We start from the raw sequence: 57,671 nt of genomic DNA on the forward strand, positions 1-57,671 counted from the left end.
ACGCCTCCTTGGTTTTCTGCAGATGGCTAATCGTCTTGTCGATCTCATCGATTGCCGTTTGGAACTTGCGGCTCGCGATCTCGTAGTTGCGGCCGAAATCGTTCTTGAACTTCTCCATCTTGGCTTCGAAGTTCGTGACATCGATATTCTGCTGCTTGTACTCCGCCAGCTCCTGCTTATAGCGAAGCGAACCCATGGCGGCATTGCGTAGCAGCGTAATGATGGGAATGAAGAACTGCGGGCGGATCACATACATCTTCTCGTAGCGATAGCTCACGTCCACGATTCCCGCGTTGTAAAGCTCGCTCTCGGGCTCGAGCAGCGTGCAGAGCACCGCGTACTCACAGCCTTTCTGGCGACGATCGTGATCGAGTTTCTTAAAGAAGTCCTCGTTTTTATGCTTGGTCGCGGTCTCGTCGTTCTCGTTTTTCATCTCGAACATAATCGAAATGACCTCGTTGCCGCTCGCGTCGCGCTCACGGAAAATGAAGTCTCCCTTGGTGCCCTCGGATGCATCGTTATCTTTCTCGAAGTACGCATTGGGAAACGCCGTCATGCGCAGACGGTTAAACTCGGTCTCGCAGTGCTGCTCGAGCGACTCGCCCACCATCTTGGTGGACAGGCGAACCTTCATGTCCTTAAGGCGCTCAATCTCTTCATCCTTGTAGCGAATCAGGTCATCGCTCGCGCGCTTGGCCTGCGCAAGCTCGAGCTCGTGTGCCGCCTTGGCTTGCTCCTCGCGAGAATCGCGCACCGCCAGCTCGCTCGTCAGTTTGGCACGTGCCTCATCGCGCTCTCGCTCCGCCGCGGCGACCGCCTCTGACAGGTTCATTTTTGCCATCAGTTCCTGCTCGCGCAGCTGGGCACGCAGGCCCTCGGCCTCTTGCTCGGACTGAGCCTTTGCGGCGGAAAACTTCTCTTGCACCTTCGCGCGATAGTCAGTAAGCGCGCGCTCGGCCTCGCTGCGAGCGGCATCGAGCTCACGCTGCGACTCTGCCGCGGCAGCGGCAAGCGCCATCTCCTGGGCCTTGTCCGCCGCGGCGATCCTGGCCTGCAGCTCGGCAATCTGAGCGTCGCGCGCGGACAGGTCGTTTTGAGCAGCATTGCGTGCCGCCGCCTCGGCAAGCCTGGCTTCATCATCTTTGCGCTCCAACTGCGCACGTAAATTGTCGATCTCGCGCTGAAGCTCGGCATTCTCCTTTTGAGCATCGGAACGAGCCTCAACCGCCGCGCGCTGACTTGCACTCTCGCGCTCTGCGGCAGCGCCTTCGAGCTTGGCGCGCAGCTCGGCAAGCTCAGCGTCGCGCTTGGCAACCTCTTGTGCCAGCTGCTGAGCTGCAGCGTTCTTCTGCTCGACAAGCTGAGCGTCGCGCTGAGACTCTGCCTTTTGCAAAGCAGCCGTCGAGCGCGAGCGCTCAAGCTCCAGTGCCTGCTCGCCCTCGCGCTGGACCGCCTTCACGCGCTCATCCAGGTCGCGCGAGAACTCGGCATCGCGCACCTGCTTGACGATATCCGCATAGCCGGACGCATCGACCTTAAAAACTTCGCCACAATGCGGGCACTTGATCTCGTTCATAGCAGCTCCTCGATGGACGCAAATTTCAACCGCCTACACTCTACCGCGCCGCACGGACAAAAAAGGCGCCGCTGCCATAATGGCAACGGCGCCAGAACCACCACAAAGGCGACTGTCCCCTTTGTGGTGACTTGGGTCCTTACAGGTCGCGGTAGTCGATCAGGCGAAGATCGGATTGAGACTCGAGCCAAGCGCGAAGCTCGGGGTCGATCAGTGCATCGACTTCCTTGGTACGATCGGTCGTGAGCGAGCTGTTCTCCAGGATAAAACGATCGAGATAACCCGGATGGCACACAAAGACGACCGTCTCGCCGTCCACCATCCCGCGAACCGTCTGCATGATTGCCTCTTTGGGCTCGTAGCCCGGCTCCATCGAGCGCATCACCATGCGCAGATCAGTATCTCCGCAATGCACCACAGCCGCGGGGTCGAAGCTCGCCTTTTGCTCCTTAAGGCCCAGCTCCTGAGCAACCGCCGAGATCGCTCGGTTAAGGTTTTTGCTCATGACGGCATGGGCCTCAAAGTAATCGGGCTCGCGGCCCACGATCTCGACAAAGCGGTCATGCTGCGCGCGGATCTCGATGCAGGCCTCGTCGAAGTCTATCAACTCCTCGCCGCGCTTAAAATGATCGCGGAAGGTACGGCTGCTATGGAACTCATCATTCTCGTTGAGCATGCTCGGAATGAGCGCCGGGTCGGCACACGGCTTGCCCAGGCACACGTTGGTATGCTGACCCACCGCAATGCCGGCATCCGCCACGAGCGACCAGCCACGCTCGGCCTCGGGCATATTGGGCATAAGTCCCGCCGAGCGCACCAGGCCCTCATTGATACTGCGGGCAATCCCCAGGTTAACGGCATACGAATAACCGATATCATCGGCACGAATGAGCAATTGCTTCATATTGACCCCCATCTACGGAAAGGGACACTTGAAGCGCAGCCAAGTGCCCCAGATAATTGTCCTACCGAACGGATGCTTTAGGCTTTGGCGGCAGCAGCGTCTTCGTCGAGCTGCTCCTTGGTAAAGCCAAAGAAGTAGGCGATGGCAGCGGCGGCAACAAATGCAGTGCCCGATGCAACGCAGCCCCATACGAGATTAGCAGTTCCGCCTGCAACATAACCTGTAATACCAAGGATATTAGTTGCGCCCAAAACATACGTGGTCACATTAGTGAGAGCCGCGATCAGGCCGCCGATAGCGCCGCCCGCGACCATGGCACCCAGGCAGCGAGTATACTTAAAGCCGCAGCCATACAGCGCGGGCTCCGTCACGCCACCGACAATGCCGGAGAGCGAGAAACCAAGCATAGCGCCCTTTTCGTCGACCTCCTTAAGGCGCAGGAAGGCACCGAAGGCCATGCCCCACGTGGCGAACTGAGCGATAGCACCCGCGACCATAACGCAGGAGTCAGACCCTGAGGTGAGCACCTGCACAATGCCGAGGGCAATCAGAACCTGGTGCATACCGGTCATAACCAGGAACTCCCAAAGCGCGGCAATGGCGACGAGGGAGAGGATTGTGACGATGCCGCCAGCGTTTCCGAGGCCGAACATAAAGTTGCCGACCAGGTCGCCCAGAATGGAACCAATCGGAGCTAGGGCGCACAGGGAAACGGGGGTCATCACAGCCATGGTGCACACGGGCACAAACACCGTGGAGAGCATGTCGGGGATGATCTTCTTCATGAACTTCTCGACGACCATCAGCACCGGCATAGACAGCAGCATGGGGAGCACGGTCGCAGAATAGTTGTTCAGCTGAGCCGGGAGCACGCCGTAAACCATCGTGGTCGTAGCACCAGAATCCGCAGCGGCGTTGACCAACGTCATGAACTCGGGGGCAATGAGCACGCCGCCGAGCATCATGCCGAGCGGCTTGCTGCAGCCGAGCTGCTTTGCGGCAGCCCAACCCAGATAGACAGGGAGGAAATAATAGCCGGCGTTGTAAATCCAGTTGTAGAAGAAGTTGTAGATGTCAGAATCGGCAGACCAGATACCGAGCATGCCGTCGCCGCAAAGTACGGCAAGTGTGCGGAACATGGCGGCGCCCATGATAATGGGGATCGTCATGCACATTGTCTTGGACAGGTAGTTAAGGGCCTTCTTGCCCGCAGTCTTGACCGTCAGTGGCTCCTTGGTGCCGTCATCGAGGTTCTCGTCAATGGAGCCTTCGCCCTTGACGCCCAGCGCAATGGCGGCGTCATAGACCTTCGGCACGTTCTGGCCAATGATGACCTGATACTGGCCGCCAGACCACTGTGCGCCCAGCACACCCTTGATCTTCTTAACTTCATTATCATTGGGAATGGACTGATCTTTGAGGTTCAGACGCAAGCGGGTCATGCAGTGCGTCGCGTTCGTCACATTGGAGGCGCCGCCGACGGCAGCGAGCACGTCCTCGGCAATCTTCTTGTTATCGACAGCCATGTCGAATCCCTTCTCTTCCAACTAAAGGCCGTGGGACTTCACGGCACCAAGACGCACGATTCCGCTCGCGCCTGCGCAGCGCGCGATACCAGTTGGCAAGAGATTGATTTGCATGTGATTCCCGGGTGGATCGACATGAAAAAAGCCCCGCGCACAACCGACAGAGACCCAATTATGGTCTTGGCAGAATCGGTAGTGCCTCTCGGAGCTGCGCCGTGAGTAACACCAAACACACGGCGAGTATATGCGGCAGATGCGTTCGTTGCGGCTCAGATTACCGACGAACGGTAGCAAACGACCCGCGAACGGTCGCCATGACGGAAAGGAAATACCAGAGAGCCTATTTATCCGAGTGGACAGAAGCCACGCGATTCACATGCATGATCAGATAGACGAGCTCCTCTTGGGCCAATGGCTCGCCAAAGGTCTCTTGAATCAGATCGTCGACACGGTGAGCGCAACGCGATGCCGCCGGATACTGCTCCACGAGCACGTCGTAAAGACCGGAGTTCTCGGTATCGATCGGCTCTTTCTTTGCCACGCGGTCGAGCAGATAGCGCACATGAGTGGCAAAGCGGGCAAAGGCGAACGACGAGCGATCGACCGTCACACCCAACTCTTCTTGAATAATCGCGACCGTCATATCGAGCAGTCGCTCCTCGTGCTGCTCGGCAAGCACGCGCCGCTCGCTCGGCTTAACCGATGCGTTGACAATCGACATGGCAATGCCCGCGGCCTCGCTTCGGGGCATACGCACACGGAAGCTTTTCTGGATGCCGCGAACAGCCAGCTCGCCCAAGCGGTATTCGATGGGATGCAGCTGCTCCAGATCGCGCTCGAGCGGCAACGACACCACCATGTGTTCGCGGGCGCGCTTAATGGCAAACTGGATATGGTCCGCCAGTGTAATGGGGAGGTTAGGGCTCAATTCGTACGAAAGCTGTCCGGTTGCGATATCAGCCAGCTGAGCAGAAAACTCCAGCACCTCGGGGTCGACCTCATCAATAAACGCCAGGTACTTTGAATCAATGCCGTAAAAGGTACGCGTGATGACATCCAGGTCGACCTCATGCGGCATATCGCCAAAGCCGATACCGCGACCCAGCGCGATAAGCTGACGCCCCGCGCCGTCTTCGCAGATGGCAGCGTTATGGTTAATGCGCTGGATAGCCCTCATGGATTCATCGCTCCTACTGAAACGCGCCGCACAGACCATCCGCGCGGCGCGTTCATTCTACCTGCACTTACAGCTACAGTCCAAAGAAGCCTAGGATTTGGTCACGGCTTACGGGCTTGTAGTTGTTGGCATCGAGGCCAACGTCGTAGCGCAGAACCGGGCGCTCGCGATCGCGGTTGCGCGCGTTGGTGCGGTCTCCCCTGCTGTGGATATGCCCGTGCAACATGATGGCGCCACGCGCCTTGCCGTTCCAGCTGAGCATGGGGTAATGGCTCATTACCAGGCGATGGCCCTTCGCGTAACCGGGGGCGACCTCCAGATAATCGCGCACCTCATCCCAAATGTGCGGCGCGTCTGGATCTTCCCAGTCGCCGTCATGGTTACCGCGGATGAGCGTTACGTTCTGACATTCGATGCGCTCGCGCAGGCGCACCGCCTCCGCCAGGGGCAAACGATAGGTAAAGTCTCCCAAGATATAGAGGCGGTCGTCCACAGCCACGCACTCATTGATGGCATCGATGACCTTGCGGTTCATCTCCTCGACCGAATCAAACGGTCGATCCATGTCGTGCAAGATATTCGTATCGCCCAGGTGCAGGTCGGCGGTAAACCACATCATCGTCTCTGTCCTCATTTCGCAACGCGTATAAGACCTGTTTAGTATACAGACGCGGCGATGAGACAGTCACCCAAAGAGCCCGCCGAACAGACCTCGGCGACGCTTGTCCTGCTTTTTCGAAGCGTCATCCCGCGTCTTCTTGCCCTGCCGCTTCTTACGGTCCTGCTCCAACTCATCGTCATCGAGTAGCATATCCCACTCAAACGGATCGTCTGTCAGATCGAACAGGTCATCGTCATCAAACACGTGCGCCTCCATTACCGATTAGCGAGCATCCACAACGTAGTTGAGAAGTCTACGGGCCCGTGCGGACACAAATTCATCCTGTCTGCGTCTTTCAATCGTTTGCCGCAACGCTTGCGCAACGGAACGCTTGCAGATAAGATGGGAACACGGATGGCACCCGTGGCAGCGGGTCTTGCCAACTCCGATACACGTTTTCATCGTGAGAAATGGCCGTCTTCGCTTACGCGGGGGCGGCCACTTTGTTTATCCCTATGTCATCTGATTCTAATGCACAAACATGCGCACGAACTTGTGCTTCCAGCTTGCATAAGGGGCATAGCGGAATGGCACGTCCAGCCATGTTGCTTTGTTCACGATGCTCTTCTTGTGGCTAAACGTATCGAAGCTCTCACGGCCATGGTACTGGCCCATACCGCTCGCACCCATGCCGCCAAAGCCCATATGGCTCGTAGCCAAGTGCATGATCGTGTCGTTGACGCAGCCACCACCAAAGGGCACGCAGCGCACAAAGCGCTGCTGAACCTCACGGTCCTGGCTAAAGATATACAGGGCCAGCGGCGTCGGACGATCCGTAATAAACGTCTCGGCCTCGTCTAGGCTCTCAAACGTCAGCACCGGCAAGATAGGACCGAAGATCTCCTCCTGCATCACGGCGTCATTGAGGGTCACGCCGTCCAAAATCGTCGGCTCAATCTTGAGCGAAGCCTCGCGTGCGGCACCCCCAAGCACGACCTTATCGGGATCAATCAACCCGCGCACGCGCGCAAAATGCTTGGTGTTGACGATATGCCCGTAGTCCTCGTTATCGAGCGGATGTTCACCAAACATACGGCGGGCCTCTTCCTTGATAAGGCCCAGCAGCTCGTCGTGCACGCGCGCATCGACCAGCAGGTAGTCGGGCGCCACGCAGGTCTGCCCCACGTTAAGCCATTTACCAAAGGCGATACGCCGCGCCGCGACCTTCAAGTTTGCCGTCGCATCCACGATGCAGGGACTCTTTCCGCCCAGCTCAAGCGTCACGGGCGTAAGATTTTTACTTGCGCGCTCCATGACGAGCTTGCCGACCGGAACGCTACCGGTAAAGAAGATCTTGTCCCAGCACTCGTCGAGCAGCGCTTCGTTTTCGGCGCGGCCGCCCTCGACAACCGTCACCAGACGCGGATCAAACGCCTCTTCACAGATCCGCTTGAGCACCGCGCTTGATGCCGGAGCATAGGCGCTCGGCTTGATGACCACGGTATTGCCCGCGGCAAGGGCGCCGGCAAGCGGCTCGAGCGTTAGCAAAAACGGGTAGTTCCAGGGCGCCATAATGAGCGTGACGCCATAGGGCATGGCTTGCGTTTTGCACACACTCACGGCGTTGGCGAGGTCACACGGACGCAGGCGCGGACGACTCCATCGAGCCACATGCGCAATCTGATGACGAATCTCGGAAAGCGAGGTGCCGATCTCACACATATAGGCCTCGTCATGCGACTTTCCCAAATCGGTCTTGAGCGCATGGGCAATATCGGCCTCGTGCGCCCGCACTGCGTCGCGCAAGCTCACGAGCGCGCGACGGCGAGCGTCGACATCAAACGTAGCGTGCGTCTTAAAGTAGGCACGCTGATCGCCGACGATACGCGCAATTTCCTCGGTGTTCATGGGCCCTCCTAGTTCTCGTCTTCAAACATACCACCCGCAACGACCTCGTACATATGCTCGAGCTCCAAACGGTCCATTAAAAGCGGAACGGGGTACAGGGGATTGGCCTCGGCATCGGCATGCGCCGCCATCTCAGGAATGTCGGAGCGGCGAATGCCCGTCACATATTTGGGTATGCCCAAGGCGGCGTTCATGCGGTCGACCCAATCGATAAAGGCCTCAGCAGCCACGTTGTCCAGCGCATTAGCCGGCGCAATGCCGGCCATGCGGGCGAGATCGGCGAGCTTGGGAGCAGCAGCTTCGCCATAGGCGCGAAGCATGTGCGGCAGGATGATGGCGTTGGCCAAGCCGTGGGGAATCCCGTAACGCCCGCCCAGGCTGTGCGCGATGGCATGGACGTATCCAACATAAGAGCGCGTAAAGGCAACGCCCGCTTTATACGCCGCCGAAAGCATATTGCGGCGCGCACGCATGTTGCCACCGCACTCATAGGCCTCGAGCAAATTGTCGTGGATGAGCTGCACCGCCTGGCGCGCCATCCTGCGCGTATAGGGCGTGGTGCTGCGCCCGATAAAGGCCTCGACGGCATGTGTCAGGGCGTCCATGCCCGTTTGCCCCGTAATGGAGGCGGGCAGGCCGCGCGTAAACTCGGGGTCGTGCACCGCAAAGCGCGGGATCAGCACAAAGTCGTTGATGGGATACTTGTAGTGCGTCTCGTCGTCGGTAATTACCGCTGCAAGCGTGACCTCGCTTCCCGTGCCCGCCGTGGTGGGAACGGCGATGAGCAGCGGCAGGTGACGATGGATACGCAACAGGCCGCGCATCTTGTTGATGGGCTTCTTTGGCTGCGCGATGCGCGCGCCCACGCCCTTGGCGCAGTCCATGGCCGAACCGCCGCCAAAGCCGATAATGGCCTGGCAGGCGCTCTCGCGATACAGGGACGCCGCTTCCTCCACGTTTGAGACCGTGGGGTTCGCACGTGTTTCGGCATAGACCGCAGCGCTAATTCCCTTGGACGCGAGCGCTGTCTCGAGCGGTGCCGTGAGCCCCAGACGGGCAATGCCGGGATCTGTCACGATAAGAACATGGTGTATTGAACGCTTTTGAAGCACTGCGGGCACTTCCTCAGCGTGCTCTAAAATGCGTGGCTCGGTATAGGGCAGCACCGGCAATGCGATGCGAAAAACCGTTTGATACGTTCGGCACCAGGCGCGGCGGGCTAGATGCATAAAGGAAGCTCCTTCATTTGTTGATTGGTCAACATTTGCTCGACCGATTGTACTCATCGGAGGTCGCACGAGGTCTAGCAATCGTTAATCAATCAACATCTACACATGCTTAAATTGTTTTATTAAAAATCATTCCTAATAGGCTTCACATTCGGTCTCATTTATGGATAATAGAACCCGTCAAGACGCACGTCCGGAGAGGGCCCTTACGGGACCGGACGAGCGCACCATCGCCATCGATCGAAAGGATCGAATCATGAAGTTTGTTTGCCCCGTTTGCGGTTATGTGGAAGAGTTCGACGGCGACCAGCTGCCCGAGGATTTCAAGTGCCCCCAGTGCGGCGTTCCCGGCTCTCGCTTCCTGAAGCAGGAGGAGGGCCAGCTCGAGTGGGCTGCCGAGCACGTCGTGGGCGTCGCCAAGATGGAGGGCGTCTCTGAGGACATCGTTGCCGATCTGCGCGCCAACTTTGAGGGCGAGTGCTCTGAGGTCGGTATGTACCTGGCCATGGCTCGCGTCGCTCATCGCGAGGGCTATCCCGAGATCGGCCTGTACTGGGAGAAGGCTGCCCACGAGGAGGCCGAGCATGCCGCCAAGTTCGCCGAGCTCCTGGGCGAGGTCGTGACCGATTCCACCAAGAAGAACCTCGAGATGCGCGTTGAGGCCGAGAATGGCGCCACCGCCGGCAAGACCGATCTTGCCAAGCGCGCCAAGGCCGCCGGTCTCGATGCTATCCACGACACCGTGCACGAGATGGCCCGCGACGAGGCTCGCCACGGCAAGGCTTTCGCCGGCCTGCTCAAGCGTTACTTTGGCTAAGCCAGCAGCCTGAGAGATAATCTCTAGCTCGAAGAAGGCCCGGACCGTATTGGTTCGGGCCTTTTTGTGTCTCGAGGACTCGTTAACGCCCTGAAATAGAGCTATCTTCGGCATCGGTCTCTCGTCAAAAACTAAGTGAGTAGACTTTTCGAAACTTGCCGAGCAGACCATCCGTATTGCTTTATAAAGTCGCAGGTAAATGACTTGTTTCAAAACGGCCTGGTCGCCAAAGTGCCAAAAGCCTACTCACTTAGAACCGCAGCCGTCCACGATCGAGCTGTTTTGTGTCTAACGGGCATCTTTCCGTCAATTACTCCCAATTTTGTCCAGTCAACGAATAGTTCAGACCGGAGTAATGTCTCAGCCCTTTGCTCATCTGAGCTTTTATCACGATATTCAGCATCGAGCATCCTGCATACGGCCTTAACGATCGCGTGGAATCTACCCTCATCGGATATCTGTCTGTGTGTCAGGAGAAGTACATCGTAGCCCATGGCCTGAAGGGCCGTCATGCGGTCAGCGTCACGCAAGCCATCCCCTGCGCGTCCGTGCGAGGCCTTTCCCTGACATTCAATGGCCACCTGTCGCCTGCCGTCCGGCGAAGAAAGAAGTAGGTCGATATATACACGGGACTTTCCCACAATCGCTCGAGCACTTGTGCTTAGCATCACTTCAACATTAAGCTCTATGCCGCAAAAACCTTCGCCTCCCAGGGATCGCGGCAGTGCAAGTAGCAAATACGCCTCGACCTCAAAAGGCGACGCGGCGCCCAATGGAACGAGTTGCGATACCGCTATAAATCTATTGCCGTAACGCATCCCGCAAACATCTGAACAAAAACGGTCAAGGTCTCCGCCCAAAACCAAAGCGTCTCGACGCCATAAATTTGAGGCGGTGCCGTCCTCGGACGGGCAGCGCACCCAACCGAACGTTGTCGAAATCGCGCCCGAATCAATTGCACGCGAAAGCTCCGCCTCAAGTGCCGCCGGCAGGGCACACACCGCAAACAAGCCACACATCTCCGCCAATACCAAAAGAAGCTGAAGATCCGTCAGATGCCGCAACATGATGAATGCCGTCAGTAGAGGAGACGTAATCAAAACCCCATGCTCCGTTTCCAGCACGGATTCCCTGGGAAGCTCACCAAGAAACAGCCGCTGCCTAATGCTAGCAGGACAAGTCCGTTTGTTTCTCGACCGAACCAATGTATACAACGGAAAACCGAGCGCGACCGCAGCCGTCGGGTTGCGGGCGAGATCATATCGCTGCCGGTCTTCTTCCGGTCGTGGAAGCGGCGGACACAAAGCGCGGACTTGAGGAGGCAAACGCCAGTACCTAAAAGCTGATATGTCACAAAGTAAATCCTTCATAGGCACAGGAAAACACGAATTTCAACCCAGTCAGTCACGCATTGGCGCGAACGCACCAAAAATGGCGCCGAACGGACTGCCAAGTTTTCAACAGCCCTCCCCAACTGGCCAAAAGCTTGCCGAGAGCTGGACGAAGCCCTGTTGAAAACCCCATTTTTTCTCATGCAGGAGCTTTGCGCGGCAAGTGAGTAGACTTTTTTGAACATCCCGAGCAGGCCGGTCATCCTGCTTTTCAAAACCGCAGGTAGATAGCTTGTTACAAAACTGCCTGGTCGCCAAACTGCTAAAAGTCTACTCACTTAGGTTGCAGAATGCCCCCCATTAGCTGCAATTCCAAGGTAGTTAGTACTTTTGGACTCAGATCGTCATACTGAACAAGAATTTGAGTTGAGTTTTCAGGGACAGATGCGCCATCGGCACACCAAAAACAGTCACCGATATCGATAAAAGGGATGCTCGAGCGCGTGAAGGCCCGTGCAAAAGAGCTTCCGCCCGCGTCACGCTCCACGGCCACGACGCAGTAAAGGCCGGCGTCCGCGTACTCGATCGAGACTTCCCCTGCCGGAAACGTTTTCCGTACAAGCGCCGCCAGGCCATCACGCGCCCCACGAGCACGAACGCGCACGCGGTTCACATGTCGCTCGTAATCACCCGATTCCAGCAAACGCGCCAAGGCAACCTGATCAACAGAACTTACCGACGAGGCGTAGAAACCAAGGTTGCGTTTAAACCTCTCCATTAGTTCATCGGGCAGCACCATGTACGCCAAACGTAACGCCGATGAAAGGCTCTTCGAAAACGTATTGGTGTAGATAACCGACTGGGCGGCATCGATCGACGCGAGCGCGGGAATCGGCTTGCCGGCAAGGCGAAACTCACAATCAAAGTCGTCTTCGATGAGATACCGACCTGGCCGCTCGGCGGCCCAGCTCAGCAACGCATAGCGACGTGCAATGCTCGTCACAAGACCAGTCGGATACTGATGAGACGGCATCAGGTGAAGGACATCGGTCCCGGTTTTCTGCAGCGCGCTCAAGTCCACGCCCTCAGCATCCAACGGGACATGCCGCACTTCGCAACCCATGGCCTGATAGATGCGCGTCAAGCGCAAATAGCCTGGATCCTCGACGGCATACACCTTGTCCGCGCCAAGCAACTGAACCAACATGGTATCGAGCAGCTGGGCGCCCGCACCGATAACGATATTGTCGGGATTGACATTCATGCCCCTTGTCCCGCGCAGATGGTGCGCAATCGCACGTCGCAGTCGAGCGGTGCCATGCGCCGGTGCGGGCGAAAAGATTTCACGTTCGTCTTCGGACGTCAGCGTCGCCCGTAGCGCACTTTGCCAAAGCCGCGCCGCCTCCAAAGCGGAAGGAGAAAGTGCGTCGAATCGCTCTGCCTGCCCCATGGCATCATGCGCGCTGGGACCAACAGGGACAGCATCTCGGTCGATGTCCTCCGCAGCCGAAGCCAAAACCGGTGCATCCGGAAGTTCGCAAGCGTAGTAGCCACGACGCGGCATTGAGCAAATATAGCCCTCGGCAAGCAACTGGCTATATGCATTCTCGATAGTAATGACACTGATTCCCAGATGACTGGCAAAGGCGCGCTTAGACGGAAGATGCTCCCCCGCCGCAATGCGTCCAGCAACGATATCATCTCGAATTTGCTGGTAAACATACTCATAGAGCGATGCTTCGCCGCGGTTTTCCAAATTATAGTCAAGCATGAGTTTGTCACCTGACCTTATCGAGTCATTCAATCTGGTATTACTCTGACCTTGTTATTATCTCGAAAACTGAGTATTTCGCCATACCCAGCTCCCCGATAGGATGTTCCGTCAAGCAATGCACATGCCAACCAAGGGAGCAACCATGGCAGAACAGACCAGCAAGGCCGATCGCGTTAAACTCAACCGCGAGCTCGCGCAGATGCTCAAGGGCGGCGTCATCATGGACGTCACCACGCCCGAGCAGGCACGCATCGCCGAAGAGGCGGGCGCCTGCGCCGTCATGGCGCTCGAGCGCATCCCGGCCGACATCCGCGCCGCAGGCGGCGTCTCGCGCATGAGTGATCCCAAGATGATCAAGGGCATCCAAAAAGCTGTCTCCATCCCCGTTATGGCCAAGTGCCGCATCGGCCACATTGTCGAGGCGCAGATCCTGCAGGCCATCGAAATCGACTACATCGACGAATCCGAGGTCCTCTCCCCCGCCGATGATGTCTATCACATCGACAAGACCCAGTTTGACGTGCCGTTTGTCTGCGGCGCCCGCGATCTGGGCGAGGCGCTGCGCCGTGTTGCCGAGGGCGCCACGATGATTCGCACCAAGGGCGAGCCGGGCACGGGCGACGTCGTTCAGGCCGTGCGCCATATGCGCAAGATCCAAAAGCAGATCCGCGACGTTGTTGCCCTGCGCGACGACGAGCTCTTTGAGGCAGCCAAGCAGCTGCAGATTCCGGTCGAGCTGGTGCGCGAGGTCCATGCCACGGGCAAGCTCCCCGTCGTAAACTTTGCCGCCGGCGGAGTCGCGACCCCCGCCGACGCCGCGCTGATGATGCAGCTGGGCGCCGAGGGCGTCTTTGTTGGCTCGGGCATCTTTAAGAGCGGCGACCCCGCCAAGCGCGCCGCCGCCATCGTCAAGGCCGTGGCAAACTTCACCGACGCCAAGCTCATCGCCGAGCTTTCGGAGGACCTGGGCGAGGCCATGGTGGGCATCAACGCCGACGAAATCGAGATCATCATGGAGGAGCGCGGGCGCTAGTCCAGCAGAAAGGATCGCACATGAGCGATTATGCAGACCAAACGGTCGCCGTGCTGGCGGTCCAGGGCGCTTTTGCCGAGCATGAGGCAAGGCTATCTGAGCTGGGCGCACGCTGTATTGAGCTGAGGCAGGCGGCTGATTTGAAGCAGAACTTTGACCGTCTGGTACTTCCCGGCGGCGAGTCTACCGTTCAAGGGAAACTGCTTGATGAGTTGGGCATGCTCGAGGAGCTTCGTACCCGTATCGCTGAAGGCATGCCCGTCCTGGGCACCTGCGCCGGCCTGATTCTGCTGGCTCACGACCTTGCCGCTCATGACGATAAGGGCACGCCGCGTTTGGCAACCATGGATGTGCTCGTTGAGCGCAATGCCTATGGCAGACAGCTCGGCAGTTTTCGCACCAAGGGACAGGTAGACGGCATCGACGGTGAAGTGCCGCTGACATTTATCCGCGCGCCCCGCATCGTCGAGGTCCACGGCGACGCCAAGGCCTTGGCAGAGGTCGATGGCCGCATCGTCGCCGCCCGCCAGGGCAACCAGCTCGGCGTAACCTTCCACCCCGAGCTCGACGAAGACACCCGCCTCCACGAACTGTTCCTACAAATGTAGGCATCGAAATCAACAAACGAAACGAGAGTGGATAATCTCCCACTTTAAGCTTGGATGCAGGCTCAAACCGGGAGATTATCCACTCTCATGCTATGTAGTCATTGGGGACGCTCTTAAACGACTACTCAAACAAGAACGTCCCCAACGACCATATTGCGATAGACGACCACGTTTGCCCAGATAAAACCGACCAAATAAACCTGTCCCCTTTTGGTAGGTTTGGATCAAGGCAACGCCGATGCCTTGGTATCGACAGCGAAAACCCGCCAGAGCGAGCAAGGCGCCTTGAAACGAGGCGGCATTGATCTTTTGGTCATGCCGCCGAAGTTGAAAGGCAGATTGCCGCTCTGGCGGGTTTGCAGCGTCAACTAGTTACGCGGTTTGGTAAAACCGCGTAACCCCTAGAAACGGTTGCCGCGGAAGCCGCCACCGTTGCGGCCGCCACGATCGCCACCGCGACCGCCGCGGTCGTTACCACGGTTGCCGCCGAAGCCGCCACGGTTGCCACCGCGATCGCCATAGCCACCACGGTTGCCACCAAAGCCGCCGCGACCGCCACGGTCGCCGCCACGGTCACCAAAGCCGCCACGGCCACCGCGATCGCCACCGCGACCGCCGCGGTCACCACCACGGCCACCGCGATCGCCAAAGCCGCCGCGACCGCCACGGTCGCCGCCACGGCCACCGCGCTCGTCACGGCCGCCGCGAGGACCGCGGTCCTCGTCCAGGCCCATGGCGACGAGCGGAGCGATAACCTTATCGAGAGCGGCCATCAGCTCGGTGGCCTCCTCGTAAGAAAGCTCAGGCAGGAGCTTCTCCTTCTTGTTGGCAAGCTCGACCAGGCCCTCAGCGGCATCCTCGGCAGCGAAGACGACGATCTTGCGCATATCGCCCTCGGCGTCGTCGATGCGGCCGACCAGATCGGCAGCCTCGGCCTCGGCCATCAGGCCATCGAGCTCACGAAGGCGCATGCCCAGCAGGTCGGACATCTCCTTCTGCTCCATCTTGGGCTTGAGGTCAAGAAGCTTGATGGCGCGCTCGATGTTCGCCATGCGCTCAGCCTTGGCCTCCTCCTCCTTGGAAATAGCAAAGCGACGGCTGCGCAGCAGGCGGGCGGCCTTCTGCATCTTGTCCATCAGCTCTTCGTCATCGTAATCAGCGGCGGCCTCGACAACCTCGGCCTCCTCCTCGGCGGAAACCTCGTCAGCAGCCTCAACCTCGGCAGCTTCGGTCTCCACGGTCTCGACTGCCTCGACCTCGGCAGCCATGGTCTCGTTCTCGGTCTCGTTCATGATCTCTTCGTTCTCAGACATGAGACTCCTTCTTGGCCCTCTCGGGCATCATCGCCCCATTCGCGGGGCCCGTCGCGCACTCTTTGCGCTTTAAACATTCATGCCTCTCGGCAAAACGTCCATTAGTTTATGGTGTCGCCATCCAATCTAGCTGCAGAATCTATGTGCACACATTAATGCGACATGTGCGACTCGCGGCGGGCGTACACCAGCGACACCGCGAACCCGACAACGGCAATCACGGCCGCCACGCGCACGGCGGCTGCAAATCCTATCGCCTGGGCAACGTCCGACGCAACGCCCGCGGCGCCAGCAGCCACCGCAGAACTCGAAAGCAGGCCGATAAACAGCGACGGACCAAACGACGCGGCAATCATGTTCCACGTGTTAAGCAATGCCGTTCCGTGAGGATGCTCAGCGGCGGGAAGCGTCTCCAAACCGGCGGTCTGCGAGGGGCTCAGTACCAAACCGACGCCGGCATACACCACAACGGTCAGCAGCACGACAACGCCGATGTTCATGCTTGCCGCCGTCATCGAAATGGAAATCTGCCCCACAGCGATCAGGGCAAAGCCGACCGGCAGCAGCGGCCACGCACCACGGGCATCCATCACGCGTCCGCCCACAATCGAGGTCACGGCGTTGCAGGCGATCGCCGGCAAAATGAGCAAACCCGCAACAAGTGCGGTCATGCCGTATGCGCCCTCAAAATAGAGCGGCAACAAAACACTCATCGAGAACGTTGTCATCATCGACACCACCACAAGCAGGCACGCAGGCCAAAAACGAACGCTCGCCATGGGACGCACGTTAAGCACCGGATGCTCGAGCTCGAGCTGACGGGCCGCAAACAAGCCGAGCAGCACAAGGGCGGCGAAGAGCGTCACGATGCCGGAAATCAGATTGGTCGAGAACTCGCCTACGGAATACACAAATGCCGTAATGCCGGCAGCGAGCAAAACAACCGACAGAATATCAAGCGTGGTGTTCGAGCGCTCTCCGACATTCTGAACAAGCTTCACGCCCGCCGCAGCGACCGCAATGCCGCCCACCAACGGCACTACGAACACCGCTCTCCAGCCAAACAACGTGCACATAAGACCACTAATCACAGGCCCAAACGCCGGCCCTAGCGTAATGCAGGCACCGCCCAGGCTCAGATACAGACCGAGCTTCTCGCGCGGAGCGCAAGATAGCACTACATTCATCATGAGCGGAAACAAGATACCCGATCCCGCAGCCTGCAAAATACGACTTGGCAGCAAAACGGCAAACGACGGGGCGACCAGGCACAGGACTTCGCCGGCGACCATGCATCCGCATGCGAAAAACAGCAGCTTGCGCGTCGAGAAACGACCGGACAGATAGGCCATGATGGCCGTAAAGATCGATGTCACGATCATGTAGCCCGAAACTAGCCACTGCGCCGTGGTGGCACTCACCGAAAAGGCCGCCATGATATCGTGCAGTGCCACGTTAATGATGTTCTCGTTAAACGCGGCAACAAAGGCTGCAATATACATTACGACGAGAAACGCCGAAGTGGCCGATGGCGTTGCTTGAACTTGTTGCTGAGATTTGCTCCCCATGCATTTCCTTCCTCTTGGAACAACAGTCACATCGCCCCAGAGGAACAGTCCAGGGCGAGCACGAGCCCTAGACTTACGTCAGACGCCGCACGCGACGGATCCGACAACATGGTCCAACGTTGAAAGATTGTAACGCTGACGCGCAGCTTTCCTTCCGCGCTATTATTAAAAGTCCACGAAAGCACGAGACATGAGGAGCCCGCCATGATTAAGCCCATCATGAAATCCGAGTTCTTTTTGCGCCTGCCTTCCGAAGACGCGGGACCCGACGATGCCGCGACCGGGCAGGACCTCCTGGATACGCTCCATGAGCATGAGCACGAGTGCGTGGGCCTTGCCGCCAACATGATTGGCGTGCGCAAACGCATCATCTGCGTAAAGGACGGCAACAGGGCGCTGCTGATGTACAACCCTCAAATTCTTGAGCAGGTCAATTCCTATCAGACGAGCGAAGGATGTCTCTCGCTTTCCGGTGAGCGCCCCTGTACTCGCTATCGCCGCATTAAGGTTGAGTATTTGGACGAGAATTTCGTCCACCGCATCAAAAACTTCTCGGGCTACACCGCCGAGATCATCCAACACGAAATCGACCACTGTTGCGGAATCGTTATTTAGTTCCGCCGATTCAAGAAAGCTCCCTGCAGCAAAACAACTGCAGGGAGCTTTTCATAGTGCGGAACTTCTATCCCACTAGCTCTGGCGGTAATGGTCGAAGAAGTCGGCGAGATCTTCGAGGGACTCCTTGAGCACTTCCATGCGCGGCAGGTACACGATACGGAAGTGGTCGGGCTCAGCCCAGTTGAAGCCGCCGCCGCGCGTGATCAGGATCTTCTTCTCGTGCAGCAGGTCAAGGGCGAACTGCTCGTCATCGGTGATGTTGAACTTCTTCACATCCATCTTGGGGAAGATGTAGAACGCCGCGCGCGGCTTAACCACCGAGATGCCGTCAATCTTGTTGAGCGCCTCATACACAAAGTTGCGCTGCTCGTAGACACGGCCGCCGGGACGGATGTAGTCGTTAACGGACTGATGACCACCGAGTGCCGTCTGAACGATCGACTGAGCCGGCACGTTGGAGCACAGGCGCATGTTGGAGAGCATGTTGATACCCATGATGAAGTCGCTCATGCAGCGCTGGTTGCCCGAAAGCACCATCCAGCCAATACGATAGCCCGCGATCATGTGCGACTTGGACAGACCGCTAAAGGTGACACAGGGCAGGTCGGGGGCGAGCGAGGCAATCGAGACGTGCTCGTAGCCGTCCATGCACAGGCGGTCGTAGATCTCATCGGCAAAGATCATCAGCTGATGCCTGCGTGCAACCTCGACGATGCCCTCGAGCACCTCGCGCGGATAGACGGAACCCGTGGGGTTGTTGGGGTTGATGATGACGAGGGCTTTGGTCGAGCTCGTGATCTTGGACTCCATATCCTGCAAGTCGGGATACCAATCCGCCTGCTCATCACACAGATAATGTACGGGATGACCGCCGGCAAGGGTTGCGCACGCCGTCCAGAGCGGATAGTCGGGGCTGGGGATCAGAATCTCGTCGCCGTTGTCGAGCAGCGCGTTCATCGAAAGCTGAATGAGCTCGGACACGCCGTTGCCCGTGTAGATATGCTCCATCTGAACGTTGGGCAGGCCCTTGATCTGCGAATACTGCATGATTGCCTTGCGCGCGGAGAACAGGCCACGCGAGTTGGAATAGCCTTCGCAGTCGGGCAGCTGCTGGCGCATGTCCTTGATAACCTCATCGGGCGTGCGGAAACCGAAGGGCGCCGGGTTGCCGATATTGAGCTTGAGGATGCGCTCGCCCTCGTCCTCCATACGGGCGGCCTCGTCGACGACGGGGCCGCGCACGTCATACAGGACGTTATCGAGCTTGGTGGATTTAGAAAAAGTACGCATGGTGGTGCTCCTTGGAATTTGAGCTGAGGGATGGGGTTCGGGCTTGGAATCGTTGCGGGGTGATGATGCCTCGCCTTGATCGGCGTCGCCGGCAAGCAGCCAGGTAACATCGACCTCCAAAATACGGGCGAGCAGCTCAGCCACATCGCGCCGCGGAATCGTCTTGCCGCTCACATATTGGCTCATCTGACTCTTGCCGAGTTTTTTGCCGAGCATCTCCGATGCGCGGATCACGTCCGACTGGCGAACGTCGCGATCGGACATAGCCTGTCGCAGACGATCGCTAAACGTCTCTTGGGCCACTAGAACCTCCTTGCTGGCAAAGTTCAATTTATACAACACGAATTGAACCTGAGTTCAATTTAGGCAGCAGTATAGCGCGGAGCATTATCCGAAAGTTCAATTTCACAATAAAATGTACCGAACCCCGAGAATTGTCCCGAAGTGGACAACGGGCACGCGCTTTTAGAGATATTCAAGGAAATGAGCCGCCGCGAGCGAAACGTCAGCGGTGCGGTATATGGCGTTGATCTGCCGATGAGGACGTCCCTCGAGCGGGCGCACGGCAACATCGAACTGGCAGCGGCGCAAGATGAGCGCCGGAAGAATGCTCACGCCCAAGCCGTCCTCGACCATGGCCATAATCGCATAGTCATCCCAGGTCGACAGCTTAGAGAGCACCGCCAGGCCCGCGCGGCGAAACAGCGGCGTAATCTCGTCGTCGCTACCGCGTTCCAGCAGAATAAACTGCTCGTTGGCCAAATTGGCAAGGGAAACGATCTCCGCGGTGGCAAGCGAGGAGTCCGCTGGCACCACGGCCATCAGCTCGTCTTGCACCAACGGTCGGGACGCCATGCCGGCGCCGCGTGGCTCGCGCGGAATAAAGCCCAGATCGCAGCGGCCCTCTGCCACCCATTGCTCAGTCTCGGAGTAATCACCCATCAGCAGCTCGTAATCGACATCCGGATGATCGGCGCGAAAACGCGCGATCACCGGCGGCAGCACGTGGGTCGCCACGCTCGAAAACGTACCGATGCAGATTTTGCCGCGCATGAGCCCGCGCATCTCATCCACCCGTCGCTGCAAACGAACAAATTCCTCGCATAACGCCTCGACCGCCGGCATAACTTGCCGCCCGTCGGCAGAAAGCACTACGCCCTCGCGACTGCGGTCGAGCACCTTAAAGCCCCAATCGGCCTCAAGATCGGCCACCATACGGCTCACGCCCGATTGCGAATAGCTCAGGCGCTCGGCAGCACGCGTAAAGCTTCCGGCGCGCACCGTCTCCAGCAGCACCTGCATCTTTTGAATATTCGTTTCCACGGCACCCCTCCACCTTTACATGAGTTTTTGTCATGTTATCCATGCATTATATTCGCTTTTCTTCTAAAGCCAGTTCACCCATAGTGAACATGTTCGGATATAGAGGGGATGTCAGCACATGAACAACGGATTGTTTACGTACTTAGCAGCATTGCTATTGTTTGGCTCCAACGGCATCATCGCCGCTGCCATCGCGCTGCCGAGCTCCGATATCGTACTGTTGCGCACGTTTTTGGGCGCTCTCACCCTTGCCGCCATCCTCTTCATAACCAAGCGCCATAACCTGCAGGCTCCGTCTCGCCCCCGCGAGGCCGCAGCGCTCATCGTCTCGGGCGCCGCGCTGGGCGCCAGCTGGATTTTCCTGTTCCGCGCCTATCAGACGATCGGCGTTGGTATCTCCTCGCTGTTGTATTACTGTGGCCCCATCATCGTTATGGCCCTCTCCCCGCTCATTTTTGGCGAAAAGCTGACCGGCGGCAAAATCGCCGGCTTTGTCGCCGTCGCCTGCGGTGCTTTTCTCATTGCAGCGCAAGGTCTAGGCGGCAATATGCCCATTGCGGGCATCGTCTGTGGAATCGCCTCGGCCTTCTGCTATGCATTGATGGTCATCGCCAGCAAGGGTGCGCCGCACATCGAGGGCCTCGAGAACTCCGCACTCCAAGTGAGCGCCGCCTTTGTGACCGCACTGGCCCTCACGCTCATCACGCAGGGCGCTCCCTCGTTCCTGTCCGCCGGCGTCGCCGCCAGCATTGATTGGCGCGCCGTCGCTATGCTCGGCGTCGTCAACACCGGCATTGGTTGCCTGCTCTACTTTAGCGCCGTCGCCAAGCTGCCCGTCCAGACCGTCGCCGTCGTCGGCTACCTCGAGCCGCTTTCGGCGGTCGTGTTCTCGGCCGCCCTTTTGGGTGAAGCCATAACACCGGTCCGCCTGATGGGCGCCGCGCTTATCATCGGCGGCGCGATTTTTTGCGAACTCGCCGGCAAACGCGCAAACGCCAAGGCTGGCATCGCCCAGACAGCACGTGCTTAAAAGCCCCTGCTTTGAAATGCTACCTGCGTAGATAAATAATCCCCAGCTGAGGATTATTGTCTAAAATAACCCGATGTGCCAAACTGCTCTTGTATGTATAAAGACTGCATAAAGTTTTTTGTCCTAGACAGATAACCGGATGTCTAAGGGAGTCCACGTGGCACACAACAAACTGGAGGCAAACCTCCAAGGCCAGCATGGGCAGGGCGGGCACGGAGCCATTCCCCTCTCCGCTGGCATGCTGCTCGTAACGCTCGGCGTCGTCTATGGCGACATCGGCACGAGCCCCATGTACACCATGAAATCAATCGTCGCCAACAACGGCGGCATCGGTACCGTCAGCGAGGACATGATCCTGGGCGCGCTTTCGCTCGTCATCTGGACCATGACGCTCGTGACCACGGTCAAGTACGTGGTAATCGCCATGAAGGCCGACAACCACAACGAAGGCGGCATCTTCGCCCTGTTCAGCCTCGTACGCAAGGTGGCACCATGGCTGATTCTGCCCGCCATGATCGGTGGCGCGGCGCTGCTCGCCGACGGCATCCTCACCCCCGCCGTCACGGTCACCACAGCCATCGAGGGTCTGCGCACCATCGAATGGGACCATGCGCTGCTGGGCGACGGCCAGACCAACGTCATCATCATCACCATCATCATTATCTGCGGCCTATTTGCCATGCAGCGCGCCGGCACCTCGTCAATCGGCAAGCTCTTCGGCCCGCTCATGACGCTGTGGTTCCTGTTCCTGGCAGGCGCCGGTCTGTTCAACATGCTCGGCAACCTGTCCATCTTGCGCGCGCTCAACCCCATCCGCGGCATTATGTTCCTGTTCTCGCCCATCAACCATTCGGGCATTATGGTGCTCGGCTTTGTCTTCCTATCGACAACCGGTGCCGAGGCGCTCTATTCGGACATGGGTCACGTGGGCAAGGCAAACATCTATGCATCCTGGCCGTTTGTTAAGGCGGCCCTTATCCTCAACTATCTGGGTCAGGGAGCTTGGCTGCTCGCCAATAACTCCAACCCCCAGATGCTTGCGATGGATATCGTCAACCCGTTCTATATGATGCTCCCCGAGCCCCTGCGCCCCTTTGCCATCGTGCTTTCGGCCGTAGCGGCCATCATCGCCTCGCAGGCGCTCATCACCGGCTCGTTCTCGCTGGTATCCGAGGCAACCCGTCTCAATCTCATGCCGCACCTGCGCATCCACTACCCCAGCGACACCAAGGGCCAGCTCTATATTCCGCTCGTCAACAACATCATGTGGGTCGGCTGCATCTTCATCGTGCTGCTGTTCCAGAACTCCGAGCGCATGGAGAGCGCCTACGGCCTCGCCATTACCGTGACCATGCTCATGACCACAACGCTTTTGACGAGCTACATCGCCGGCATCCTCAAGCACAAGCTGGGTGCCTGCGTCTTCGCCCTGCTTTTTGGTGCCATTGAGCTGTGCTTCTTCGCCTCGTGCCTCACCATGTTCTTTGACGGCGGCTATGTGATGATCTTCTTGGCCTCGCTGCTGTTTGGCCTTATGTACGTGTGGCGCCGCGGCACCGCCATCGAGCGCACGCAGACGATCCTGCTGCCCGTCTCCAAGTACATCGATCAGCTCAACCGCCTGCGCAACGACGAGACCTACCCCGTGCTCGCCGACAATCTGGTGTTCCTTACCAACAGCCCCGACCCGCTCACGCTCGACCGAGACGTGCTCTATTCCATCCTGGACAAGCATCCCAAGCGCGCCAAGGCATACTGGTTCATCAACGTGCACGTTACCGACGAGCCCTATACGCACGAGTATTCCGTCGAGACCTTTGGCACAGACTTTTTGTTCCGCGTGCGCCTGGACCTGGGCTTTAAGGTCAACCAGCGCGTCAACGCCTATCTGCGTCAGATCGTCGGCGACTTGATGGCATCGGGCGAGCTGCCGCCGCAACATCACACCTACTCCATCTACGAGACGCGCGGCAACGTAGGTGACTTCCGCTTTTGCATGCTGCGCAAGATGCTTGCCCCCGAAACGGACATCAACCGCAATGACCACCGCGTGATGGCCATCAAGTACGCCGTCCGCCGCGCCTGCGGAAGCCCGGCACGCTGGTACGGTCTCGAGAACTCGGCCATCATCATTGAGTACGTACCGCTCTTTGCCCGCATGCGCCCGGCCGTCAAACTTGTGCGCACCCAGGTGCCGCTCGAGGTTCAGATCGAAGAGGCCGAGGAAATGGAGGTCGACATTTTCTCGGACGACTTGGTCAACGGCAACGAGGCCGGCAAGAGCATGAACGTCGATCCCACCGAGCTGCTCGAGAGCGTCGCCGATACGCCCGAACAGCAACTCGACGGACTCGAGAGCACCCAGTTCAACGACGCCAACTTCTAACACGCCACCAGCCATTGACGACAACGGCCTCGCATCTCATAAGAGGTGCGAGGCCGTTTTATGTCGCAACGGACCAGTGAGCTACGAACGGCGCGGCTCGGGAACCACGAGCCTATCGGGGCTCGCGCCCTCGGCATCCATCAGGCTCACGTAGCGAATCGACGGATCCCCATACATCGCGTAGTAATAATTGCCCGTGCGCGCGCTAAAGCATCCGGTGTAGATAGTCTTCTCGAACTTGCCATCGCCCATCCTGGACGCTCCCTCGATCATCACCACGCCCTCGAGCGAGCGGAACATGCGAACGACGTTTTCGGTCTCGCTCTCCTTTTGTGGGTAATTGGCATTGAGGTACGCCGCCTTTACAAAACGGCTCGGCGAATAGCAATCGCCCGGAATGCCGCGCATGCCGGCACCGGCTCCATAGGGCTTAAGCTCGGCGCCACGCCATGTCGCCGTCTGCGGAAAATCGCTTGTGGCCGTGATATAGGTGCGCAGGTTTTCCATGTGCCACGGGAAAGTCGGCTGATTGGCAAGGGTGTCGACCGGATTGTCGTATACATGCAGGCCGTCAGCCATCATCTCGACCACGATGCTGCGTTGGCTGTCGCCGATAATCCAATGGAGCAGTGACACGCCCAGCCCCTCTCCGGCAGATTTGGCGACAATCACCGTGTCGCGCAGCGCGGCCTCGACCTCATCGACCGTCGAGAACGTCGCTGCCACCCACAGGGGAAACTCATAGGCCGCGATATTGTTCTTGCCGTCGACAGGGCCATCGGCATACTCGGCATAGCCGGGGAAGTTGAGCCCCGCCACAGCCAGACCCGCATCGTTACCGCAGTCGAAAAACATAGGGTAGTTCTCGTAATCGATGCACATGCCGATTACCGCGTGCGCCGCCGACGCATCGTCGATAAACGAATACGGAATGTGGAACCCGCGCGGCATCACGCGAACCTGTTGGCCGTAGTCAAAGCTCCAGTCGAGGTTGCGGCCTAGATACATGTGGCCAGAATTATCGGTAAATCGAATGCTCGTACACATAGCGCCTCCTAGCTTTACGTTCCTGCTAAGGTTATTGTCACCAAACAAAAAGGCGCTAAACACAAAAGCCCGGACATGACAACAATGTCACGCCCGGACCAAAAGAGACGAAGTGCGGTGCTTTGGTCCCCTTAGACCAACTTTCCTAGACAGTGGTCAATCATGTGTTGAATCATCTGCGCCTCGAAGCCCACAAAGTCCTGCTTGCGCTCGCGCATCTTGCCGTCGACGATCACGTCATAAGCGACCTTGCACTTGATATAGCGCGTGGACTTGGTGACCTCCTCGTGCGTCAGGCAGCTCTCCTCCATCTTGCTGGCGCCCAGGCCAAACACCAGACGGGGGTTGTAGAGCACGTGGGGCTCGCCGGCATCGTCCAGGTAGACGCAAACCTTCTTGGTAACGCCAATCTGGTTAGCGGCCAAGCAGCCGGCATCGTCGAGCGACTTGATGGTATCGATCAGGTCCTGAGCAACCGACTCGTCCTCGACAGTCGCAACCTCGCAACGCTGGGACAGGATAGCCTCGTCGTGGCAAAGCTCTTTAATCATACGTTCCTCCATAGGGGTCGTTGTAACCGCTTAAGTATACGGTACCCACACATTTTCATGCGAAAAATACCGTCCGTCTGCTACAAAGCGCCGAACATCAACATGCGAGGAGCATCAACCTTACAAAGGCGATATAGTAAGAAAGTTCGTGTCAATCGGCCTAAACTCGGGGCCGAACAAGGAAAGGGTATGCATGGACGAACTTTTTCACGTCAGTGAGCGCAAGTCCACAATCGGGACCGAACTTCGCGCTGGACTGACAACATTCCTGGCAATGGCCTACATCATCGCCGTCAACCCCGCGGTGCTCTCGGGCGCCGGCATCGATGCGGGAGCGCTCGCCTGCGCCACCTGCCTGGGCGCCGGCATCATGACCATCTGCATGGGCATCTTCGCTAACCGCCCGCTCGCCTGTGCGTCGGGCCTCGGCGTCAACGCGATGATCGCCGGCATCACCACCACCGTCTGCGGCGGCGACTGGCACGTGGCCATGAGCGTCATCTTCCTCGAGGGCGTCGTCATCCTGCTGCTCGTCCTTTGTGGCCTGCGCGAGGCCATCATGGACGCCATCCCCGTGGTCCTGCGCCACGCCATCTCGGTGGGCCTGGGCCTGTTCATCGCCATGATCGGCCTGTGCGATGCCGGCATTATCACCGCTGGCGCCGGTACACTCGTCGGTCTGGGCGACATCACCTCCCCCACCTTCATCGTCGGCATCATCTCCATCCTGGTGACGGTCGCCCTCGCCTGCCGCAACGTCCCCGGCTCGCTGCTCATCGGCATCGTCGTAGCCGTCATCGCCGGTATCCCCCTAGGCGTAACCCAGGCTCCGACCGGTATCATCGCCCCGCTCGACTTCTCGAGCATCGGTGGCCCCATCGCCGACGCCGGCGGCGTGCCCGCCATCGTCAAGGTCCTTACCGACCCCACGCTCCTTGTCATCTCGTTCTCGCTGCTCATGAGCGACTTCTTTGACACCATGGGTACCGCGATGGCCGTGGCCAAGCAAGGCGAGTTCCTCACCGACGACGGCAACGTCGAGAACATCAAGGAGATCCTGGTCGTCGACTCCGCCGCCGCTGCCGTGGGCGGCTTCATGGGCGTCTCCTCCATCACCACCTTCGTCGAGTCCACCTCTGGCGCCGCCGACGGTGGCCGCACGGGCCTCACCTCCGTCACCACCGGCGTGCTGTTTATCCTCGCCGCGTTCTTCTCCCCCGTCGTCTCCATCGTTTCCAGCGCCGCCACCTGCGGTGCCCTGGTCTACGTCGGCTACCTCATGATGAGCGAGGCCACCGAGATCGACTGGTTCGATGTCTCCGAGGGTTTCCCGGCGTTTATGATCGCCGCGGGCGTGCCCTTCACCTACTCCATCTCTGCCGGCATTGGCCTGGGCTTTATCGCCTACGTGGTCGTCGCGCTCTTTAAGGGCGAGGCTTCCAAGATCAAGCCGCTCATGTGGGTCGCATCCCTTGCTTTCCTCGTCTACTTCTTCGTAGCGTAACGGCATAGTCTGCCGAAGCAAAACAACAAGGCGCGGAGTCGCATCGAACGGCTCCGCGCCTTTCTTTTAGCGTCTGCCCCCGTGCCAGCGTGCGACAATTGAGGCTGTCAATATCACAACACCGAGAGAAGCCTGCCTTGGAAGCGCATCATAAGCAGATAACCGTTTATTCAGAGTGTGTGGAAGGCGCGCCCGTCATCTACCTCCCCGTGGTTATGGGCGACGGTAGTGAAGTCTACGAGCGCTGCCGAGAGCTCGACTGCCCGCCATTCACCCTTGTCGCCATTGGAGGGCTCGATTGGAATCGCGAGCTGAGCCCCTGGGAATGTGAGGGAACTATACGAGATGCCGAGCCCTTTGGCGGACAGGCTGCTGGTTTTCTTGACGAGTTGTTGAAGCAGATAATCCCAGAGGCCGAATCATCGCTCCCGCAACCGCCCGCCTGGCGCGGCGTTGCCGGCTACTCCTTGGCGGGTCTTTTTGCACTATGGGCACTTTGGCAAACAGATGTCTTTGAGCGCGCGGCAAGTGCATCGGGGTCGCTGTGGTTCCCCGGCTTTATCGACTACGCGCGCGAGCGCACGATGACAGCTACGCCCGACGCCGTCTATCTGTCACTCGGTAAAAAGGAAACCAAGACGCCCAACCGCATGATGCGGCACGTACTCGACGATACGCGCGCGATGGAAGAGCTGTTTATCGAGCGTGACATTCCAACAATGCTGGAGCTCAACCCCGGCAATCACTTTGCCCAAACTGACCTGCGCATGGCGCGCGGCATCCACTGGATACTGACGCATTAAAAATGGCGCCCACGCGTACATACGCATGGACGCCATTTTTAATTTGGCTGAACGCAGCTACTATTCAGCAGTCTCCTCAAGCTCGGAAGTATCGAACTCAAAGTCGTTACCGGGCAGGATGGCGTTGAGCACAATGCCCACCAGCGAGCCCACGGCAAGGCCCGAAAGCGAAATCGTCACGCCGCCCAGCTCCAGCACGATGGCACCGGCGGTACTGTAGGCAATGCCGAGCGAAAGCACGAGCACCAGAGCCGCCACCAGCACGTTGCGGTTGTTCTGGAAATCAACCTGGTTCTCGATGAGGTTACGCACGCCAACGGCGCTGATCATGCCGTAGAGCACGAGCGACACACCGCCGATAACGCACGCCGGCATGGCGGCAATCACCGCAGCAAACTTGGGGCAGAACGAAAGCACAATGGCGCAGCAGGCGGCAATGCGAATCACACGCGGGTCGAACACACGCGTCAAGGCAAGCACGCCGGTGTTCTCGCCATACGTCGTATTGGCGGGGGCGCCAAAGAGCGATGCCAAGATGGTCGCCAGGCCATCGCCGAGCAGGGTACGGTGCAGACCGGGATCGGCAATGTAATTGCGTTCGCAGGTAGAGCCAATGGCGGAAATATCTCCAATGTGCTCAATCATGGTCGCAAAGGCCAGCGGCATGATGGTGATGATGGCCGTCGTGGCAAGACCGCTATCGAACTGCGGTCCAAAGAGCGCAAACACGGTGTTGTCCCACACGACGGGCAAGCCAACCCAGGGGGCGGCTGCGACGCCAGAGAAGTCGACCTCGCCCAGCGCGGCCGCAACGGCATAGCTCACCACAACGCCCAGCAAAATCGGCACGATCTTGACCATGCCGCGCCCCCAAATATTGCAGATGACGATCACGGCCACAGCGACAACGGCAACAAGCCAATTGGTCTGGCAGTTGGCGATAGCAGAGCTTGCCAAGATCAGGCCGATGGAAATGACGATGGGACCGGTCACCACCGGCGGGAAGAAGCGCATGACGCGCTTGGCGCCAAAGGCGCGGAACAGCGCTGCCAGCACCGGATAGAGCAGGCCGGCGCAGGCAACGCCCAGACAAGCGTAGGGCAAAAGCTCGGCCTCGCCGTTGGGTGCAATGGCGGCATAACCCGCGATAAAAGCAAACGACGAGCCCAGGAACGCGGGCACCTTACCGCGCGATAGAAAATGAAACAGCAGTGTGCCGATGCCGGCGAACAGAAGCGTCGTCGAAACGGAAAGGCCGGTGAGCACGGGCACGAGCACCGTGGCTCCGAACATCGCAAACATGTGTTGCAAACCCAACACGAACATGCGCGGGCGGCCGAGCGACGATGCATCGTAGATGGCATCGGTGACGGCGGGCGTCGAGGATTGGGACATGGAAGTCCTTTCGAATGGAAGGGCGATCAGGCATATCGGATAACCTGCCCGAACGATACGATCCGAACCATTGTACGCGATATGCAGTACCTCGCACGCGCCGCCACCTGCAAACGCTAGCGCTATTTCCAAACGCGCTCGGCAATACGCCTGACCAGCGCAATCTTTGCCCACTGCTCGTCCTCGGTCAGCTTATTGCCAATCTCGCAGCTGGCAAAGCCACACTGCGGAGACAGATACAGATTCTCGAGCGGCACGTACTTTGCCGCCTCGCGGATGCGCTCGACGATAACATCCTCGTTCTCGAGCTCTGCCGCCTTGGTGGTCACCAAGCCCAGCACGACCTTCTTGCCGGGAGCAACATACTTGAGCGGCTCAAAACCACCGGCGCGGGGCGTGTCGAACTCCAGATAGAACGCGTCAACGTCCTCATGCGCAAACAGGTACGGCGCGATGGGGTCGTAGCCGCCCTCAAAAGCGTAGGTGGAGTGGTAGTTGCCGCGGCATACATGCGTGTTGATAACCAGATCGTCGGGCTTGCCCTCGATGGCGGCATTGTTGAGCGCCACGCCCAGCTCGCTTACCTTTTGCAGGTCGACCGGGCTCATGCCGGTTTTGGCAACAAAATCGGTATCGCAGTAGATGCCCCAGGTGCAGTCATCAAACTGGATGTTGCGGCAGCCCGCGGCATACAGGTCAGCAATCACGGTGCGGTATGCTGCGGCAATGGCATCGACGAGCTCTTCGTCGGTCTTGTAGACGGCGTGCAGACTCTCCTGCTGGCCATCGCAGCGGTCGAGTGTGACTTCGGAGAACGTCTGGATCGGCGCCGGAATGGTCTGGCGCGCGACCTGGCCCTCTCCCTCGAGCGACTTGATAAATTTGAAGTGCTCGACGAACGGATGATTCTCGCCGCTAATGGGACCGGTTACCACGGCGGTGTCGGCGGTAGTCTCCTCATCGTGGAACATGTAGCCCGTGCGCGAGGCGCGGCGCTCAATGCCGTTGAGGCCCCACATAAAATCGAGGTGCCAGTAGCTGCGGCGGAACTCGCCATCGGTAATCACCTGCAGGCCGGCAGCCTTCTGCTTGGCCACTAAGTCGCGGATGGCCTCGTCCTCGACGGCCTTAAGGCCGGAAGCGTCGAGTTTACCCGCGACATAGGCGGCACGGGCGTCCTTTACAGCCTGCGGACGAAGAAAGCTGCCGACGATATCGGCGCGAAACGGCGCGTTCGGTTGAATCGAAGTGCTCATAGATATCTCCCTTTGCATTGGTTGCTTTACTGGGACAGAGTATGAGCGCTCATATGGCCATCGTAAAATATGCGTTTATAACAGTTTGATATAGATGCTTCCTATATTAGTTGGGACTGCCATAAAGAGATTTGACCCGTGCAGAACGCAGCAGTCTAGATGTGCTGACGAATCGCTTCGATATAGGCCTGCCCGTAGCGCGTAAGTGTCGTGTTCTTGCGCGTGATGATGCCGATCTCCATGTACTCGTCTACATCGAGCGGAATGGAGATAATGCCGGGGCCGTTAAGTTCATGGCTGATCACGCCCGAACAAACCGTGTAGCCGTTAAGGCCCATAGCTAGGTTGAACAACGTCGCACGGTCGCGCACGCGGATATTCTTGCGACGCTCAAAGGTCGAGGTCAGCTCCTCGGAATAGTAAAACGAGTTATAGCTGCCCTGCTCATAGGACAGGAACGGGTAGTCCTCGAGATCTTCGAGCGTCACGCTGGCGTGGTCCGCCAGTGGATGGTCGGCGCATACAAAGACATGCGGCGTGGCGCAGAAGAGCCCCTCGAATACGAGTTCGTTGGCGGCGAGCATGCGCTCGATGACCTCGCGGTTATGCTCGGATAAGTACAGGATGCCGAGCTCGCTTTTCATATGCGCGACGTCCTCGATAATCTCGTGGGTCTGCTCCTCGCGCAGGGTAAAGTCGTAGCGCGCGGCATCGAACTCGCGGATCACATCGACAAATGCATTAACGGCAAAGGAATAATGCTGGCAGCTCACACTAAAGTGCGGCACCTGCTCGGACGTGCCTTTGTACTTGCCCTCGAGCAGGTCGGCCTGGTCGAGCACCTGGCGCGCGTAGCCCAAGAAGGTCTCGCCTTCCTCGGACACAATGACGCCCTTGTTGGTGCGCTCAAAGATGTGTACACCCATCTCGTTTTCGAGATCGCGAATTGACGCGGTAATCGAAGGCTGCGACACAAAGAGCCGGCGCGAGGCCTCGGTGATGCTGCCGCATTCGGCAACTTTGACGACATATCTGAGCTGCTGGAGCTTCATGGCTTTCTCCCTAGACGTTCGTGACGTCGAAACCCGTCGCGTCCATCTGACGCATAAACGACGGCATCTCCCCCGTCGCGGCGCAGGCGGCAATCTGATGCAGAGCCCCGGCAACCGCATCATCTGCCGCAGCGCCGATATGCCAGCGCGCGGCAGCCGTGACGGCCTCGTTGGCATTGGCGACTGCAACGGAATTGGGAACGGCATCGATCATGGGCAAATCGTTATCGGAATCGCCGAATACGGCCACCTCGTCGGGCGTCAGGCCCAAAGCGCGCGCCAGCTCCAGCGCAGCACAGCCCTTGTCCCAGCCGGTCGGAAGAACGTCGAACAGGCGCACGCGGTTGTTGGGAAACACGAGCGAGAGCTCCGGCACCTCGGCGGCAACACGCTCGCGCAGCTCGGCGAGTTCCTCGCGCGAACGGGCACTCCAGATATTCGCCTTGTATACCGGGGCATCGTCAACGACAGGGCGACAGGGAGCCTCTTCGCCCTTGAGCCACGCGTTGCCGCCTGACTCCATGGCGCGACGCACACGCTCGGGATCGCTTGTCACGCAATAGGCATCGTTATTCCAAAAGTTATCGCCTAAGCTGTAGACCTTCAGATACGTATCGTCGGTTTCTTCTTCCAGATAGGCGGCAAGACGCATGAGCGCATCGTTATCGGTCGCGCGCGAGGCAACCACTTCGCCATCGACAAACATAACCTGGCCGTTGCAGAATGCGCCGGTCGAAAAACACTCGGTACGATTATTGAACATCCAGCCCATCGCGGACGGCTGACGGCCCGAAACCGGGCCAAAGTGCAGACCCGCCGCCTGCATGGCATGAATGCCCTCGATGGCATAGTCGCTGGCGCCGTCATGCCCAGCTGGAATCAGCGTATCGTCCATATCGGTCAGCACAAGCTTGATCATAGACTCCCCCATTCGTCTCAGCCCCATCTATTGTACCGATGCGCTAGTATAGGGAACAACAGATTCGATGCGGGAGTGCCGGCGGTGCAAACCACAAGGCTGAGAGGGCATAGGGCCCAATCCTTTGAACCTGTCAGTTAATGCTGGCGTAGGGAGCATGCCGCCTTTACAGGGGCGCTGTCTATGCACAGCGCCCCTTTTCTATGCCAAGGAGGCATGTGCAGTGATTGATTCGGAACAGCTTAAGCAACATATGGTCAAGGCCGTAGAGGAGATTCGAGCCACCAATCCGATGGCCGGCTCCATCACCAACACGGTGACGATCGACTTTGTCGCCAACGCGCAGCTCGCCGTGGGCGGTTCGGCCGCCATGGTCTATCTGCCCGACGAGGGCGAGGCGCTCGTTGCCGGCGGCGGCGCCATCTATCTCAACATGGGCACGCTCTTCCCCATCTACGAGCAGACGATTCCCCGCGCGGCCAAGGCGGCACACGACGCCGGCAAGCCCTGGGTGCTCGATCCGGTGGGTCTGGGCATCGGTAGCCTGCGCACCCAGCTGGTAAACGAGCTCAAGCAGTACAAGCCCGCCATCGTACGCGGCAACGCCTCCGAGATCATCGCACTCTCCGGCCTGTGGGGTCTTGAGGGCGAGTCGGCCGATCTGAGCCGCGTGCGCGGTGTCGATACCACCGACACGGTCGACGCCGCCCGCGATGCCGCCGTGGCGCTCGCTCGCTACACCGGCGGCGCCGTTGTGGTCTCGGGCGAAGTCGACCTGATTACCGACGGCACGACCGTGGCCAAATCCCACGGCGGCAGCCCGCTCATGTCCAAGATCACCGGCTGCGGTTGCTCGCAGGGCGGCGTGCTGGCCGTGTACGCCTGTGCTACCGATCCGTTTACGGCAGCAGTCTGCGGCACCGCCGTCTACAACGTTGCCGGCACGCGTGCCGCCGCCGTCGCCAATGCCCCGGCAAGCTTTAAGGTCGCCTTTATCGACGAGCTCTACCGCGCAACCGCCCAGGATATTGCCGACAACCGACTCGAGCTCGAGGAGGCATAAGCCATGTCCGAACCCGCAACCAATGCCGGCATGAACACGCTCGTCGCCGTGGCCATCGCCCCATGCGGCACCGGCGACGAGCTGTCCGCCGAGGTCGCCGAGGTCGTGCGCGTCATTCGCGAGAGCGGCCTTCCCAACCGCACCACCTCGATGTTCACCGAGATTGAGGGCGACTGGGACGAGGTCATGCAGGTCGTGCGCGACGCGACCTTTGTGTTGGCGAGCAAGGGCATCCGCACCGAAGTCGTGCTCAAAGCCGATATTCGACCCGGATTTACCGACACCATGACCGGCAAACTCAAGCGCATGGAAGCACAGATCAAAAAGCAGGAGGAAGCACGATGAGCATCCGCGACAACCTTGATATCTCGGCCTATCTGGTACTCGGCCCCGAAAACACGCTGGGACGTCCCGTGGGCGATGTGGTAGCCCAGGCACTCGACGCCGGCTTTACCTGCATCCAGGTGCGCTCCAAGGTGGCAAGCGCCCGCGAGATCATCGCGCTGACGGGCGATGCCGCGCAGGCTATCGCTCAGGCCGGCAAGACCGGTCAGGTCGCCCTGTTGATCGACGACCGCCTTGACTGCGTACTCGCTGCGCGCGAGCAGGGCATCGCTGTCGACGGCGTGCACGTGGGCCAGAGCGACATTCCTGTCGAGGTCTGCCGCAAGCTTCTGGGGTCCGATGCCATTGTGGGCCTTTCGGCCCGTTGCGAGGAGATGCTCGAGTACGTCAAGACCGCCGACATGAGCTTGGTCGATTACCTGGGCGTGGGCCCGCTCCACGAGACCGAGACCAAGCGCGACTGCGGACGCGCGGCAGATGGCTCCATTATCACCAAGAGTTTTGAGGACCTGGCCGCACTCCATGAGGCAAGCCCCGTGCCCATCGTGGTGGGCGGCGGCGTCAAGACGGCCGACCTGCCGCAGCTCAAGACCACCGGCGTCGACGGCTTCTTTGTGGTGAGCGCCGTATGCAGTGCCGATGACCCCTACGCCGCGGCCAAGGAGCTCGTCGATACCTGGCAGCAGGCATAGGCCTATGCCGAGCAGTTGCTCCGCAGCCTCATATCTTTAATAGCGGAAAGCGCATCCCAGTTTGGACCTCCATTCTGGGATGCGCTTTCCGTATAGAGGGCCAGTGGGAAACTGCGTCCCAGTTTGAACACTGATTCCGGGATGCGCTTTCCGGCGTAGTCCCTACCCCGCCAGATACGCTTCCAGCGCGGGCAAGGTCGTCTCCGCATCACGACGGCCGATCTGGTAGATGCGCTCGAGCTCATCCGGTTCGCGACACAGCGACGGCACCTTCACCGATTCGCTCGGCCGCACCACAAAGATCTCGCCGGCAGCCTCGCGACGTGCCAGGTCATCGAGCGTGGCATTGTAGACCTCATGCCGATGCTCAAGCGCTGCGACAAACTCCGGGTAGTGACGGAACACGCGCCGCAGCATGGGCATCACGCTATTGGGCTGCTTTACAAAGCCCGCCGGCTGCGTCAGCACCACTACGTTGCGGTCATAGCCCTGCGCAAACAGCCAGGCGCTGGGAATGGAATCGGCAACGCCGCCGTCCAGATACTTATGCCCCTCAATGGCGACAGGACGCGTTGCCACGGGAATCGCCGATGACGCCCGGATCCACTCGATATCATGCTCATCACCGTAAGGCAGGTCATGGTAGACGGCCCGCCCCGTCTTAAGATCGGTGCACACGCAGGTAAACCGCATGGGGCAGGCACGATAAGCCTCCAGGTCGATGGGATCGCGCTCGATGGGAACCTCGTGATAGGCAAACTCGGCATTGAACATGTCGCCGGTTCGCAGCCAGCTCGTCACGCTCGCATAGCGCTTGTCGGCGCAATAGGCCTTGTTGTAGCGAATGGCACGGCCGATCTGGCGCGATTTAAAGTTGTAGCCAAACGCCGCGCCCGCCGAGACGCCCACCATATGGTCACAGGTCAGGCCGCACTCCATCCATACGTCGAGCACGCCCGCCGTATACATACCGCGGTAGCCGCCTCCCTCGAGCGCAAGCCCCACCGTGGGCGTCGTATCTGGCTGTGCCATGCGACCATCTCCGTTCCTGCGTTTTAAAACGAAACAAGTATACCCGTCAACATATATCGCCTCAGTCGCATTTTCATCGAACATCGTCGCGTTACCGTTTGGCGAATAATGGCGAATAATGGCCGCCCGCAACATGGGCGCCCCTACATAATTCCATACACTTGTTTATACTACTCAGTAGTTATCAGCAACGAACGTCAGCCGACAAATAAACCCAACGACGCAGCAAGGCGGGGGCTTGGAAACACGCGAGGCGTTGAGCAACAACGCGTGTGCACAACGAGCTCGCCCGACGCAATCCGCCCCGACCCCAGAAAGCCGCCTACAGCATGGATACCCCCAGCAATTACACTGAAACGCTCGAAAAGACCGTCCGCGACCTTCTCAAGCGTCAGGAGGATCTGGTCAGGACCGCCTTTACCGACCAGCTTACCGGGCTTGGCAACCGCGGCGGCTTTGCCCGTTCCCTCGAGGAGCTCTGGGAGCAGGACACCCCCGTTACCATGGCGTACATCGATATCGACAATCTCAAGCACTGCAACGACGTCTTTGGCCATGACGAGGGCAACCGCTATATTTTGCAGGTAAGCCTCTATCTCAAGCTGTATATGGAGGTGGACGAAGCGGCGTTTCGTCTGGGAGGCGACGAGTTTGCCATCCTGTCTACGATTGCAACCGAGGACGACCTCGCCGAACGTCTGGAACGCTGCCGATCGGTCCTGCTCAAAAACAACGATGCCGAGATGCCTCACTCGTTTAGCTACGGAGTGGCACACGCCGACCCCGCCCTGGGCGAAGCCCCCAATCGCTTGACGAACGATGCCGACCATCGCATGTACGACTACAAGCTACGTCATGCCGTGCACCTTGATCGACGCAATATCGCACAAGCCCACACCGACGACTTCGAAATAAGCGATCGAATTTTCGACGCCCTTTCGATGCTCAACGAAGGCCGCTATTTCTTTATCGAGAACTTGGACAAACATCGAACCCTTTGGTCACAAGGCGCCTTGCGCGATCTTGGTCTTCCTTCGGAGCATATAGACAACTGTCACGATTATTGGAAAACGCGTGTCCATCCCGATGACCTTGAGGCCTATACCAACGACATCGACCAAATCTATGACGGCTCCAAACATCGTCACGTCATGCAGTACCGCGTGCGCAATGCCGCCGGCGATTACATCCTCGGCCGTGCTCGCGGGTTTCGTATCGACGGCGACGGAAATGTCCCCTCGCTCTATGTCGGCGAGCTCGTCAACCACTCGCTTGCCGAGACCGTCGACGCCGCCACGGGCCTCGGAACGCAGCGCATGCTGGCCAACGCTATCGATGCCTGCCGTCGCGACCGTTGCCAGACGGGGCTTATAGCGGTGCGTGTTCGTGGCACGGCAAAGCTCAATGAGCTCTACGGGGCCGAGGCTGTCGACAACATGCTCGCCGAATACGCAGGCCGCATGCTGTCGATCACCCGCGGCAGGAGTCGTGTCTACCGTTCACGAAGCGTCCAGTTCGTCGTGCTCAGCAATAATTTGGACCACGAGGCATTCGAACAGCTGGTCCATCATCTTAAAGAGGCCGTTTTCGCTCCCGTCCAAATCGCGGGCGACACCATTACCCCCGTCTGTCTTGTCGTTCCGGCCTTTTACGAGCACCTGACCAATCAAACGGCCGCCGTTTTAGGCGAACTCGACCGTCGCATTCGCACGGCCGGCGGGCTTGTTCCCAACGACAGCCTCCCCATACCCGAGGTGGAGCGCAAGAGCGCCATCGCCGAACGCATCGATCCGCTCACGGGTCTCTATCGACCCAGCGAGTTTATGCGCCGCGCCAACGAATTTCTGGAGACAAGGCGCAACGGCGCCTGGTGTATCGCCACCGTCGACATGGGACATATGCGACTGTTCAACGAATGGCACGGACAGGCCGAGGGCGACCGCATGCTCGCCGATGTAGGCACGGTCCTCAAGGATATCGAGAATGCCGACATGGGCGTCGCAGGGTACTGGGGCCAAGACGACTTTTGCGTACTCATCCCCTTTGAGCACGTCGCTGTCCGTCAGATCTATAGCCGTGTTCGCGAGGCCGTGGCCAAGCATGATGACGGCGTGGGCTTCTGGCCGTCCATGGGCGTCTACCCCATCGACTCCAACGAGGAAATCACCATCGATGCACAGGCCAAGGCCATGTTTACCAATCGGCGCGCAAAAAACGACTTTAAGGATCGCATTGCCGTCTTTCGCCCCGAGGAATACAAGCGCGAGGTTGCGTTTCACCGCACCCTCACCGAGTTCCAGTATGCGCTCTCAAACGACCGCATCACCTACTACCTGCAGCCACTGGTTGATATGGAAACCGGCGAGATCATTGGCGCCGAGGCGCTCACACGCTGGATCGACAAAGATGGATCGTTAATTCCGCCCGCGTCCTTTATCCCGGCGCTCGAGGAAAGCGGCTTTGTGGTGACGCTCGACAAGTACATTTGGCAGGGTGTCGCCTCGTGGCTGCGCAAGCGCATCGATCGAGGACTTCGCGTGGTTCCGGTCTCGCTTAATGTGTCGCGCGTGGATATCCTTGCCTGCGACGTTGCCGAACATATGGGGGCGCTCGCCGCCCAATACAACCTACCGCCCGAGCTCATGCGTATCGAGATCACCGAGACGGCTTATACGGGGGAGTCCGAAGCCGTGGACAAACTGACAGCCGACCTGCACACCCGCGGCTTCTCGACCTATATGGACGATTTTGGCACCGGCCAGTCCACGCTCGCGATGCTCAAGAACGTCAACGTCGACGTCATCAAGCTCGATCGCACGTTTGTGCCCGCCGACGGCGATCAAGGCCGTAGCGCGCAAATCGTTTCATCAATGCTCGAGATGGCGCAGTCGCTCCATCTGCCCGTTGTGATCGAAGGCGTCGAGACCGATGAGCAGGCGAACGTGCTGCGCCAAATGGGCGCCCGCTACGCTCAGGGCTTTCTCTACTACCGCCCCATGCCGGCAAAGGATTTTGAGGCGTTACTCGATGGTGGCGACAACAACTAATACGCTCGTGCGCAAACGCCACCGTCGAGGGAGCGTTTGTTCCCATGAGCTAACTAATACCCCAATCTAAACCGAATTGGGAGTAAGATACAAACCATTGTTCCATCCAAGGAGGTCATCCATCATGAACGAGTCGTATCGCCTGGGCGAGCAATCAATCATCGCTCATCTTCAGCGGCTTGCGAACGGGGCCTCAACCACCGAGCTCGATGTTGCCGCGCTGCCCCCGGAGCTGTGCGCCATCGGCGAGCAGCTACAGAAGACATTTGCCATCCTGCAGCAAGAACGCGAGCTGCTTGAGCGCGGCGCCTATATCGACTCGCTCACCAATCTTGGCAACCGTGGCGGACTCGACCGCCATGTCGATCAGCTCTGGCGCAAAGGCACCCCCTTCACCTGCGCCTATATCGATATCGACCGCCTTAAGCATTGCAACGATAAGTTTGGCCACACCGAGGGCAATCGCTACATCCTGAGCATCTGCCGTGCACTCACCGAGACAATGGAGCCCGATGAGTTGCTGTTCCGTATCGGTGGAGACGAATTTGTACTTATATCCCCCACGACAGACGAAGCCGAGCTCGAGCAGCGCCTGGAGCGGACGCGTGCCAATCTTATCGAGGCAACATCGGACGGCAAGGCGCCCATGATCGCCAGCTTTAGTTTTGGCTGCTCGCGCGTCGACCCGCTTGCAGGCGATACGCGTCGCCAGATGACAAAGGACGCCGACCGCAAAATGTATCGCTACAAGCTCATGTACCGTGTGCAACAACCGGAAGAAGGCGATGCGCCGCAACGCCCGGTCACCGAACAACCCCCCCCCCTGCAACGACCGAGTGTTCCAAGCGATCTCCATGAGCTCCGAGACGCGCTATCCGTTCATCATTAACCTCGACACCGGCGAATCGCAATGGTCGGTTAATGCCGTGCGCGATTTTGACCTACCCTCCCAGCATCCCTACAACTCGCTCGATATATGGCTTGCCCGTGTTCACCCCGAGGACCGCGACAACGTACGCGCCGAGCTCGATATGGTGGTAAACGGCACGTGGCACTTCCACTGCATGCAGTATCGCGTCATGAATTCCGCCGGAAAATACGCACTTTGCGACTGCACGGGCTACCGCCTGGACGGCACCGATACCGAGCCCAACATGTATGTGGGCATTGTTACCAACCGAAGCTTGGCAGATACGACCGATTCCGTGACCGGCCTGGGCGATATCCACGCCCTGGTCAACGCCATTGGCGAGATGCGTCGCGTGGCACGAAACGCGGGCTTGGTCGCCATTAAAATCGACGACATCGCCAAGGTCAATGCCCGCTTTGGCTTTGATGCGGGCGACCGCGTTTTGGCAGAAAGCGCCGCCTGCCTCATGGATTGCTCGCGCGGCAAGGGTCGTCTGTTCCGCTCGACCGGACCGATGTTCGTGGCGCTCTTTGACGAGCTCGATCCCGAAGAGACCGACGCGGTCGCAGACGAAATCGAGCGGTTCTTGGGATCGCCCGTGCTCTTGGGCTCATTTGAATATCAGCCGCCCCTTCGCGTGGCCACGCTTCATCTGGACGCCGTCGACCGACAGCCCGTTTCCATTTTGAACGAACTCAATGCGCTGATTAAAGAGGCGCCGCAGGTACCGGGCACCAAGCTGGACTAGCGACGTAGGGCGCGATGTGAAACACAAGCCGTTTCGCATCGCGCCCCGCGCCATCTGCCCTCTCGTGCGATAATCCTCCGCAGAAGTCACCGACAGCAGAGGGAGTTTGTGATGAAGGTTCTTTTGGTCAATGGCAGCCCCAAGGCAAACGGCAACACCGCCCGCGCACTCGCCGAGGTCGCCGAACAGCTCAACGCCGAAGGCATTGATACCGAGGCGTTTCAGCTAGGCGCCAAGCCCATTCGCGACTGCATTGGCTGTGGCCAGTGCGGCAAGCTCGATTGCCGCTGCACCTTTGACGACGACGTGAACGAGCTGATCGCTGCCGCCGAGCAGGCAGATGGCTTTGTCTTTGGCTCCCCCGTCTACTATGCGCATCCCAGCGGACGCATCCTCTCGGCTCTCGACCGCGCATTCTATGCTGGCAGCAAGGCCTTTGCGCACAAACCGGGCGCCGCTGTCGCCGTCGCCCGCCGCGGCGGCACGTCGACCACCTTCGATGTACTCAACAAGTACTTCACCATCAACCAGATGCCGGTGGTTGCCTCCACCTACTGGAACAACGTCTTTGGCGCCCAGCCGGGCGAAGCCGCCCAGGACGCCGAGGGCTTGGCCACCATGCGAAACATCGGCAAAAACATGGCCTGGCTGCTGCACTGCATCGAGGCGGGAAAGGCCGCCGGCATCGAGGCCCCCAAGGCCGATCGCGCCAGGACCAACTTTATTCGATAAGTCCAGCGGTGGTCACCTCGATGTTCTATCAATGTCAGCGAAAAGCCAGCTGATGAGGCAAGGTGCCTTGAAAGAGGAGGGCGCTGGGCTTTTGCCCGCGCCCGACGATTGAAAGGCAGATTGCCCATCAGATGGCTTTGCAGCGTCGAGGTGACCGCCGTTCGTTAGAACGGCGGAACAAATAATATGAACGTGCAAATCTTCGGCACCAAAAAGTCCTTCGATACCAAGAAGGCCCAGCGCTATTTTAAGGAGCGCCGCATTAAGGTGCAGTTTATCGACCTGAAGAAAAAGGAGATGAGCAAGGGCGAGCTCACGAGCGTGATGCAGGCGGTCGGCGGCATCGACAAGCTGCTCAACCCCAAGGCCAAGGACGAGGAGACGCTCGCACTCATCCAGCACCTCACCCCCAGCCAGCGCTTCGATAAGCTGCTCGAGAACCAGCAGGTTCTGGCCGAGCCCATCGTGCGCAACGGCAAGAAGGCCACCGTCGGCTATTGCCCCGACGTGTGGGGAGCCTGGGAGTAGCCTGTGTTATTTGTTGGCGCGTGGGTATAAGAGCAAGCGTTTGGCATAAGATTCAACTGTAAGCCATGTCTAACAAAGGAGGGCACATGCCCAACAAACCCGTGAAGATCATCATGCTTACCGGCTACCTCGGTGCCGGCAAGACTACGTTGCTCAACCACCTCCTCGCCAACGACGGCGGCATCCGCGCCGCCGTGATCGTCAACGATATCGGCGAGATCAACGTCGACGCCAGCCTCATCGCCGACGGCGGCCTTTCCGAGACCGACGACCTCATCCCGCTCACCAACGGCTGCATCTGCTGCACGCTTTCAGACGACCTGGCCAACCAGCTGCAGGGCATCGCCGATTCGGGCGACTTCGATTACATCATCATCGAGGCCTCGGGTATTTGCGAGCCCATCCCCATCGCCTACACCATCTCGAGCTTCTGCGACGAGGCCAAGGTGGGCGGCCAGCCCAAGCTTGCACTCGACAACATCGTGGCTGTGGTCGATTGCGCCCGCATGTACGACGAGTTCAACGGCGGCCGCGACCTGTTGGCCGAGGATATCGACGAGGACGACATCGAGAGCCTGCTCATCCAGCAGATCGAGTTCTGCTCCACGCTGATCCTCAACAAGACCGATACCGTGAGCCCTGAGCAGATCGCCGAGCTCAAGGCTATCGTGCGCAGCCTGCAGAAGGACGCCGTGATTGTCGAGGCCCAAAACGGCGAGGTCCCCATGGAGGAGCTGCTCGACACCGACCGCTTCGACTTTATGCGCGCCTACAACTCCGCCGCCTGGATCGAGGCCATGGAGCATCCCGAGGAGCACGACGACCCCGAGGTGCTCGAGTACGACATCGAGACCTTTGTGTACTCGCGCCGCAAGCCGTTTGACCTGCAGAAGTTCACCGATTTTGTTAAGCAGGAGTGGCCCGACGAGGTCATCCGCGTCAAGGGTCCGCTGTGGCAGACCGGCGATCCGGACATGTGCTACATGTTCGAGCAGGCCGGCCACCAAATGCGCCTGATGGAGAACGGTCTGTTCGTTGACTCCGCGCCCGAGGGCGAGAAGCAGAAGATCATCGACGAGAACCCCGAGATCATGCAGATTTGGGACGACGAGACGGGCGACCGCATGACGAGCCTGTGCATCATCGGCCGTCACATGGACAAGGATGCGCTCATCGCCTCCCTCGATGCCTGCCTGACCGACTGGCACCGCGCCTAGATTTATCCAAGCGGGCATTTTTTCGCCTACGTAACCGCCAAACCACCACGAAGGTGCCCTTCGTGGTGGTTTTTCGTTCTGAGCCAAGGAGATTCATGTTCAACATTGTGCTGTATGCGCCCGAGATTCCGGCCAATACGGGCAATATCGGCCGCACCTGCGTGGTTACCGGCGCCCGCCTGCATCTGGTGGAGCCGCTGGGGTTTTCGCTCGACGACAAGACGGTGCGTCGCGCCGGCCTGGGCTACTGGCAAAATTTGGACGTGACGACCTATGCCGGCTGGGAGGATTTCCTTGCGCGCAACGGCCTCTCCCCCGCCGACGAACGCCTGCATCTGCTGACCAAAAAGGCGCGCCGCACCTATGCGCAAAGTACCTACCGCGACGGTGACTTTTTGGTCTTTGGCAGCGAGAGCTCGGGGGTTCCCGAGCCACTGCTTGCCGCGGCGCCCGAGCGCTGCGAGCGCATCCCCATGTTGCGCGATTGCGACTCGCTCGAAAACGCCGACGCCTGGGAGGCCCACGAGGAGTCGCTCGGGCATACCGAGGACAGCCACGAAGCCATCCTTCGACAGGATATCTGCGGCAACTTCGTCGACCCGGACGACTACCGCATCAGCGCTCTCAACCTCTCCAACAGCGCCGCCATCGTCCTCTACGAGGCCCTGCGCCAGACAGGCTTTCCGGGAATGTGACAAAGGAACTGTCCCTTTGTCACATTCGGTTATAGGTAGCGGCCGGTGATGCTTGCGGGGCAGGCCACGATGTCGCCCGGCGTGCCGGCGCAGACGATTTGCCCGCCCGCGTCACCGCCGCCCGGGCCCATGTCGATCACATAGTCGGCGTTGCGGATAAGGTCGAGGTCGTGTTCGATCACGACAACTGTGGCGCCCTTGGCGACGAGGCCGTCGAACACACTCAGCAGCACCTGAACATCGAGCGGGTGCAGGCCAATTGTGGGTTCGTCGAACACGAATACGGCATCATCCTGCACGCGGCCCATCTCACTCGCGAGCTTAAGACGCTGCGCCTCGCCGCCCGAGAGCGCCGGCGTGGGCTCGCCGAGCGTGAGATAACCCAAGCCCAGGTCGTGCAGGGTCTGTAAGCGCGCCTGAACTTTCTTGAGCCCCACCGTAGCGTCGAGGGCCTCGTCCACACTCATGTCCATGAGCCGCGGCAACGTAAGCAGGCTCCCGTCCTTGCCCTCGCGATGGATATGCGAGGCCGCGTCTGCATAGCGTGAGCCGCGACATGACGGGCAGACGATCTCGACATCGGGCAAAAACTGCACGTCGAGCGATATCGAACCCGTGCCATCGCACGTAGGGCAGCGCAAGGCGCCGGTGTTGTAGCTAAAGGCGCCCGCCTTGTATCCCGCCGCCTTAGCCTCGGGCGTGCGGGCGAAGGCGCGACGCAGCTCATCATGGATGTCGGCATAAGTTGCCACCGTCGAGCGCACGTTGGCGCCGATAGGCGTAGCATCAATCAGATTTGCACGGGCAATGCCCTCGGCGTCGATCCAGCGCACATGGCTTGGCAGGCGCTCGCCAGTTGCCTGAGCCTTGAGCGCCGGGATGAGCGTCTCGAGCACCAACGTCGTCTTACCCGAACCCGAAACGCCCGTCACCGCGACCAAGCGACCGCGCGGGATATCGACTTCGAGCGGTTTGACGGTATGGATGGCATCGGTCGCCATGCGGATATGGCCCCGGTCGAACATTTCGTCGTCAGCCACCTGCGGCCGCAAGCGCTTGGGCTCCGAGCGCAAAAACGGGGCGATGCGGCTGTCCTGCGATTGCTCGACCTCATCCACCGTACCGGCGGCGATCACATTACCGCCGCCCGCTCCGGCAACGGGGCCCATCTCGACCAGATAATCGGCTTCCGCCAATACGCGCGTGTCGTGGTCGACAACGACCACGGTGTTGCCGTCATCCACCAGATCGCGCATTACGCCTACCAAGCCGTCGACATTGGCAGGATGCAAGCCGATCGAGGGCTCGTCAAGCACATACAGCACGCCCGTCGAGCGGTTGCGCACCACGCGGGCAAGCTGCACGCGCTGGCGCTCACCCGTGGAGAGCGTAGCACCGGCGCGGTCGAGCGAGAGGTAATCGAGCCCCAGGTCGACCAGGCGACGAGCCGCGCTCAAAAACGAATCGCAGATATCCGTCGCCATGGGCTGCATCTCGGCCGGCAAGGATGCGGGCACCCCGCGCGCCCACTCAATCGCCTCACCCAGCGTCATGGCCGCGGCCTGCGCCAGATTGATACCACGCACCTGGGGCTGGCGCGCAGCCTCGGAGAGACGCGTGCCGCCACAGTCACGGCACGGGCCCTCGCGCAAAAAGCGAGCCACGCGCTTAAGTCCCTTGTCGTCCTTAACCTTGGCGAGCGCATTCTCGACGGTATAGACGGCGTTGTAATAGGTGAAATCGAGCGGCGTGGCGCCCTCGCCGTTTTTGGGAACGTAGAGAATGTGCTTTTTAACCGCCGGACCGTGGAACACGATGTCGCGCTCTTGAGGCGTGAGCTGGTTAAACGGCACGTCGGTGCGCACGCCCATCTCGCCGGCTACCTGCTTCATCAGATCCCACATGAGCGTACCCCAGGGAAGCACCGCGCCTTCGTTGATGGTCTTTGACTCGTCGGGCACCAGGCTCGCTTCGTCCACCTCGCGCATGACACCGGTGCCGCCGCAGGTAGGGCACGCACCGCCGCTGTTAAAGGCAAGGTCCTCGGCACTCGGCGCGTAGAACTCGCGGCCGCATGCGGGGCACGTGAGCGACAGGCCCGCAGCCACGTTAAGGCTCGGCTCCACACGCGCCCCGCAATGTGGGCACACGTGATGGGCACAGCGGCTAAAGAGCAAACGCAGACTGTTGTTGAGCTCGGTCATGGTACCAAAGGTCGAGCGCACGCCTGGCACACTGGGACGCTGATGCAACGCGAGTGCCGCCGGCACGTGCAGCACCTCGTCCACCTGGGCGTGCTCGGCCTGCGTCAGACGACGGCGGGTATAAGCGCTGAGCGCCTCCAAGTAGCGGCGCGAGCCCTCGGAATAAAGAACCCCCAGCGCCAGCGAGCTCTTGCCTGAGCCCGACACGCCGGCAATACCCACGAGCCTTCCCAGCGGGATATCGATATCGATGTTCTTGAGGTTATGGACGCGCGCGCCACGTACCTCGATAGCCTGCGGGCTCATCTTCTGTTCCGTCACCTTTATCACCCTACTCGTGCCATAAAATGCGGTCGCGAATGTACTTGCCCAGCATGGGCACGGTAAACCGGACGAGGCCGTATCCGGCAGCCTCGATGACGCGCTCGCGAATCAGGCTTGCGCGATATTTACTCGCCCAGCTCTGAGTGCGATCGCAGCGCTCAATGATATCCGCCATGCGAGTCGGTTTGTCCTCGTCAACCGCCATGGCCTCGATAAAGAGGCGCTGGGGGCTACGCAGCCCGTAATACAGAGGTGCGTCGACCGCTTCATAGAACTCGGAGACGGCATCCGCATGGCCAGCCTCGACATCGCACGCTTCAATGACCTGCGAATTGCGCCGGACAGCAGAGCGCCACATGTAATATCCCACCAGCTGAACCATATAGGGATGCCCCATGCTCTTGTGTGCCGCAAGGTCCGCCGTCTCCGCATCAACGTAAAGACCGGCGTCCTTGACCGTCTGGACATATGAATCGCGCACCTTGGGCAAAGAAATCGCCCCCAGCGCACGCTGCTGAGCACGGCGCAAAAACGTCACGCTCGGCTCTTCGAGCAGGTCGTCAACCATACTGGGCAAGCCGGCAAATACCAGCGCAAGACCGCGCTGGTCGCTATCGGACAGGCCCGTAGCATCCTGATCTCCGAGCACCTGCTGATAGAGAACGGCAAGAGCCGCCAGTTCCTCGATAGACGCAGATTGTGCCTCGTCAATCGCAAACAGGATGCCCTTACCTGGACCGAGCTTCTTGAGGCGCTCGTTGACCAGCCCTCGCAGCGTCTCGCCTTTTGCCCGCGCCGCCTCGACCGACATCCGGCCAAACGACGGCCCAAACTCCATTGACGTCACAACGGGTTTATTCGAGCGAAGCGCGTCGGCCAAGCGGTCGCATAAGCCAAGCGAAGCGGAATCGGAGACAACCGCCCATCCGCGCTCGCCGGCCAGACGTTGCAGCTCCCTCAGGAGAACCGTCTTGCCACAGCCGCGGTTTCCCGTAATGAGCATGAGCCTGCCCGGCGCTCCGGCGCCGTTATCGAGCCCTTCCTCAAAATCTTCGATGACCGACTCGCGACCAATGAGTATCGGAGGGCGCTTGCCAGCCGTTGGCTTAAAGGGATTTGGATTCATGTCGGCCTCCTCGGATTGGCAAACGCTGCCTATAGTTATACCAACTTATACCGAGTTATACCAACAGCAGGTGACAAAGAGGCCGCCCTTCTATCACCTATGGCCGAAAAACTCGGCGTCTGCTGCTCGCCAGGGGCGGAAGGTGGTGGGATCGATCTTTACGTGCGCCGCGGCGGGTACGTCGTACCATTTGACCGTGTAACCGGCGCCGTGAGAGCAAAAGACCGAATCGGGCGTGTTGGGCAGATCGGCCTCGGGCTCGTAGGCGGCCGTCTCGATGACGCGCTCGGCATCATGGCAAGCCGCATAACCGGCGAACTCCAGGTACAGATGACCGCGACCGCTCGTGTAGGCAGCCACCTCCAGCGCGTAATCCTGCACCTCGGATGCCGGCACGCGACCCACAAGCTTCGCCCGGTCGCCCGCCATCGTCGGCGGCTCGTACTCGGCACCCATGCGCGTGGCATCCGAGAGCGCCCGGCCAACGCACTCCCCTGGCACCTCGAGCTCAAAGCGATACCACGGTTCCAACAACACCGCCGCGCCGGCCTCACGCGCCTGCATGAGTCCCTGGCGAATCGCGCGGTACGTGGCCTGGCGAAAATCGCCACCCTCGGTGTGCTTGGCATGCGCACGCCCGCCCGTGAGCGTAATGCGCACATCGGTGATGGGCGAGCCGGTCAACACGCCCAGGTGATCGCGCTCCATAGCGTTGGTGAGCGCCAGACGTTGCCAGTTAAGATCGAGCTCATCGGTCGAGGTCACGGTGCCAAAGTGCACGCCCGAACCCGCTGGCAACGGCTCCAGACGCAGATGCACCTCGGCATAGTGGCGCAGTGGCTCAAAGTGGCCCACGCCCTCGACCGGCTGCGAAATAGTCTCCTTATAGAGAATGCCGCCAGGCTCAAACGCAATCGATAGACCAAAGCGATCTGCCAACACCCGCTGCACGACCTCGAGTTGCACAGCGCCCATCAACTGCAGGTGAATCTGCTCAAGATGCGTATTCCAGCTTACGCCGAGCATGGGATCTTCGTCCGCCAACTCACTCAATGCTTTGAACACCGTATGGACGTCATGTTCGCCCGGCAGCACCGTATAGGTGAGGACTGGCGCAATGACGGGCGCATCGCCCGCGGGCTCCGCGCCCAGGGCGTCCCCTGGGCGAACGTGCGCAAGACCCGTCACGGCACAAATACCGCCAGCAGCAACTTCTTGCGCAAGCTCATACTTCTCGCCGTTATAGATGCGTACTTGATCGACCTTCTGCTCCCATGCCTCGGCACCGGAACGTCCGTCAATCATCTGCTTGGCGTGCAGCGTGCCGCCGGTCACTTTAACCCAAGCCAAACGCTCGCCGCGATCTCCGCGGCTGACACGATAGACGCGCGCGGCAAACTCCGGGGGCCACGCCTGTTCACGCATCAGCGCGCATATGCCATCCAGCAGCTCGTCCACGCCTTGGTCCTTGAGCGCCGAGCCGGCAAAGCAGGGAAAGAGCTTGCGCTCGGTAACCATGCGCGACAGCGTTGCGACGGAAAGCTCACCCGCTTCAAGAAACTCCTCGAGTGCCGCCTCGTCCAACGCAGCAGCATCCTCCTGAACGGCACCGCCCGCCAGCAGCTCGTTGGCATCCAGGCAGCCCTCGGAAAGACGCTGCCCCAGCTGTGCCAGCAAAACATCGCGACCGGGATTCTCCAAATCGATTTTGTTGATAAAGATGAACGTCGGAATGTCATAGCGCGCAAGCAGGCGCCACAGGGTTTCGGTGTGCCCCTGCACGCCATCGTTGGCGCCCACAACCAAAATCGCATAGTCGAGCGCGCGCAGCGTGCGCTCCGCCTCAGCCGAAAAATCGACGTGGCCGGGTGCATCCACGAGCATGACGTGGGTATCGCCGTGGTCGAGCACGGCCTGCGACGAGAAGATCGTAATGCCGCGCTCGCGCTCGATCGCGTTCGTGTCCAGGTGCGAATCGCCATCGTCCACGCGGCCGCGCTTGCGAATGCGACCCGCATTGAACAACATGGCCTCGGCCAACGTGGTCTTGCCGGCATCGACATGCGCCAAGATTCCAACGACCGCTTGCTTCGACATGGCTCTCCTCTTATTACAAGCCCATCGCACGCGGCAAAGGGCACCCTCGTTCCACACTGGATGATACAATTTACGGGCCGGTGGGCGAAGCGGGCCCTATCCCCCGACCGAGCTCATCGCCCCGCGTTGCCGCGCGGCGATTTTCGCAGGTTCGCGCCTTGCGAAAGCCGGCATCTCCCCTTAACAGCCCAGCGATCAAAAAGGCCCCACTCGGGGCCATTTTCATGTACATGATTGCTGATACGCGTCCCCGCTCTTATGCCTCGCGAAGCCAGTCAAACGCAACGCGCGGCGTGCCGTCCGACACATACACGACGCCGGCGCGCTCGAACCCCGCCTTAACGATCGCGCCTTGCATGGGCAGGTTGTCCGCGTGCGTGTCGATACGCAGGTGGTCGGCGCGCTCCTTGGCAAAGGCAAACGTCGCAGCAGCGATGCCGTGCACGGTGCCGTCGGATGCCACGCGGTGCAGCACGGCGTACGGAGTGTCGCTACGCCATTGACCGTCCTCAATCACGTCATAGCACTCGTCCGGCCCCGGCAAAAAGGCAAACGTCGCCACCACGCGACCGTCGACTTCGCACACGTAACTGCCACCAGCGGCAATATCGGCAGCCAGCTGCTCGGCCGAAGGCGTGCCCTCGGGCCACTGCGTGGCGTTGCCATGTGCGCGCATAAAGGCGCGAGCCGCGTCATAGATAGCCATGACGGCGGGGGTGTCGGTATCGAGGGTTTTTCTGATCATCACGCGGCGACCTCACGTTTATTGGTATCACTTTGATTGAGCAATGATACCAACGTTTGGAGAGGGGCGCGAAGCGGATGGGAAGCAAAAAGCGAGCCGCCTGGTCAAAGGCCAAAAGCGAGTTTTTGGGCGCTGCCACCGGCGGCGATATGAGCGACCTGTTTGCGCGCGAGGACGAGCGCCGCGACGCCCTGGACGCCGAGCGCGATGAGGCCTGGCGCTACAAGTCGTGCGAGCGCAAAAACCGTTACGACACACGCGCCGAGGCCGAAGCAGTTATGGCCGACTGCGAAAACCGCGGGCGGCGTGGTTTGGCCTGCTACAAATGCGAATACTGCGGCGGATGGCATTTGACGTCGCATCCCTGGAAATAGGGCCTGCGTCGGCGCGGCGCTGACGCAGCGGCACAGCACCGGCGCAGCGCCGGCCATCGCACACAAGCTACGGGCGCGGCGGCACCAAAACATCGTAACGAACGGCTTTGCCCGCAAGCTGATAGCTCGGCTTAACGCCGGCAAGCAGCGGCCCCTTCACCGGCCGCTTGATAACGACCTTGCGCGGCCGCACCGCAAGCGCAGCTTCGACCAGCGTCTCTTCATCGGCGCACGGCCGCTCCAAATGGTGCAGGAGTTGGAACTTCTTTTTGACCGCCGCGCTCTTGGTGCGCTCGGGAAACATGGGGTCCAGGTACACCACGTCGGGAGCCGTAAGCTCACCCTGCTCGATTAGCTCAGCCGTATGGCGAAGGCCGGCAATGCTGTCCTTGCCCGCATGCAAGTGCATGCGCGCCACGGCATCCGCAAGTGCCGGATCATCTGCCGCGCGATCCAAAGCATCCTGCAGCAGCGCCGCGATCACGCAATCCTGCTCATACAGATCGACGGTAAAGCCCGCGGCCGCTAGCAGCAGCGAGTCCTCGCCAAAGCCTGCCGTAGCGTCAATCGCCCAGGGGCTCTCAATGCCTTTTGTGCGCGCGACCTTCACCAACAGCTCTTGCTGCAGACGGCCCTGCTTGAGCCGTGGGCGCATGCGGGCAAAATCGGCACGTAGCTCCATCGTGCCGTCGGTGAGCGTGAGCCCCTCGGGCTTCTCGGTCAGCTCTAGCCCTGCGGCCCGAGCAACAGAAAAGGGATCGACGACGCCCATGGGCACTCCTTCACAAGCAAAACGAATACGCAGGCGCCGTGTCCGTCGGCACCCAGCCGTTCGTTATTGTCCCACATGCGACATGGCCCACAGCATCCCAATGCAAAGCACCGCCATCAATCCCGTGCACACGGCAGCGATCACAGAATCGCTCATGCGCCTTCCCAACGACCGCGACTCGCGCACTTGCCCTGTTCCGTACATCATGGCTCCTCCTTAGACCAGCTCCTTGTTACGACTCCATCATCGCAGCGCTGCGCATGAGCTGCCATCGATTTGGCTTACGCCCGGCTTTCGCTTTTGAAAGGTTGGGCCGCACAGGCTCAAAGCGCTTTCATGCGCATGCATCGCCGCGTTGAACTACAATGTGCTTCACCATATGTGCAACACGGGGGGTACGCCAGACCGGCCGTACTCGTATCGAAAGGACCACCATGAGCTTCACTCGCAAGACACTTAAAGTCCTTGCCCTCATTTACTTTGTTTTGGGCATCGCCAGCCTCGTCATCGCCGGCGTCGGCATCGCCAACGGCAGCCTCGATTCCACGTATGGGTCGAACGCCATGCTCGCCGCGGCCGTACTTGTCATCAAAGGTCTTGTCGATCTTGCCGCAGGTGTTGCGGGCATCAAGGGTGCCAACAAGCCTTCGCAGGTAGGCGGCGCGTTTAAGCTCGGTATTGTTGCCGCGGTCGCCACACTTGCCCAGGCGGTGCTCACGCTTCCCGCGTTTGGTGGCGACGCCATCAACTTTGGCGCCTTTGTCATCGTGGTCTACGACTTGTTCTTTGTTCAGCAGGCGCACGACGTCAAGGCCGAGAACAAGGACCGCCTGTAAGCGCTCGCTTGTCATAGCCTCTTGCAGCCAAGCAACTAAAAAGGGCCGATCGCGCAGCAACGCGGTCGGCCCTTTGCGTTTGCCCAGATAAAACCTGCCAAAATAAACCTGTCCCTTTTTGGCAGGTTATTAGCGGTGACGGTACTCGGCGATGATGAAGTCGATATCGGTCTGAAGGGTGTCCAGGTTTGCCAGGCGCTCTTTGTCGGCAGGGCGTGTGCGGTAGTAGTACGGCGTCATCTGGAACACCGCCTCGATGTCGGCCTGCGTCTGGAGCGTAATGTTCGCAGACACCCGCTGCGTTCCGACCAACTCGAGCTCGGTAGTCTTCGGCAGCTTCTCGTCATTGAGATATGGCGTGTCGTAGAGCACCTCCTTGAGCCCAAACAGGTGCCGAGCACCCGGCACCACGGTATAGAGCGAGCCCTCTGGCGCCAGCACGCGGGCAAACTCGCGCTCGTTAAAGGGAGCGAAGAGCTCGGTCACCATATCGAAGGCGCCATCGGCCACGGGGATGTCCTTCATATTGGCCACAAAGTAGGTCGCATCGCCGCGCTTGGCGGCCAGGCGCACCATCTCCTTGCCCAGGTCGAAACCGTAAGCATCCACGTCCGGCACCGCGCCCATGGCGCTCGTGTAGTAGCCCTCGCCACAGCAAATATCGAGCAAGGTCATGGGGACGCCTGCAGACGCCGCGCGACCAGACACCTGTTCGCGCATCAGTTCGACCATCGCATCGCGCAACGGCGCATAGTAACCGCGGTTCAGAAAGTCACGACGGCTGCGCGCTTGCGACTTGGGATCGCCCATGGAATCGCCGCTCTTAGACGAGCGCAGCAGATAGAGATAGCCCTCGCGCGCACGGTCAAATCGGTGTCCGCCCGCGCATGCAGCACCGCGCTCGTCGTCCACCAACGGCTCATGGCAAACGGGACACAACAACATGGCAACTCCTTAGCGCGGACAACACAACGCCCACCATTGTCGCACGCCTTCCCCATCTAGTCATAGAAGAGACAAGGAGTGTCCCCAGCTGCCGGCAGAAAAGGAACGTCCCTAAGTGTCGACTAGTCGATTAGGAGTATCATCATCTGCGCAAATAAGCACGAAAGAGCATGTTAAAGATTGAGAGCGTATGGCTGATACCGCATCTAAGCACATTGACATGACCACTGGCTCGCTGTGGCGCAATATTCCCCTGTTCGCTTTCCCCGTAGCCGCCACGAGCATCTTGGAGCAGTTGTCGAACCTCATCGCCACGGTCATCATCGGTAATTTCTCGGGCGACCAGGGAACCCTCGCCATGGCGGCGGTCGGCTCCAATGTTCCGCTTACCAGTCTTATGCTCAACCTGTTTATTGGCATGTCGCTTGGCTCCAACGTGGTCATCGCCAACGCTATCGGCCGCAACGATCAGAACATGGTCAAACGCGCCGTCCATACCTCGATTTTAATGGCGCTCGTGGGCTTTGTCGTCATCGCACTGGGCGAGATCTTTGCCGAGCCCATGCTCGCCGCGCTCAACGTTCCCGCCGAAACCATGCCGCTCGCTTCGCTCTACCTACGCGTCTTTTTGCTCAGCATGCCCTCGATCTTGCTCTACAACTTTGAGGCCGCGATCTTCCGCTCCGTCGGTATCACCCGCATGCCGTTGCAGGCGCTTGCCGTGTCCACCGTCCTCAACATTGGCCTGGACCTCATCTTTGTCCCCGTACTCCACTGGGGCGTCGCGGGCGTCGCCATCGCCACCGCCATCGCCTACACCGTCAGCGCCGTCACGCTCTTTGTCCGCCTGCTCAAGACCGACTCCGTCGTTCGTGTCGCCCCGCGCGACCTGGCCATCGACCCCGTCGCCCTCAAGCGCATCGTCAGAATAGGCCTGCCCGCCGGCATCCAAAGCGCCGTCTTTGCCGTCGCCAACATCATTATCCAGTCCGCCATCAACAACCTGGGCACCGAGGTCATGGCGGCATCCAGCGCCGCTATGAGTCTGGAGTATGTGTGCTACAACCTGCTCAACAGCTTTAGCCAGGCCTGCACCACCTTTGTGGGACAAAACCACGGCGCTCGCCAGATCGACCGCTGCACCAAGACGCTCAAGGTCTGCCTGGTCGAAGGCGGCATCGTTGCGCTCACCACCATCGTCATCATCGTCGGCTTGGGGCGCGAGATCCTGGCGCTCTTCAACAGCGATCCCAACATCGTCTCGATCGGCTATATCCGCGTGTGCTCGATCTTCCCGGCATACGCCTTTAGCATGTTCTACGAAAACATGTCCGGTTACCTACGCGGCTTTGGCATCTCGCTTATGCCCGCCCTCATCACCATGATCTGCGTCTGCGGCATTCGCTTCTATTGGGTATTCTGCGTGTTCCCGCACTTCCGCACCTTTGCGAACATCATGATGGTCTACCCCATCAGCCTGGGCACCACGGCGTTCTTTATGGTCGTGGCGGTATTGCTCTGTCACCCGGCACGCACCTATCGCGCCGCCCAAGTCAAAGCAACAGCCCGCTAAACACCGCGCCCAACGTCACGTCAGTCATTAATTGACAATATGCGAGCTCATATAGTCGATAAAGCGCCTCGTGGCGATAGGCATGGTGTCCCAGCTGCGCCAGGCTGCCACCACGTCGCGCGAGGGAGCGTGCACGATGGGGCGCACGCAGATATCGGCCTTCATGCCCTCGACCGTACGACGGTAGAGCATGCTCACGCCAAGGCCTTCCTCCACCATCGCCATAATGGTGTAGTCGTCGGTGACCTCACTCGTCACATGCGGCGACAGCCCGTGCGCGGCAAAGGCATCGAGCACCAGACTCTGTTCGCCCTCATCCAGCAGCACAAACGGCTCGGACGCCAGGTCGGCGAGCGTCACCTTTTCCTTTGCCGTCAGCGGATGCGCGGTCGGCAGCAGCGCCACCAACTCGTCGTGATAGACCACGCGCTTCTGGAGCCCCGCGGTAAATCCGCGCGCCGTAAAGCAAAAGTCAACCACGCCATCGTGCACCCACTGGGCGTTGCGCGTGTAATCGCCCTGCTTGAGGGCAAAGCGCACGCCCGGGTGCAGGGCCCCAAAGTCGCGAATCACGCGCGGCAGCACGGTACGACTCACGTTGGTGAACGTCGCAATACGAATATCAGTCGAAGAGAGCCCCAGCAGCTCCTGGCGCTTGCCCTCAAGCTCGGCCTCGGCGGTCACAATCTGGCGCAGGAACGGCAGGTACTGTTTGCCGTCGCGCGTAAGCGACACACCCTGCTTGCCGCGCTCGATAAGCGTGGTACCCAGCTCGCGCTCGAGCGCCTTGACGGCCTGGCTCACCGCGCTTTGTGTGTAGCCCAGCTCGTCCGCTGCACGTTTCAGACTGCCGCAATCGACCACCATACAAACAATCTGATACCGCGATGCCATCGTGCCTCCACATCAATGCAGCCGTAAAACGTTTTGCCAGCGCTTTTCGCACCTACTTTAGCATTTCTTAATCATACTGAAGATACATTCGCTTTACTACATCCACATCTGAGAGCAGAATCCTTTGTGCGAAACCGTTCTGTAACAAAAGGAGTCCCATGGATCGCAAAAAAGCAATCGCGCTCTCATTTTCCGTTCCCGTCGCATGGGGCTTTTCGTATCCCCTCATGAAGATCGGCATGGACAGCATGAACGCCACGAGCATCGTTGCGCTGCGCTGCATCATCGCCTTTGCGGCCTGTCTGCTGCTCTTCCACAAGCACGCGTTGCGCATCAACCGCGACCTTATGGTTCGCGCCGCCATCATCGGTGCCATCATGGCATCCGAGCTCACGTGCATGTGCCTGGGCTCCAGCCTCACCTCCGCCTCCACCGCCGGCTTTTTGCAGAGCCTGACAGTCGTAATCGTGCCGTTTGCCAACGCAGCCCTGCTGCGTCGCGCCCCCGAGCGCAAGGTGCTCGTCGGCACCGCCATCGTCACCTGCGGCATGCTGCTGCTCTCGGGCGCCGACTTTACCAGCCTGAATCCCGGCGCAATCATCATGCTGCTCTCGGCTTTTATCTATGCCAGCCACATTATCGTGGCCAAGCGCTTTGTCGAGGAAGTCGATCCGCTTGCTCTGGGCGTTTGGCAGCTGGGCTTCGGCGGCTTATTCTCGGGTATCGCCGCATTCACCTTTGGCGGTTTCACGCTTCCCGGCACGCCTAGCGAGATTGTCGTTGTCGTCGCGCTCGCACTCATCTGCTCTGCCTATGGCTTTATCACCCAAACGCTCGTGCAGCCCCACGTGCCTGCCGAGACCACCGGCTTCGCCTTCTCGCTCGAGCCGGTATGCTCCGCCGTCTTCTCGTTCTTCCTGGTCGGCGAGGTCCTCAGCCCCATCGCCTTCTTTGGCGCCGCCCTCATCCTCACCGGCGTCATGGTGGCAACCGTCGAACTTCCGCACCTTCGCGCACATGGACAGGCTCGCGTGGCAGGAGCGCCCGAGCACGTCTCGTAGACCCCACTCCTCATACAGCCGTGGCATAAAGGCAACCGGTGCGCCTTTACAATAGATGTCAACAGAGCATCTGACGTAAAGGAGCCCCATGGACGCCGCGACCCGCGACCGCAACATAGCAACTTGGTTGGGCGATGCGCCGCAGCCGGTACGTGACACTACGAACCAGCTGCTCGAGCGCATCGCCCTTTTGCGTGCCGAGCAAACCATCTACCCGGCACAAGACGACATCCTCAATGCCCTCGCCTACACGCCGGCCGACCAGGTCAAGGTTGTCATCTTGGGTCAAGACCCCTATCACGGACCCAACCAGGCCATGGGACTGTCGTTCTCGGTCCCGGCGACGCAAACCAAGTTGCCGCCGAGCCTGCGCAACATCTATAAGGAGCTCAAAGCCGATCTGGGCTGCCCCATCCCCGCCACGGGAGATCTAACGCCATGGGCACTGCAGGGCGTCCTGCTCCTCAACACTACGCTCACCGTGCGCGAGCATGCCGCGAACTCGCACGCCAAGCTGGGCTGGAGCGCGCTCACCGACTACGTTATCGAACGCTGCTGCCAGCTGCCCCAGCCGGTCGTCTTTTTGGCATGGGGCCGCTTTGCCCAGCAGATGGTCGAAGGCAAGCTCGCCGCGACCGGCGCGGGCAAGGCAACCGGCAAGTTCTGCCTGGCCTCCACGCACCCCTCGCCGCTTTCGGCCAACCGTGCCACGGCAGAACTCCCCGCTTTTATGGGATCGCGCCCCTTCTCGGCAGCCAATCGGCTACTCGAGCAGCACGGCTCGACCCCCGTCAACTGGACTTGCCTCGGCTAAAAATCGATACATCAAAAACGCGCCCGACGGCTTTCCATCGGGCGCGTTTCCTATTCGGGCCAAATAAATTGTGTGCGGCCGGCCTCACCGCCGTCAATGAGCAGACTCTGCCCGGTCATAAACCGGTTGGTCACGCCCACAAAGTAGATCCACTCGGCGATCTCTTGGGCGGTGGCCCAGCGCTTGAGCGGCGTGAGCTCCATAATCTGGCTCCACAGGTGCTCGTCCTCCATCACGCAACGGTTGAGCGGCGTGATGACGCCACCCGGGTCCACGCTGTTGGCAATGGCCTGCGGTGCCAAGCGGTTTGCAAGGTTTTTGGTGTAGGCGATAACGCCGCCCTTGCTGGCGGCATAGG

General features: G+C 59.7%; 52 protein-coding genes and 1 riboswitch (2 of these 53 cut by a window edge). Of the genes, 23 read left to right on the forward strand and 29 right to left on the reverse strand.

Annotated elements, in window-relative coordinates; all coding sequences use genetic code 11:
- The 8 genes from PMX70_RS04455 to PMX70_RS04490 form a co-directional block, all read right to left on the reverse strand.
- Window positions 1–1,576, reverse strand: partial view of a DUF2130 domain-containing protein gene (locus PMX70_RS04455; protein ID WP_117563516.1) — the 5' portion only. The gene continues 182 nt to the left of window position 1, outside the view; only the first 1,576 of its 1,758 coding nucleotides appear in the window; its start codon is at window positions 1,574–1,576; its stop codon lies beyond the left edge, outside the window.
- Between the two features lie 139 nt (window positions 1,577–1,715).
- Window positions 1,716–2,480, reverse strand: a complete 765-nt coding sequence (locus PMX70_RS04460; RefSeq protein WP_117563517.1) for a ChbG/HpnK family deacetylase — start codon at window positions 2,478–2,480, stop codon at window positions 1,716–1,718.
- 77 nt (window positions 2,481–2,557) lie between these two features.
- Window positions 2,558–4,006 (reverse strand): PTS transporter subunit EIIC, encoded by a 1,449-nt coding sequence (locus tag PMX70_RS04465; protein ID WP_271743004.1) that lies wholly within the window; start codon window positions 4,004–4,006, stop codon window positions 2,558–2,560.
- Window positions 4,007–4,346: 340 nt separating this feature from the next.
- The gene (locus PMX70_RS04470; protein ID WP_158548887.1) at window positions 4,347–5,183 is read right to left on the reverse strand and encodes a PRD domain-containing protein; all 837 of its coding nucleotides are present in this window, start codon (window positions 5,181–5,183) and stop codon (window positions 4,347–4,349) included.
- A gap of 73 nt (window positions 5,184–5,256) precedes the next feature.
- Entirely contained in the window at window positions 5,257–5,802 is a 546-nt protein-coding gene (locus PMX70_RS04475) for a metallophosphoesterase (RefSeq protein ID WP_231500841.1), read from the reverse strand.
- A gap of 66 nt (window positions 5,803–5,868) precedes the next feature.
- A complete protein-coding gene (locus PMX70_RS04480) occupies window positions 5,869–6,048 on the reverse strand; it encodes a hypothetical protein (RefSeq protein WP_117563521.1) in 180 nt (59 codons plus the stop codon).
- Between the two features lie 264 nt (window positions 6,049–6,312).
- Window positions 6,313–7,692, reverse strand: a complete 1,380-nt coding sequence (locus tag PMX70_RS04485; RefSeq protein WP_271743005.1) for an aldehyde dehydrogenase — start codon at window positions 7,690–7,692, stop codon at window positions 6,313–6,315.
- Window positions 7,693–7,700: 8 nt separating this feature from the next.
- Window positions 7,701–8,921, reverse strand: a complete 1,221-nt coding sequence (locus tag PMX70_RS04490; protein WP_271743006.1) for an iron-containing alcohol dehydrogenase — start codon at window positions 8,919–8,921, stop codon at window positions 7,701–7,703.
- Between the two features lie 256 nt (window positions 8,922–9,177).
- Here PMX70_RS04490 and PMX70_RS04495 point away from each other — a divergent pair, with 256 nt between their 5' ends.
- Window positions 9,178–9,738 (forward strand): ferritin family protein, encoded by a 561-nt coding sequence (locus tag PMX70_RS04495; RefSeq protein ID WP_022094328.1) that lies wholly within the window; start codon window positions 9,178–9,180, stop codon window positions 9,736–9,738.
- A 242-nt stretch (window positions 9,739–9,980) separates the two neighbouring features.
- On the opposite strand, the gene PMX70_RS04500 is transcribed toward PMX70_RS04495, so the two are convergent.
- Both PMX70_RS04500 and pdxR read right to left on the reverse strand, forming a co-directional pair.
- Complete coding sequence (locus PMX70_RS04500; protein WP_271743007.1) at window positions 9,981–10,862, reverse strand: hypothetical protein; 882 nt, start codon at window positions 10,860–10,862, stop codon at window positions 9,981–9,983.
- Between the two features lie 541 nt (window positions 10,863–11,403).
- Window positions 11,404–12,840, reverse strand: coding sequence for a MocR-like pyridoxine biosynthesis transcription factor PdxR (pdxR, locus tag PMX70_RS04505; RefSeq protein ID WP_271743008.1), 1,437 nt, complete (start codon window positions 12,838–12,840; stop codon window positions 11,404–11,406).
- A gap of 145 nt (window positions 12,841–12,985) precedes the next feature.
- On the opposite strand from pdxR, the gene pdxS reads away from it, so the two are divergent.
- Together pdxS and pdxT are read left to right on the forward strand one after the other, a co-directional pair.
- Window positions 12,986–13,876 (forward strand): pyridoxal 5'-phosphate synthase lyase subunit PdxS, encoded by an 891-nt coding sequence (pdxS, locus tag PMX70_RS04510; protein WP_271743009.1) that lies wholly within the window; start codon window positions 12,986–12,988, stop codon window positions 13,874–13,876.
- A gap of 20 nt (window positions 13,877–13,896) precedes the next feature.
- Entirely contained in the window at window positions 13,897–14,484 is a 588-nt protein-coding gene (pdxT, locus tag PMX70_RS04515) for a pyridoxal 5'-phosphate synthase glutaminase subunit PdxT (RefSeq protein ID WP_271743010.1), read from the forward strand.
- A 401-nt stretch (window positions 14,485–14,885) separates the two neighbouring features.
- Here the strand turns inward: pdxT and PMX70_RS04520 are convergent, their stop codons facing one another.
- Both PMX70_RS04520 and PMX70_RS04525 read right to left on the reverse strand, forming a co-directional pair.
- A complete protein-coding gene (locus PMX70_RS04520; RefSeq protein WP_117774394.1) occupies window positions 14,886–15,797 on the reverse strand; it encodes a hypothetical protein in 912 nt (303 codons plus the stop codon).
- A 152-nt stretch (window positions 15,798–15,949) separates the two neighbouring features.
- Window positions 15,950–17,299 (reverse strand): MFS transporter, encoded by a 1,350-nt coding sequence (locus PMX70_RS04525; RefSeq protein ID WP_271743011.1) that lies wholly within the window; start codon window positions 17,297–17,299, stop codon window positions 15,950–15,952.
- 270 nt (window positions 17,300–17,569) lie between these two features.
- Between PMX70_RS04525 and PMX70_RS04530 the strand changes: the two genes are divergently transcribed.
- Window positions 17,570–17,980, forward strand: a complete 411-nt coding sequence (locus PMX70_RS04530) for a peptide deformylase (protein ID WP_117655208.1) — start codon at window positions 17,570–17,572, stop codon at window positions 17,978–17,980.
- A 75-nt stretch (window positions 17,981–18,055) separates the two neighbouring features.
- Here PMX70_RS04530 and PMX70_RS04535 read toward each other — a convergent pair whose 3' ends face one another.
- A complete protein-coding gene (locus PMX70_RS04535) occupies window positions 18,056–19,537 on the reverse strand; it encodes an aminotransferase class I/II-fold pyridoxal phosphate-dependent enzyme (RefSeq protein WP_271743080.1) in 1,482 nt (493 codons plus the stop codon).
- Window positions 19,538–19,738: 201 nt separating this feature from the next.
- A complete protein-coding gene (locus PMX70_RS04540; RefSeq protein WP_271743012.1) occupies window positions 19,739–20,596 on the reverse strand; it encodes a LysR family transcriptional regulator in 858 nt (285 codons plus the stop codon).
- A gap of 118 nt (window positions 20,597–20,714) precedes the next feature.
- On the opposite strand from PMX70_RS04540, the gene PMX70_RS04545 reads away from it, so the two are divergent.
- Window positions 20,715–21,626: a DMT family transporter gene (locus PMX70_RS04545; protein ID WP_117757313.1), complete on the forward strand. Its 912-nt coding sequence runs from the start codon at window positions 20,715–20,717 to the stop codon at window positions 21,624–21,626.
- A 139-nt stretch (window positions 21,627–21,765) separates the two neighbouring features.
- The gene (locus PMX70_RS04550; protein WP_334203833.1) at window positions 21,766–24,012 is read left to right on the forward strand and encodes a KUP/HAK/KT family potassium transporter; all 2,247 of its coding nucleotides are present in this window, start codon (window positions 21,766–21,768) and stop codon (window positions 24,010–24,012) included.
- An 81-nt stretch (window positions 24,013–24,093) separates the two neighbouring features.
- Here PMX70_RS04550 and bsh read toward each other — a convergent pair whose 3' ends face one another.
- Together bsh and PMX70_RS04560 are read right to left on the reverse strand one after the other, a co-directional pair.
- Window positions 24,094–25,059, reverse strand: a complete 966-nt coding sequence (gene bsh, locus PMX70_RS04555; protein ID WP_195363971.1) for a choloylglycine hydrolase — start codon at window positions 25,057–25,059, stop codon at window positions 24,094–24,096.
- A gap of 131 nt (window positions 25,060–25,190) precedes the next feature.
- Entirely contained in the window at window positions 25,191–25,610 is a 420-nt protein-coding gene (locus tag PMX70_RS04560) for a peptide deformylase (RefSeq protein WP_117746174.1), read from the reverse strand.
- Window positions 25,611–25,803: 193 nt separating this feature from the next.
- Here PMX70_RS04560 and PMX70_RS04565 point away from each other — a divergent pair, with 193 nt between their 5' ends.
- Both PMX70_RS04565 and PMX70_RS04570 read left to right on the forward strand, forming a co-directional pair.
- Window positions 25,804–27,114: an NCS2 family permease gene (locus PMX70_RS04565; protein ID WP_271743013.1), complete on the forward strand. Its 1,311-nt coding sequence runs from the start codon at window positions 25,804–25,806 to the stop codon at window positions 27,112–27,114.
- A 137-nt stretch (window positions 27,115–27,251) separates the two neighbouring features.
- Window positions 27,252–27,917 (forward strand): alpha/beta hydrolase, encoded by a 666-nt coding sequence (locus tag PMX70_RS04570; RefSeq protein ID WP_271743014.1) that lies wholly within the window; start codon window positions 27,252–27,254, stop codon window positions 27,915–27,917.
- Between the two features lie 60 nt (window positions 27,918–27,977).
- On the opposite strand, the gene PMX70_RS04575 is transcribed toward PMX70_RS04570, so the two are convergent.
- The 4 genes from PMX70_RS04575 to PMX70_RS04590 form a co-directional block, all read right to left on the reverse strand.
- Window positions 27,978–29,312 carry a uracil-xanthine permease family protein gene (locus tag PMX70_RS04575; protein WP_271743015.1) on the reverse strand — a complete coding sequence of 445 codons (1,335 nt, stop codon included), beginning with the start codon at window positions 29,310–29,312 and terminating at the stop codon, window positions 27,978–27,980.
- 122 nt (window positions 29,313–29,434) lie between these two features.
- A complete protein-coding gene (locus PMX70_RS04580) occupies window positions 29,435–30,568 on the reverse strand; it encodes a 5-methyltetrahydropteroyltriglutamate--homocysteine S-methyltransferase (RefSeq protein ID WP_233539875.1) in 1,134 nt (377 codons plus the stop codon).
- A gap of 155 nt (window positions 30,569–30,723) precedes the next feature.
- On the reverse strand, window positions 30,724–31,620 hold the full coding sequence (locus PMX70_RS04585) for a LysR family transcriptional regulator (protein ID WP_089572921.1): 897 nt from the start codon (window positions 31,618–31,620) through the stop codon (window positions 30,724–30,726).
- 10 nt (window positions 31,621–31,630) lie between these two features.
- Complete coding sequence (locus tag PMX70_RS04590) at window positions 31,631–32,539, reverse strand: HAD-IIB family hydrolase (protein ID WP_271743016.1); 909 nt, start codon at window positions 32,537–32,539, stop codon at window positions 31,631–31,633.
- A 61-nt stretch (window positions 32,540–32,600) separates the two neighbouring features.
- Window positions 32,601–32,711: riboswitch (TPP riboswitch) on the forward strand.
- 51 nt (window positions 32,712–32,762) lie between these two features.
- On the opposite strand from PMX70_RS04590, the gene thiM reads away from it, so the two are divergent.
- Genes thiM through PMX70_RS04605 form a run of 3 tightly spaced genes read left to right on the forward strand, consistent with a single transcriptional unit; the run spans window position 32,763 to window position 34,639 of the window.
- Window positions 32,763–33,602, forward strand: coding sequence for a hydroxyethylthiazole kinase (thiM, locus tag PMX70_RS04595; protein ID WP_271743017.1), 840 nt, complete (start codon window positions 32,763–32,765; stop codon window positions 33,600–33,602).
- A gap of 3 nt (window positions 33,603–33,605) precedes the next feature.
- Window positions 33,606–33,947, forward strand: a complete 342-nt coding sequence (locus PMX70_RS04600; RefSeq protein ID WP_271743018.1) for a thiamine-binding protein — start codon at window positions 33,606–33,608, stop codon at window positions 33,945–33,947.
- On the forward strand, window positions 33,944–34,639 hold the full coding sequence (locus tag PMX70_RS04605; RefSeq protein WP_271743019.1) for a thiamine phosphate synthase: 696 nt from the start codon (window positions 33,944–33,946) through the stop codon (window positions 34,637–34,639). The genes PMX70_RS04600 and PMX70_RS04605 overlap by 4 nt, the downstream gene beginning before the upstream one ends.
- Before the next feature lie 162 nt (window positions 34,640–34,801).
- Here PMX70_RS04605 and PMX70_RS04610 read toward each other — a convergent pair whose 3' ends face one another.
- On the reverse strand, window positions 34,802–35,671 hold the full coding sequence (locus PMX70_RS04610) for a patatin-like phospholipase family protein (protein WP_271743020.1): 870 nt from the start codon (window positions 35,669–35,671) through the stop codon (window positions 34,802–34,804).
- A gap of 329 nt (window positions 35,672–36,000) precedes the next feature.
- Here PMX70_RS04610 and PMX70_RS04615 point away from each other — a divergent pair, with 329 nt between their 5' ends.
- From PMX70_RS04615 to PMX70_RS04645, 7 genes are all read left to right on the forward strand, one after another.
- Window positions 36,001–38,718, forward strand: a complete 2,718-nt coding sequence (locus PMX70_RS04615; protein WP_271743021.1) for a bifunctional diguanylate cyclase/phosphodiesterase — start codon at window positions 36,001–36,003, stop codon at window positions 38,716–38,718.
- A gap of 124 nt (window positions 38,719–38,842) precedes the next feature.
- Window positions 38,843–39,607 carry a GGDEF domain-containing protein gene (locus PMX70_RS04620; RefSeq protein WP_271743022.1) on the forward strand — a complete coding sequence of 255 codons (765 nt, stop codon included), beginning with the start codon at window positions 38,843–38,845 and terminating at the stop codon, window positions 39,605–39,607.
- Window positions 39,573–40,376, forward strand: coding sequence for a diguanylate cyclase domain-containing protein (locus PMX70_RS04625; RefSeq protein ID WP_271743023.1), 804 nt, complete (start codon window positions 39,573–39,575; stop codon window positions 40,374–40,376). Before PMX70_RS04620 ends, PMX70_RS04625 begins: the two co-directional genes overlap by 35 nt.
- A gap of 111 nt (window positions 40,377–40,487) precedes the next feature.
- Entirely contained in the window at window positions 40,488–41,108 is a 621-nt protein-coding gene (locus PMX70_RS04630) for a flavodoxin family protein (RefSeq protein WP_271743024.1), read from the forward strand.
- Between the two features lie 186 nt (window positions 41,109–41,294).
- The gene (locus PMX70_RS04635) at window positions 41,295–41,636 is read left to right on the forward strand and encodes an arsenate reductase family protein (protein WP_271743025.1); all 342 of its coding nucleotides are present in this window, start codon (window positions 41,295–41,297) and stop codon (window positions 41,634–41,636) included.
- A gap of 86 nt (window positions 41,637–41,722) precedes the next feature.
- Window positions 41,723–42,853 carry a CobW family GTP-binding protein gene (locus PMX70_RS04640; RefSeq protein WP_271743026.1) on the forward strand — a complete coding sequence of 377 codons (1,131 nt, stop codon included), beginning with the start codon at window positions 41,723–41,725 and terminating at the stop codon, window positions 42,851–42,853.
- A gap of 95 nt (window positions 42,854–42,948) precedes the next feature.
- Window positions 42,949–43,548: a tRNA (cytidine(34)-2'-O)-methyltransferase gene (locus PMX70_RS04645; protein WP_271743027.1), complete on the forward strand. Its 600-nt coding sequence runs from the start codon at window positions 42,949–42,951 to the stop codon at window positions 43,546–43,548.
- 29 nt (window positions 43,549–43,577) lie between these two features.
- On the opposite strand, the gene PMX70_RS04650 is transcribed toward PMX70_RS04645, so the two are convergent.
- The 4 genes from PMX70_RS04650 to PMX70_RS04665 form a co-directional block, all read right to left on the reverse strand.
- On the reverse strand, window positions 43,578–46,073 hold the full coding sequence (locus tag PMX70_RS04650) for an excinuclease ABC subunit UvrA (protein WP_271743028.1): 2,496 nt from the start codon (window positions 46,071–46,073) through the stop codon (window positions 43,578–43,580).
- Between the two features lie 10 nt (window positions 46,074–46,083).
- Window positions 46,084–47,202, reverse strand: coding sequence for an AAA family ATPase (locus PMX70_RS04655; protein ID WP_271743029.1), 1,119 nt, complete (start codon window positions 47,200–47,202; stop codon window positions 46,084–46,086).
- Between the two features lie 93 nt (window positions 47,203–47,295).
- Window positions 47,296–49,299 (reverse strand): GTP-binding protein, encoded by a 2,004-nt coding sequence (locus PMX70_RS04660; protein WP_271743030.1) that lies wholly within the window; start codon window positions 49,297–49,299, stop codon window positions 47,296–47,298.
- 256 nt (window positions 49,300–49,555) lie between these two features.
- Window positions 49,556–50,044, reverse strand: a complete 489-nt coding sequence (locus tag PMX70_RS04665) for an N-acetyltransferase (protein ID WP_271743031.1) — start codon at window positions 50,042–50,044, stop codon at window positions 49,556–49,558.
- Window positions 50,045–50,121: 77 nt separating this feature from the next.
- Here PMX70_RS04665 and PMX70_RS04670 point away from each other — a divergent pair, with 77 nt between their 5' ends.
- Window positions 50,122–50,418, forward strand: coding sequence for a hypothetical protein (locus PMX70_RS04670; RefSeq protein WP_055310006.1), 297 nt, complete (start codon window positions 50,122–50,124; stop codon window positions 50,416–50,418).
- Window positions 50,419–50,485: 67 nt separating this feature from the next.
- Here the strand turns inward: PMX70_RS04670 and PMX70_RS04675 are convergent, their stop codons facing one another.
- The gene (locus PMX70_RS04675) at window positions 50,486–51,190 is read right to left on the reverse strand and encodes a class I SAM-dependent methyltransferase (protein WP_271743032.1); all 705 of its coding nucleotides are present in this window, start codon (window positions 51,188–51,190) and stop codon (window positions 50,486–50,488) included.
- A gap of 434 nt (window positions 51,191–51,624) precedes the next feature.
- On the opposite strand from PMX70_RS04675, the gene PMX70_RS04680 reads away from it, so the two are divergent.
- Window positions 51,625–52,026: a hypothetical protein gene (locus PMX70_RS04680; RefSeq protein ID WP_271743033.1), complete on the forward strand. Its 402-nt coding sequence runs from the start codon at window positions 51,625–51,627 to the stop codon at window positions 52,024–52,026.
- Window positions 52,027–52,155: 129 nt separating this feature from the next.
- Here PMX70_RS04680 and PMX70_RS04685 read toward each other — a convergent pair whose 3' ends face one another.
- Window positions 52,156–52,971 carry a putative RNA methyltransferase gene (locus PMX70_RS04685; RefSeq protein ID WP_271743034.1) on the reverse strand — a complete coding sequence of 272 codons (816 nt, stop codon included), beginning with the start codon at window positions 52,969–52,971 and terminating at the stop codon, window positions 52,156–52,158.
- A gap of 190 nt (window positions 52,972–53,161) precedes the next feature.
- Between PMX70_RS04685 and PMX70_RS04690 the strand changes: the two genes are divergently transcribed.
- On the forward strand, window positions 53,162–54,544 hold the full coding sequence (locus PMX70_RS04690; RefSeq protein WP_271743035.1) for an MATE family efflux transporter: 1,383 nt from the start codon (window positions 53,162–53,164) through the stop codon (window positions 54,542–54,544).
- A 27-nt stretch (window positions 54,545–54,571) separates the two neighbouring features.
- Here PMX70_RS04690 and PMX70_RS04695 read toward each other — a convergent pair whose 3' ends face one another.
- Window positions 54,572–55,438: a LysR family transcriptional regulator gene (locus tag PMX70_RS04695; RefSeq protein ID WP_271743036.1), complete on the reverse strand. Its 867-nt coding sequence runs from the start codon at window positions 55,436–55,438 to the stop codon at window positions 54,572–54,574.
- A gap of 158 nt (window positions 55,439–55,596) precedes the next feature.
- Between PMX70_RS04695 and PMX70_RS04700 the strand changes: the two genes are divergently transcribed.
- Both PMX70_RS04700 and PMX70_RS04705 read left to right on the forward strand, forming a co-directional pair.
- Window positions 55,597–56,499: a DMT family transporter gene (locus PMX70_RS04700; RefSeq protein WP_117820859.1), complete on the forward strand. Its 903-nt coding sequence runs from the start codon at window positions 55,597–55,599 to the stop codon at window positions 56,497–56,499.
- 88 nt (window positions 56,500–56,587) lie between these two features.
- On the forward strand, window positions 56,588–57,313 hold the full coding sequence (locus PMX70_RS04705; RefSeq protein ID WP_117820858.1) for a uracil-DNA glycosylase: 726 nt from the start codon (window positions 56,588–56,590) through the stop codon (window positions 57,311–57,313).
- Between the two features lie 50 nt (window positions 57,314–57,363).
- Here PMX70_RS04705 and PMX70_RS04710 read toward each other — a convergent pair whose 3' ends face one another.
- On the reverse strand, window positions 57,364–57,671 hold the final stretch of the coding sequence (locus tag PMX70_RS04710; RefSeq protein ID WP_271743037.1) for an SDR family NAD(P)-dependent oxidoreductase. 373 nt of this gene lie beyond the right edge of the window; 308 of the gene's 681 nt are visible here — the last part of the coding sequence; the start codon falls outside the window, past its right edge — the gene reads right to left on this strand; the stop codon is at window positions 57,364–57,366.

Origin of the sequence: Collinsella aerofaciens (assembly GCF_028206795.1) — a bacterium.
GTDB classification, from domain to species: Bacteria; Actinomycetota; Coriobacteriia; order Coriobacteriales; family Coriobacteriaceae; genus Collinsella; species Collinsella aerofaciens_AX.

Bases quoted from the DNA above. Each gene is read 5' to 3' on its own strand.
- PMX70_RS04520 (WP_117774394.1), bottom strand. From the start codon at position 15,797: ATGTCTGAGAACGAAGAGATCATGAACGAGACCGAGAACGAGACCATG.
- PMX70_RS04625 (WP_271743023.1), top strand. From the start codon at position 39,573: ATGAGCTCCGAGACGCGCTATCCGTTCATCATTAACCTCGACACCGGC.
- PMX70_RS04620 (WP_271743022.1), top strand. From the start codon at position 38,843: ATGAACGAGTCGTATCGCCTGGGCGAGCAATCAATCATCGCTCATCTT.
- PMX70_RS04580 (WP_233539875.1), bottom strand. From the start codon at position 30,568: ATGAGCACTTCGATTCAACCGAACGCGCCGTTTCGCGCCGATATCGTC.
- PMX70_RS04655 (WP_271743029.1), bottom strand. From the start codon at position 47,202: ATGAATCCAAATCCCTTTAAGCCAACGGCTGGCAAGCGCCCTCCGATA.
- PMX70_RS04690 (WP_271743035.1), top strand. From the start codon at position 53,162: ATGGCTGATACCGCATCTAAGCACATTGACATGACCACTGGCTCGCTG.
- bsh (WP_195363971.1), bottom strand. From the start codon at position 25,059: ATGTGTACGAGCATTCGATTTACCGATAATTCTGGCCACATGTATCTA.
- PMX70_RS04585 (WP_089572921.1), bottom strand. From the start codon at position 31,620: ATGAAGCTCCAGCAGCTCAGATATGTCGTCAAAGTTGCCGAATGCGGC.
- PMX70_RS04590 (WP_271743016.1), bottom strand. From the start codon at position 32,539: ATGATCAAGCTTGTGCTGACCGATATGGACGATACGCTGATTCCAGCT.
- PMX70_RS04705 (WP_117820858.1), top strand. From the start codon at position 56,588: ATGGACGCCGCGACCCGCGACCGCAACATAGCAACTTGGTTGGGCGAT.
- PMX70_RS04560 (WP_117746174.1), bottom strand. From the start codon at position 25,610: ATGATTAAAGAGCTTTGCCACGACGAGGCTATCCTGTCCCAGCGTTGC.
- PMX70_RS04610 (WP_271743020.1), bottom strand. From the start codon at position 35,671: ATGGCACAGCCAGATACGACGCCCACGGTGGGGCTTGCGCTCGAGGGA.
- PMX70_RS04495 (WP_022094328.1), top strand. From the start codon at position 9,178: ATGAAGTTTGTTTGCCCCGTTTGCGGTTATGTGGAAGAGTTCGACGGC.
- PMX70_RS04490 (WP_271743006.1), bottom strand. From the start codon at position 8,921: ATGCATCTAGCCCGCCGCGCCTGGTGCCGAACGTATCAAACGGTTTTT.
- PMX70_RS04680 (WP_271743033.1), top strand. From the start codon at position 51,625: ATGAGCTTCACTCGCAAGACACTTAAAGTCCTTGCCCTCATTTACTTT.
- PMX70_RS04530 (WP_117655208.1), top strand. From the start codon at position 17,570: ATGATTAAGCCCATCATGAAATCCGAGTTCTTTTTGCGCCTGCCTTCC.
- PMX70_RS04535 (WP_271743080.1), bottom strand. From the start codon at position 19,537: ATGTCCGATCGCGACGTTCGCCAGTCGGACGTGATCCGCGCATCGGAG.
- PMX70_RS04675 (WP_271743032.1), bottom strand. From the start codon at position 51,190: ATGGGCGTCGTCGATCCCTTTTCTGTTGCTCGGGCCGCAGGGCTAGAG.
- PMX70_RS04615 (WP_271743021.1), top strand. From the start codon at position 36,001: ATGGATACCCCCAGCAATTACACTGAAACGCTCGAAAAGACCGTCCGC.
- PMX70_RS04465 (WP_271743004.1), bottom strand. From the start codon at position 4,006: ATGGCTGTCGATAACAAGAAGATTGCCGAGGACGTGCTCGCTGCCGTC.
- PMX70_RS04665 (WP_271743031.1), bottom strand. From the start codon at position 50,044: ATGATCAGAAAAACCCTCGATACCGACACCCCCGCCGTCATGGCTATC.
- PMX70_RS04550 (WP_334203833.1), top strand. From the start codon at position 21,766: ATGTCTAAGGGAGTCCACGTGGCACACAACAAACTGGAGGCAAACCTC.
- PMX70_RS04475 (WP_231500841.1), bottom strand. From the start codon at position 5,802: ATGATGTGGTTTACCGCCGACCTGCACCTGGGCGATACGAATATCTTG.
- PMX70_RS04685 (WP_271743034.1), bottom strand. From the start codon at position 52,971: ATGTTGTTGTGTCCCGTTTGCCATGAGCCGTTGGTGGACGACGAGCGC.
- PMX70_RS04635 (WP_271743025.1), top strand. From the start codon at position 41,295: ATGAACGTGCAAATCTTCGGCACCAAAAAGTCCTTCGATACCAAGAAG.
- PMX70_RS04460 (WP_117563517.1), bottom strand. From the start codon at position 2,480: ATGAAGCAATTGCTCATTCGTGCCGATGATATCGGTTATTCGTATGCC.
- PMX70_RS04605 (WP_271743019.1), top strand. From the start codon at position 33,944: ATGAGCATCCGCGACAACCTTGATATCTCGGCCTATCTGGTACTCGGC.
- PMX70_RS04600 (WP_271743018.1), top strand. From the start codon at position 33,606: ATGTCCGAACCCGCAACCAATGCCGGCATGAACACGCTCGTCGCCGTG.
- PMX70_RS04630 (WP_271743024.1), top strand. From the start codon at position 40,488: ATGAAGGTTCTTTTGGTCAATGGCAGCCCCAAGGCAAACGGCAACACC.
- pdxR (WP_271743008.1), bottom strand. From the start codon at position 12,840: ATGCTTGACTATAATTTGGAAAACCGCGGCGAAGCATCGCTCTATGAG.
- PMX70_RS04575 (WP_271743015.1), bottom strand. From the start codon at position 29,312: ATGTCCCAATCCTCGACGCCCGCCGTCACCGATGCCATCTACGATGCA.
- PMX70_RS04485 (WP_271743005.1), bottom strand. From the start codon at position 7,692: ATGAACACCGAGGAAATTGCGCGTATCGTCGGCGATCAGCGTGCCTAC.
- PMX70_RS04545 (WP_117757313.1), top strand. From the start codon at position 20,715: ATGAACAACGGATTGTTTACGTACTTAGCAGCATTGCTATTGTTTGGC.
- pdxS (WP_271743009.1), top strand. From the start codon at position 12,986: ATGGCAGAACAGACCAGCAAGGCCGATCGCGTTAAACTCAACCGCGAG.
- PMX70_RS04640 (WP_271743026.1), top strand. From the start codon at position 41,723: ATGCCCAACAAACCCGTGAAGATCATCATGCTTACCGGCTACCTCGGT.
- PMX70_RS04470 (WP_158548887.1), bottom strand. From the start codon at position 5,183: ATGAGGGCTATCCAGCGCATTAACCATAACGCTGCCATCTGCGAAGAC.
- PMX70_RS04700 (WP_117820859.1), top strand. From the start codon at position 55,597: ATGGATCGCAAAAAAGCAATCGCGCTCTCATTTTCCGTTCCCGTCGCA.
- pdxT (WP_271743010.1), top strand. From the start codon at position 13,897: ATGAGCGATTATGCAGACCAAACGGTCGCCGTGCTGGCGGTCCAGGGC.
- PMX70_RS04565 (WP_271743013.1), top strand. From the start codon at position 25,804: ATGGACGAACTTTTTCACGTCAGTGAGCGCAAGTCCACAATCGGGACC.
- PMX70_RS04660 (WP_271743030.1), bottom strand. From the start codon at position 49,299: ATGTCGAAGCAAGCGGTCGTTGGAATCTTGGCGCATGTCGATGCCGGC.
- PMX70_RS04670 (WP_055310006.1), top strand. From the start codon at position 50,122: ATGGGAAGCAAAAAGCGAGCCGCCTGGTCAAAGGCCAAAAGCGAGTTT.
- PMX70_RS04695 (WP_271743036.1), bottom strand. From the start codon at position 55,438: ATGGCATCGCGGTATCAGATTGTTTGTATGGTGGTCGATTGCGGCAGT.
- PMX70_RS04645 (WP_271743027.1), top strand. From the start codon at position 42,949: ATGTTCAACATTGTGCTGTATGCGCCCGAGATTCCGGCCAATACGGGC.
- PMX70_RS04525 (WP_271743011.1), bottom strand. From the start codon at position 17,299: ATGTATATTGCAGCCTTTGTTGCCGCGTTTAACGAGAACATCATTAAC.